The following is a 54,822-nucleotide window of genomic DNA, read 5'->3' as shown; positions in this document are numbered from 1 at the left end:
CGCCCGGTTACATTCCGAACCCGGAAGCTAAGCCTTACAGCGCCGATGGTACTGCAGGGGGGACCCTGTGGGAGAGTAGGACGCCGCCGAACAATACTTACAAGGGTTGGTCCCTGAACTTCGGTTCAGGGACCAACCCTTTTTTGTTGCCCGTCACTTGACGTTCACGTTGCCCGCCGAGCATCCCCGGTATGGGAATCGCTGCACTGCTCAGGGCGGCCGGCGTAGGAGCCGGTGACGAGGTCGTCGTACCGGCCTTCGGCAACGTGGAGGTCGCGCGGGCCGTGACGCTTGCGGGCGCGCTGCCCGCGTTCGCCGACATAGACCCGGCGACGTACTGCCTCGACCCCGCCGCCGTCGACGCGGCGCTGACTCCGCGGGCAGCGGCGGTCGTTGCCGTCCACCGTTTCGGACATCCCGCCGACCTGGGGCAGTTGCGCGCGCTCGGGCAGCGGCGTGGACTTCTGGTGCTGGAGCACACGGAGTCGGACGCGTCCCGCGACGAGACGCCGCGGCGACGGGAGCGGGCCGCGTATCTCGACGCCCGACTGCGTGGCGTGCGGACGCCCGAAGGAGGCGCCGGCCACAGCTATCAGCAGTACGTCGTGCGGGTGCCCGGCAACGGGCGGCCCGACCGGGACGCCTTCGCACGCGCCGTACGGGCCAAGGGAGTTGCGTGCCGGATACCCGTGCCGACTCCCGTGCACCGGCTGCCCGAGTTCCGGCGTGACGTGTCGCTGCCGGAGACCGAGCGTGCCGCCGACGAGACGCTCGCTCTGCCCGTGGACGGCTCCCTGACGAAGCGGGACATGCAGCGGACCGCGTCCGTGTGCAACGCGCTGGGCGGACTGCTCGCGCCGGCCCTCTGAGCGTGGTTGGGAGCACGGCTCCGTACAGGGTATGATCTATTCCGTTGCCGCGAGGGAAACCGAAGCGACGACAGGCCCCTATAGCTCAGTCGGTAGAGCGTCTCCATGGTAAGGAGAAGGTCAACGGTTCGATTCCGTTTGGGGGCTCAAACTGAAAGGCCCCGCCCAATCGGGCGGGGCCTTTCTCATGCCCTTGCGCGGTGGGAATCAGTCCTGCTGGAGGCCCGGCACGCGCATCGCGAGAATCGCCATGTCGTCCGACGGCGCGTCCGAGGCGAAGCGTTCCACCGCGCGCATGATGCGGGCCGCGACCGCGCCGGCCGTCAGTCCCGTACACGTCTCCAGAACCTCGGCGAGACCGTCGTCGCCCAGCATCCTGGGGCCCTCACGGCGCTCGGTGACGCCGTCCGTGACGCACAGCAGGACGTCGCCCGGGTCGAGGGTGACCGTCTCCTCGTACAGCTCCAGGTCCTCCAGGACGCCGAGCAGCGGCTGGGGCTCGGCGGCCGGTTCGACCGTGCCGTCCTGCCGGAGGCGCAGCGGCAGCGGGTGCCCCGCGCAGACCACCTTGAGCTCCGCGCTGCCGTCCTCCTGCGGACGCATCTCGCCGTACAGGAGGGTGAGGAAGCGGCTGCGCTCGCCCTCGTCGAGGATCGCGGAGTTCAGGCGCTCGAGCACCGACGGGCCGCTGAGGCCCTCCCTGGCGAGCAGACGCAGCGCGTGCCGGGCGAGGCCGGTGACGGCCGCCGCGTTCGGGCCCGTACCGCAGACGTCGCCGATGGCGAAGCCGTAGGCGCCGTCGCTGATCGGGAAGAGGTCGTAGAAGTCGCCGCCGACCTCGTTGCCCTCGCCGGCCGCTCGGTAGATGACCTCGACCTCGACGCCGTCGATCTGCGGCAGCTCCGGCGGCAGCAGGCTGCGCTGGAGGGACTGGCTGATCGCCGTGCGCTCCGAGTACAGGCGGGCGTTGTCCAGGGCCAGGGCGGCCCTGCGGGACAGGTCCTCGGCCAGCTCCAGGATCTCCTGGCGGAAGTGCTCGTCCGTGGGCTTGCCGAGCGTCAGCATGCCGATGACGCGGTTACGGGCCACCAGGGGCAGCACCACCGTCTCGCCGCCGACCGCGGAGGCCGTGGCGAGAGTCGGGCCGATGCCGGTGGTGACGTGCCGGGTGGGGCCGCCGCTCAGGCCGAGGCTGCGCATGGACGTGCGCAGGGCCGCCTGGTGGGCGACCTCCGCGGGCGCCGACCAGACGCGGGCGCCCGGCGTGGGTACCGGGTCCGGCGGGGGCATCTTGGACAGCAGGGACTTGATGCCGTCGATGAGCTCCTCGTCCTCGTGCAGCACGTAGGACAGGTCCGGCTCGGAGGACTGGTCTGCGATCGTGTAGACCGCGCACCAGGTGGCGAGTGTCGGCACCGTCATCTGCGCCATGAGGGCCAGGGTCTGGTCCCGGTCGAGGGTGCCGGCCAGCAGGTCGGACGCCTCGACGAGGAAGCTCAGTGAGCCGCGGCGCAGCCGCTCCAGCTCGCCCAGGCGGGCGGACTCGACGGCGAGGGCGATGCGGTCCGCGGCGAACTGGAGGCGTAGCGCCTCCTCGTTGGAGTAGCGGCCGGGTCCCTCCGCGGCGACGCCGAGGGAGCCGGTGAGGCGGCCCTCGACCTTGAGGGGCACGGTGACGACCGAGCGCATCCCGGTGCCGTTGAGGAGCGGGACAGCGCCCGGGACGGCCGTGAGGTCCTCGTGGACGGCCGGCATGCGGGCGGAGCCGTAGCGGCCGGGGCCGCCCTCCACGGGGACGCGTGCGAAGCGCTGGCGGGCCGAGGGCAGGCCGGTGGAGGCGCGGACCTCGAGCTCCGTCTCGTCGTCGGTGGCGAGCAGCAGGAAGGCGGAGTCGCCGTCGAGCATGTCGCGGGCGCGCTCCACGGTGCGCTGCAGCAGGCCGTCGAGGTCGTCGGGGGCGGGGGACCCGATGAAGACCTCGAACGGGTCGGCGCTCGGGCCCTCGGAGCCGCCCGAGGAGTCGGTGGAGGGAGCCCGGAGCGGCGTCTGCAGAACCGCCCGTTCGTGGTCGCGTACCAGGAGACACACGGTTGACGGTTCGCCGTCGGTGTCCCGGACGCGAAGGTGGGAGGCGTACACCGGGATGACGCGGCCGTGGGCGCCCCGGATGCCGTAGGAGCCCTCCCAGCGGGACAGCTGGAGGGCGTCGGCGATGCCGGTGCCGGTGCCGGGGGTGTGCGGCCAGGCGGCGAGGTCGGTGAGAGGCTTGCCGGTGACCTGCTCCGCGGTGTAGCCGAACAGTTCCTCCGCGTCCTCGTTCCATGCGGTGATGGAGCCGGAGCGGTCGATCTGGACGACGGCGACGCGGACCCGGGCGTCGGCGAGCGGCAGCAGATGGGCGGGGAGGGCGGGGCCCGCGGCGCGGGTGCCGACCGGGCGCTCGGGGAGATCGAGCTGGAACCAGACGGTCTTGTGGGTGGGCGTGTAGTCGACGCCCCAGTGGCCGGCCAGAGCGGCGCAGAGCTGGAGGCCGCGCCCGCCCTCGCGGTCGGGGCTGCCCATGTCGATCGGGGATCCCTGGAGGGGAATCTCACGCTCGGGATACCGGTCGGCCACCTCGATCCGCACGCCGTCCTCGCTGCGCAGGCAGAGCAGTTCGGCGGAGGTGCCCGCGTGCACGACGGCGTTGGTCACCAGCTCGCTGGTCAGCACCACGGCGTCGTCGACGATGTCGCCGAAGCCCCAGCCCTGGAGGGTGTCACGGACGAAGGAACGGGCGCTCGCGACGGATCGTCCGACGGGCTCGAAGCTGGCGGCCGCGCGCGCGGTGATCACAGAACTCCTCGACCGGTTCTCGACGGGCATGGCTCCCTGGCCGGCCGGTTCGTGCCGCTGGTGCGGCAGGGCGTCAGTCGGCCGTGGGTCGTCCGGGGGCTGTTCCCCCGGGATCAGTCCGGTGGTCATGTTGTGCGGCCGCCCCTCCGATGCCCGCTCGTTCTCGTGCCACCGCCCAGGCCGGACGCGCCGGCGTGGCTGGACAGCCGCATGCAAGGTTACTTACCTTCGCGGTCCGAGCGGATGCCGGTCTGCAGTGTTTCCGTCCGAGGTGTTCGCCGTCCGGCGTGGTGTGCGGACGATGTGCGAAGCTGCCGAACTGTTATGGCCTGGTTCCGCGGGGGTGAAACACTGGGCAGGCTTGTAGGGAAGGTCCGGGCAGGCAGTGTGGTGACGGCGCCGGGTGGGCAGCAGCCCCCTGGCGGCGCCTCGGAACGTCGGGCAGGGCATCTCAGTCAAACAGGTAAAGCACGGCAGCGACGGGAGCACCCTGGAGGGTGCCACCGGGCACAGCGGTAACGGTCGACCCCTGCGGGAGGGACACAGTGGAGTCTGGCGCAGCGACGCGGAGCACGAAGACGACGCGCGCGAAAGGCGGACAGTCCCTGAGTAAGGCGGGGAAGGCCCGGGGCGGCACCGTGACGGTGGAGGCGGCGGCGATGAACCGTCTGCTGGGCGCCCTGGTGTCGATGCGGGACGGGAACTTCCGCAAACGCCTCACGGTGACCGGCGACGGAGTGATGGCGGAGATCGCCGCCGTCTTCAACGAGGTCGCCGACCGGAACCTGCACCTCACGGGCGAGCTGGCGCGTGTGCGCCGCATGGTGGGGCGTGAGGGAAAGCTCACAGAGCGGCTGGAGACGGGACCTTCGGAGGGCTCCTGGGCGGCCGCGATCGACCATTCCAACGCCCTGGTGGACGATCTCGTACGGCCTGTCTCCGAGGTGAGCCGGGTGCTGTCGGCCGTGGCGGAGGGTGACCTGTCGCCGCGAATGGAGCTGCGGACGCAGGCGCCGGACGGGACCGGGCATCCGCTGCGCGGCGAGTTCCTGAAGGTCGCGCGGACCGTGAACAACCTGGTCGACCAGTTGTCGACGTTCACGGACGAGGTCACGCGAGTGGCCAGCGAGGTGGGCACCGAGGGCAAGCTGGGCGGTCAGGCGCAGGTGCGGGGCATGTCCGGGTCCTGGAAGGACCTGACGGACTCCGTGAACACGATGGCGGAGCGGCTGACGGCGCAGGTGCGCGACATCGCGCTGGTGACGACGGCCGTGGCGCGCGGTGACCTGTCCCGCAAGGTCACGGTGCACGTCGAGGGGGAGATGCTGGAGCTGAAGAACACCGTCAACACGATGGTGGACCAGCTCTCCGCGTTCTCCTCCGAGGTGACACGCGTCGCGCGCGAGGTGGGCACCGAGGGCGCCCTGGGCGGTCAGGCGCAGGTGCCGGGTGTGGACGGTGTGTGGAAGGAGCTCACCGACTCCGTCAACACCATGGCCGGGAACCTCACCGCGCAGGTGCGCGGGATCGCCGAGGTGACGACGGCGGTCGCCAACGGCGACCTGTCGCGGAAGGTGACGGTTCCGGCGCGCGGCGAGGTGGCGCAGCTGGCCGAGACGATCAACCAGATGACCGAGACGCTGCGGATCTTCGCGGACGAGGTCACCCGGGTCGCGAACGAGGTCGGGGCCGAGGGGCGGCTGGGCGGTCAGGCGAACGTGCCGGGGGCCGCGGGCACCTGGAAGGACCTGACGGACTCCGTCAACACGGTGTTCCGGAACCTGACCACCCAGGTGAGGGACATCGCGGCGGTGACGACGGCGGTCGCCAACGGTGACCTGTCGCAGAAGGTCACCGTGGACGTGGCCGGCGAGATGCTGGAGCTGAAGAACACCGTCAACACGATGGTCGACCAGCTCTCCGCGTTCGGCGCCGAGGTGACCCGGGTGGCGCGGGAGATCGGCGTCGAGGGCGAGCTGGGCGGCCAGGCACAGGTGCCGGGCGCGGCCGGCACGTGGAAGGACCTGACGGACTCCGTCAACACCGCGTTCCGCAACCTCACCGGACAGGTGCGCAACATCGCCCAGGTGACCACGGCGGTCGCCAACGGTGACCTGTCGCAGAAGGTCACCGTGGACGTCTCCGGCGAGATGCTCCAGCTGAAGAACACCGTGAACACGATGGTGGACCAGCTGTCGAGCTTCGCCGACCAGGTGACGCGGATGGCGCGGGACGTGGGCACCGAGGGGCGGCTGGGCGGCCAGGCGCGCGTGGACGGCGTGTCGGGCACCTGGAAGGAGCTGACCGACTCCGTCAACTCGATGGCGTCGAACCTCACCGGTCAGGTGCGCAACATCGCCCAGGTGACCACGGCCGTGGCGCGCGGCGACCTGTCGCAGAAGATCGACGTGGACGCGCGCGGGGAGATCCTCGAGCTGAAGAACACCATCAACACGATGGTCGACCAGCTGTCGTCGTTCGCCGACCAGGTGACCCGGGTGGCCCGCGAGGTGGGCACGGAGGGCCGTCTCGGCGGTCAGGCGCAGGTGCCTGGTGTGGCCGGCGTGTGGCGTGACCTGACGGATTCCGTGAACGGCATGGCGTCCAACCTGACCGGCCAGGTGCGCAACATCGCGCAGGTGGCGACGGCGGTGGCGCGCGGTGACCTGTCGCAGAAGATCACTGTGGACGCGCGCGGGGAGATCCTCGAGCTGAAGAACACGCTGAACACGATGGTGGACCAGCTGTCGTCGTTCGCGGAGGAGGTCACCCGGGTGGCCCGTGAGGTGGGCACCGAGGGCATCCTGGGCGGCCAGGCGGAGGTGCAGGGCGTCTCCGGCACCTGGAAGGACCTCACCCAGTCCGTGAACGGCATGGCGAACAACCTGACCCTTCAGGTGCGCAACATCGCCGAGGTCACCACTGCGGTCGCCAAGGGCGACCTGTCGAAGAAGATCACAGTCGACGCCAAGGGCGAGATCCTGGAGCTGGTGACCACCGTCAACACGATGGTGGACCAGCTGTCGTCGTTCGCGGAGCAGGTGACCCGGGTGGCCCGTGAGGTGGGCACCGAGGGCATTCTCGGCGGCCAGGCGCACGTGCCGGGTGTCACGGGCATCTGGAAGGACCTGAGCGACAACGTCAACCTGATGGCGAAGAACCTCACCACCCAGGTGCGGAACATCTCCCAGGTGTCCGCCGCGGTCGCCAACGGCGACCTGACGCGTCAGGTCAGCATCGAGGCGCGCGGCGAGGTGGCGCAGCTCGCGGACACCATCAACACGATGGTGAAGACGCTGAGCGCGTTCGCCGAGCAGGTCACCAAGGTGGCCCGTGAGGTGGGCACGGACGGCATCCTGGGCGGCCAGGCGCACGTGCCGGGTGTGGCGGGCACGTGGAAGGACCTCACCGAGTCGGTGAACCAGATGGCGTCCAACCTGACCGGTCAGGTGCGGAACATCGCCATGGTCACCACGGCCATCGCCAAGGGTGACCTGACGAAGAAGATCGACATCGACGCGCGCGGGGAGATCCTCGAGCTGAAGACGACCATCAACACGATGGTGGACCAGCTGTCGTCGTTCGCCGAGGAGGTCACGCGCGTGGCCCGCGAGGTGGGCACCGAGGGCCAGCTGGGCGGCCAGGCGCGGGTGCGGGACGTGGACGGCACCTGGCGGGACCTGACCGAGTCGGTGAACGAGATGGCCGGGAACCTGACCCGGCAGGTGCGCGCCATCGCGCGCGTGGCGACCGCGGTGACCCGTGGCGACCTGAACCTGAAGATCGACGTGGACGCGTCCGGGGAGATCCAGGAGCTCCAGGACTACATCAACAAGATGATCGCCAACCTGCGCGACACCACGATCGCCAACAAGGAGCAGGACTGGCTGAAGGGCAATCTGGCCCGTATCTCGGCGCTTATGCAGGGCCGGCGCGACCTGGAGGACGTGGCCTCGCTGATCATGAGCGAGCTGACGCCTGTGGTGTCCGCGCAGCACGGCGCGTTCTTCCTCGCGATGCCGCTGGTGGACGGCGAGGATCTGAACGCGGCCGACGAGGAGCAGTTCGAGCTGCGGATGCTCGGCTCGTACGGCTACTCCATGGGGTCGATGCCGACGTCGTTCCAGCCGGGTGAGGGGCTGATCGGGACGGCCGCGATGGAGAAGCGCACGATCCTGGTGGACAAGGCGCCCAGCGGCTACCTGAAGATCTCCTCGGGGCTCGGGGAGGCGCCGCCGGCGCAGGTGATCGTGCTGCCGGTGGTGTTCGAGGGGAAGGTGCTCGGCGTCATCGAGCTGGCGTCGTTCACGCCGTTCACGGCGATCCAGAAGGACTTCCTCAACCAGATCGCCGAGATGATCGCGACCAGCGTCAACACCATCTCGGTCAACACCAAGACGGAGCACCTGCTGGCGCAGTCCCAGGAGCTGACCGAGCAACTGCGGGAGCGGTCGGAGGAGTTGGAGCAGCGGCAGAAGGCGCTCCAGGCGTCCAACGCCGAACTGGAGGAGAAGGCCGAGCTGCTGGCCCGTCAGAACCGCGACATCGAGGTGAAGAACACCGAGATCGAGGAGGCGCGGCAGGTCCTGGAGGAGCGTGCCGAGCAGCTCGCGGTGTCGATGCGCTACAAGAGCGAGTTCCTGGCGAACATGTCGCACGAGCTGCGCACGCCGCTCAACTCGCTGCTGATTCTGGCCAAGTTGCTCGCGGACAACGCGGAGGGGAACCTCTCCCCGAAGCAGGTGGAGTTCGCCGAGACGATCCACGGCGCCGGGTCGGACCTGCTGCAGCTCATCAACGACATCCTCGACCTGTCGAAGGTCGAGGCGGGCAAGATGGACGTCTCCCCGACCCGTATCGCGCTGGTGCAGCTCGTGGACTACGTGGAGGCCACGTTCCGGCCGCTGACCGCGGAGAAGGGCCTGGACCTGTCGGTGCGGATCTCGCCGGAGCTGCCGGCCACCCTGCACACCGACGAGCAGCGGCTGCTCCAGGTGCTGCGGAACCTGCTGTCCAACGCGGTGAAGTTCACCGACTCCGGATCGGTCGAACTGGTCATCCGGCCCGCCCGGGACGACGTCCCGCAGGCCATCCGGGAGCAGTTGCTGGAGGCCGGTTCGCTGACCGACCCGGACGCGGACCTGATCGCGTTCTCGGTGAGCGACACGGGCATCGGCATCGCGGCCAGCAAGATGCGGGTGATCTTCGAGGCGTTCAAGCAGGCCGACGGCACGACCAGCCGCAAGTACGGCGGCACGGGCCTGGGGCTGTCCATCTCGCGGGAGATCGCGCAGCTGCTCGGCGGTGAGATCCACGCGCAGAGCGAGCCGGGCCGCGGCTCCACTTTCACGCTGTACCTGCCGCTGCACCCGAGCGAGCTGCCGCCCAACGGCTACCAGCAGCCGCCCATGCCGGCGCTGGAGGCGGGTGACCTGGTGGCGTCGGCCGAGCTGACCGCGGCGCCGGAGGCCGGGACGCCGGCGGAGGTGACGTCGTACCGGGAGGCGCAGAACGGTCCGGCGGCGCTGTTCCGCCGCCGGCGCCGGGTGTCGCTGCGGCAGGACCAGCGGCCCTCCGCGGAGCTGGAGGAATGGCCGGCCGTCGAGCAGGAGCCGCAGACGATGCGCACACCGCGCAAGGGCATCCGTTTCGGCGGGCAGAAGGTGCTGATCGTCGACGACGACATCCGCAACGTCTTCGCGCTGACCAGCGTGCTGGAGCAGCACGGGCTGTCCGTGCTGTACGCGGAGAACGGCCGCGAGGGCATCGAGGTGCTGGAGCAGCACGACGACGTGGCGGTCGTGCTGATGGACATCATGATGCCCGAGATGGACGGGTACGCGACGACCACGGCGATCCGGCGGATGCCGCAGTTCGCCGGGCTGCCGATCATCGCGCTGACCGCGAAGGCGATGAAGGGCGACCGGGAGAAGGCCATCGAGTCGGGCGCCTCCGACTACGTGACCAAGCCGGTCGACCCTGATCATCTGCTGACCGTGATGGAGCAGTGGATGAGGGGGGAGTGAGGCCGGCGACGGCGGGGCGTGCGAAGGTGACGGGTAGCTTCCGAGGGCGCGCGGAGTTGTCCACGCGTCGTGCGCGAAGTCGTGTAGAAGTGCGGTATACGGGGAACCTTCTGGTCTCCTGCAGCGTTTCCGCTACGTGCACAGTGACATCGCGGTGACAGGGTGTGGCGACGAGCGGGGTGCGGCTACGATGACCGGCACAAGGACGGGCGGCGCAAGGGAGTCGTCCCCTGGGGCGGCACCCGCGGGTGCCGTGTCAGGTCCTGCGGACAGGGAGGGCCCCAAGCCGGGGCGAGGAGGGCGGGCCATGGTGCAGAAGGCCAAGATCCTCCTGGTCGATGACCGGCCGGAGAATCTGCTGGCGCTCGAGGCGATCCTCTCGGCGCTCGATCAGACGCTGGTGCGGGCATCGTCCGGGGAGGAAGCGCTCAAAGCACTGCTCACGGACGATTTCGCGGTCATTCTGCTGGATGTCCAGATGCCGGGCATGGACGGTTTCGAGACCGCCGCGCACATCAAGCGGCGGGAGCGGACCCGGGACATCCCGATCATCTTCCTCACCGCGATCAACCACGGTCCGCACCACACCTTCCGCGGCTACGCGGCGGGCGCGGTGGACTACATCTCCAAGCCGTTCGACCCGTGGGTGCTGCGCGCGAAGGTCTCGGTCTTCGTCGAGCTGTACATGAAGAACTGCCAGCTGCGGGAGCAGGCGTCGCTGCTGCGGCTCCAGCTCGAGGGCAGCGAGAAGGACTCGGGGGAGTCCAAGGAGTCCGCGGGGCTGCTCGCCGAGCTGTCGGCGCGGCTCGCCGCCGTCGAGGAGCAGGCCGAGGCGCTCACCAAGCAGCTGAACGACGAGTCGACGGACGCCGCCGCGGTCGCCACGGCGGCCCATCTGGAGCGCAAGCTCACGGGATTGCGGCGTGCGCTGGACGCCCTGGATCCCGGGACGGGGAGCGCGTCGTCGGTGCCGTCGCAGAACTGACCGCGCCCGCGCGGGCCTTGTCCGGGCCCGAAGGCAGCCCTCTCCTTGAGGGGGCGTCAACTCCGTGTCCCAAGGGCGCCACGCGTCAGTTCCGCGCCTCGAAGTGGGCGACACGAACGGGTGAAGCATCCGCCACGCGTGTCACGTGCCGTCTCCCCCGGTAACCTCACACCATGGCCTCACGTCCCTCCGCAGCCAAGAAGCCGCCCGCGAAGAAGGCGGCCGCTTCCGCGAAGGCTCCGGCGAAGAAGGCCGCCGCCAGGAAACCTCCGGCGAAGAAGGCACCCGCCAAGAAGGCCCCGGCGAAGAAGCCGGCCCCCGCGCCGGCCCCGAACCCGACCGGCGCCGTCTACCGGCTCGTCCGCGCCCTGTGGCTGGGGCTGGCGCACGCCGTCGGCGCGGTGTTCCGCGGCATAGGGCAAGGCGCCAAGAACCTCGACCCGGCCCACCGCAAGGACGGTCTCGCGCTGCTGCTGCTCGGCATCGCGCTGATCGTCGCCGCCGGCACCTGGGCCGATCTCGAGGGGCCCGTCGGCGACCTGGTGGAGATCCTGGTGACGGGCGCGTTCGGCCGGCTCGACCTGCTGGTGCCGATCCTCGTCGGCGTCGTCGCCGTGCGGTTCATCCGGCACCCGGAGAAGCCCGAGGCCAACGGGCGGATCGTCATCGGCCTGTCCGCGCTCGTCATCGGCGTCCTGGGCCAGATCCACATCGCCTGCGGCTCGCCCCCGCGCGCCGACGGAATGCAGGCCATAAGGGACGCCGGCGGCCTCATCGGCTGGGGAGCCGCCGCGCCGCTGTCGTCCACCATGACCGACGTGCTGGCCGTGCCCCTGCTGGTGCTGCTCACCGTCTTCGGGCTGCTGGTGGTCACGGCCACCCCGGTGAACGCGATCCCGCAGCGGCTGCGTCAGCTCGGTGTGCGGCTCGGCCTGGTGCACGAGCCGGAGGAGTACGAGGACGACGACGAGCGCTACGAGGAGCAGTGGCGCGAGGCCCTGCCCCAGAGCCGCCGCAGGCGCCGCCCCGCGCCCGAGGAGTACGAGCCTGAGCGCGCGGAGGAGGAGGCGCTGTCCCGCCGGCAGCGCCGCCCTCGCCGGTCCGCCGTGCCGCAGCCCGACGCCGACCGGGCCATGGACGCCGTGGACGTGGCCGCAGCCGCGGCCGCCGCGCTCGACGGAGCCGTGCTGCACGGCATGCCGCCCTCCCCGGTCGTCGCGGACCTCACCCAGGGTGTCAGCACCGGGGACCGCGAGCCGACCACCCCGACGCCGGTCCCGTCCGCCCGCCCGCAGCAGGACTCGCCCAGGAAGGGCGGGTCCCGGCGGAACGCGCCTGCGAAGGACGAGGGTGCCGAGCAGCGGGAGCGGCCGCCCGCGGGCGTGCTCGACATGACCAAGGCGCCGCCGCGGGAACCCCGGGACCTGCCGGCGCGCGCCGAGCAGTTGCAGCTCTCCGGCGACATCACCTACTCCCTGCCGTCGCTGGACCTGCTGCACCGCGGCGGGCCCGGCAAGGCACGCAGCGCGGCCAACGACGCCATAGTGGAGGCGCTGCGGAAGGTCTTCACCGAGTTCAAGGTGGACGCCGACGTCACCGGCTTCACCCGCGGCCCGACGGTCACCCGGTACGTCGTCGAACTCGGCCCGGCCGTGAAGGTCGAGCGGGTCACCGCGCTCACCAAGAACATCGCGTACGCCGTCGCCAGCCCGGACGTGCGGATCATCAGCCCCATCCCCGGCAAGTCCGCGGTGGGCATCGAGATCCCCAACACCGACCGGGAGATGGTGAACCTCGGCGACGTGCTGCGGCTCGCGGAGTCCGCCGAGGACGACGACCCGATGCTGGTCGCCTTCGGCAAGGACGTCGAGGGCGGCTACGTCATGGACTCGCTGGCGAAGATGCCGCACATGCTGGTCGCCGGCGCCACCGGCTCCGGCAAGTCGTCCTGCATCAACTGTTTGATCACGTCGGTCATGATGCGGGCGACCCCGGAGGACGTCCGGATGATCCTGGTCGACCCCAAGCGTGTCGAGCTGACCGCGTACGAGGGCATCCCGCACCTGATCACGCCGATCATCACCAACCCCAAGCGGGCCGCCGAGGCGCTCCAGTGGGTCGTGCGCGAGATGGACCTGCGCTACGACGACCTGGCCGCCTACGGCTACCGGCACATCGACGACTTCAACCGCGCGGTGCGCGAGGGCAAGGTCAAGCCGCCCGAGGGCAGCGAGCGCGAGCTCCAGCCCTACCCGTACCTGCTGGTGATCGTGGACGAGCTGGCCGACCTGATGATGGTCGCCCCGCGCGACGTCGAGGACGCCATCGTGCGCATCACGCAGCTCGCGCGCGCGGCCGGCATCCACCTGGTGCTGGCCACCCAGCGGCCCTCGGTCGACGTCGTCACCGGTCTGATCAAGGCGAACGTGCCGTCGCGGCTGGCGTTCGCCACGTCCTCGCTCGCCGACTCGCGGGTCATCCTCGACCAGCCGGGCGCCGAGAAGCTGATCGGCAAGGGCGACGGGCTGTTCCTGCCCATGGGTGCGAACAAACCCACGCGTATGCAGGGCGCGTTCGTGACCGAGGAGGAGGTAGCGGCGGTCGTCCAGCACTGCAAGGACCAGATGGCGCCCGTCTTCCGGGACGACGTGGTCGTCGGCACCAAGCAGAAGAAGGAGATCGACGAGGACATCGGCGACGACCTCGACCTGCTGTGCCAGGCGGCCGAGCTGGTGGTCTCCACCCAGTTCGGGTCCACGTCGATGCTCCAGCGCAAGCTGCGCGTCGGCTTCGCGAAGGCGGGCCGGCTGATGGACCTCATGGAGTCCCGTAACATCGTCGGACCGAGCGAAGGTTCGAAGGCTCGTGACGTTCTTGTGAAGCCTGACGAGCTGGACGGCGTGCTCGCGCTGATCCGCGGGGAGTCTGAAGGGTAGACGGCGGGGGCACGTTCGTCGCGCCGGGACGTCCGGCCGGGTGATCGTGACCCTTCCGTAAGCGATCAACGAGCAACCGTTTCCCGTCGGCACACGTCACATTGAACGAAGTGTCAGGCAGTAGGACGACCATCGGAATGTCGGGCCATTCCGATGGCGTACAAAGTACGAACGCCCGGTTGCCCCACCCCTTCGTACCCCACCTAGACTGAACCTCCAGCACAGGCGGCTACACGCTCGAAAGGCGCCCCCGTGTCCAACGGCAACTCTCCTGAAGACGAGCGTCCGTTCGAAGACGTTTCCGAGGAAGACCGCCCTTCCGTCTCGGTCGGCCGTGCGCTGCAGCAGGCGCGCATCGCCGCCGGGCTCACCGTCGACGACGTCAGTACCGCCACCCGCGTCCGTATCGGCATCGTCCACGCCATCGAGCGGGACGACTTCGCCCCCTGCGGCGGCGACGTGTACGCACGCGGGCACATCCGTACGCTGGCCAAGTTCGTGAAGCTCGACCCGGCCCCGCTGCTCGCCCGGTACGAGACCCAGAACGGCAGCGGCCGCCCGGCGCCCACCCCGGCGGCGCCCCTCTTCGAGGCGGAGCGCATCCGTCCGGAGCGGCGCGGACCCAACTGGACCGCCGCCATGGTCGCCGCGATCGTGGTCGTGATCGGCTTCGTCGGCTTCACGATGGTCAACGGCGACGAGGACGGGGCGAACGTCGCAGGCGACACCGAGCCGACCGCGTCGCCCGAGCCCACCCCCACGACCAAGACCGCCAAGCCCGTCGTGCCCACGCCGGATCCGTCGGACAGCGCCATCGCCGCGGCCCCGCAGGACAAGGTGACCGTCAAGGTCGTCGCCGCCGACGGACCCAGCTGGATCTCCGCCAAGGACCACAACGGCAAGGTCCTCTTCGCCGAGCTGCTCAAGAAGGGCGAGGACAAGACCTTCCAGGACAACTCCAAGATCGACCTCGTCCTCGGTGACGCGGGCGCCCTCGACCTGTTCGTGAACGGCAAGAAGATCGAGGACGACTGGCAGCCGGGCGCCGTGGAGCGTCTCACCTACACCAAGGGCGACCCCCAGGCCGGGTGACCGGCATCCGGGAACGCGATCACCACGGGGTTGGCCGGGTCCGGCCAACCCCGTCGACATGGGGCGTCGCCGGGACGAAGTAGTCTTGAGCCCATGCCTGAACGCCGTACCGTCGCACTGGTCACCCTTGGCTGCGCCCGTAACGAGGTGGACTCGGAGGAGCTCGCAGGCCGTTTGGAGGCGGACGGCTGGCAGCTCGTCGAGGACGCCGAGGAAGCGGACGTCGCCGTCGTCAACACCTGTGGCTTCGTCGAGGCCGCCAAGAAGGACTCCGTCGACGCCCTGCTGGAGGCCAACGACCTCAAGGGACACGGGAGAACCCAGGCCGTCGTCGCCGTCGGCTGCATGGCCGAGCGGTACGGCAAGGAGCTCGCCGAAGCCCTTCCCGAGGCCGACGGCGTGCTCGGCTTCGACGACTACGCGGACATCTCCGACCGTCTGCAGACCATCCTGAACGGCGGCATCCACGCCGCCCACACTCCGCGCGACCGGCGCAAGCTGCTGCCCATCAGCCCGGCCGAGCGGCAGGACTCCGCCGCCGCCGTCGCGCTGCCCGGGCACGGCCCGGTCGACCTGCCCGACGGCCTCGCCCCCGCCTCGGGCCCCCGCGCGCCCCTGCGCCGCCGCCTGGACGGCTCCCCGGTCGCCTCCGTGAAGCTGGCCTCCGGCTGCGACCGGCGCTGCTCCTTCTGCGCCATCCCCTCCTTCCGCGGCTCCTTCATCTCCCGCCGCCCCAGCGACGTCCTCAACGAGACGCGGTGGCTGGCCGAGCAGGGCGTGAAGGAGATCATGCTGGTCTCCGAGAACAACACCTCCTACGGCAAGGACCTCGGCGACATCCGCCTGCTGGAGTCCCTGCTCCCCGAACTCGCCGAGGTCGACGGCCTGGAGCGGGTGCGCGTCAGCTACCTCCAGCCGGCCGAGATGCGGCCCGGCCTGATCGACGTGCTGACCTCCACCCCCAAGGTCGCCCCCTACTTCGACCTGTCCTTCCAGCACTCCGCGCCCGACGTGCTGCGCGCCATGCGCCGCTTCGGCGACACCGACCGTTTCCTCGAACTGCTCGACACCATCCGCAGCAAGGCGCCCCAGGCCGGCGTGCGCTCCAACTTCATCGTCGGCTTCCCCGGCGAGTCCGCGGCCGACCTCGGCGAGCTGGAGCGGTTCCTCAACCACGCCCGGCTCGACGCCATCGGTGTGTTCGGCTACTCGGACGAGGAGGGCACCGAGGCCGCCGGCTACGACGGCAAGCTGCACGAGGACGTGGTCGCCGAGCGGCTGGCCCGCGTCTCCCGGCTGGCCGAGGAACTCGTCTCGCAGCGCGCCGAGGAGCGGGTCGGCGAGACCGTGCACGTCCTGGTGGAGTCCGTCGACGAGGAGGAGGGCGTGTACGGCCGGGCCGCGCACCAGGCCCCCGAGACGGACGGCCAGGTGTTGCTCACGAGCGGCGAGGGACTGAGTGTCGGCCGTATGGTCGAGGCGAAGGTGGTCGGCACGGAGGGTGTCGACCTGGTGGCCGAGCCGCTCTTCGAGGGCTCGCCCGCGCGCATCGAGGAGGCGGGCAGATGACGGGTGGCCTGGCATCGGCGGCAGGCGGCCCCTCCGGCGCGGGGAGGGCGAAGGGCCCCGTGTCCGGAGGGCTGACACCGGCGTCCGGCCGCGCGCTCGCGCGGGAGGCCAGGGACACGGCTCTGGGCGACGCCGGGGACGGGCGGGCGCGGCGTGAAGCGCCGAGCCCCGAGGACGTCCGCCCGGCGGCCCCTTCCTCACCGCAGCCCTCCCGGAAGGGGGCCGGCGCCGCCGAGGCACAGGGCTCCACGCGCGCCCCGCGCGGCGGGAAGATCGCGGCGGCGGCCGTCGACCAGGCCAGCGTCTGGAACATCGCCAACCTGCTGACCATGCTCCGGCTGCTGCTGGTACCGGCGTTCGTCATACTGATGCTGGCCGACGGCGGTCACGACCCGGCCTGGCGGTCGCTGGCCTGGGCGGCCTTCGCCATCGCCATGATCACCGACCTGTTCGACGGCCATCTGGCGCGTACCTACAACCTGGTCACCGACTTCGGGAAGATCGCCGACCCGATCGCCGACAAGGCCATCATGGGCGCGGCCCTGATCTGTCTGTCCGCGCTGGGCGACCTGCCGTGGTGGGTCACGGGCGTGATCCTGGGCCGGGAACTGGGGATCACCCTGCTGCGGTTCCTCGTCATCCGTTACGGGGTGATCCCGGCCAGCCGGGGCGGCAAGCTCAAGACCCTCACGCAGGGCGTGGCCGTCGGCATGTACGTGCTGGCGTTGACCGGGTGGCTGGCGACGCTGCGTTGGTGGGTCATGGCCGCGGCGGTGGTGCTGACCGTGGCGACCGGACTCGACTATGTGAAACAGGCCATTGTGCTCCGCAGGCAGGGAATCGCCGAGCGCAAGGCTGCGTTGGAGGAGACGGAAGAGTGAGTTCTACGGCCACCGAGGTGGTGCGACTACTCACCGTGAACGGCGGGACGCTCGCGGTCGCCGAGTCGCTGACCGGTGGCCTGGTGGCGGCGGAGATCACCTCCGTCCCCGGGGCGTCCAAGGTCTTCAGAGGCTCGGTGACGGCCTACGCCACGGAGCTCAAGCACCGGCTGCTGGGTGTGGAGGCCACTCTGCTGGCCCAGCGGGGAGCGGTGGATCCGCAGGTGGCGGCGCAGATGGCGGCCGGGGTGCGCACGGCTCTCGGCGCCGACTGGGGCATCGCCACCACCGGGGTGGCCGGCCCCGACCCCCAGGACGGGCAGGCCGTCGGCACGGTGTACGTGGCCGTGGACGGCCCCTTCGCGGACGGTGACCGTTCCGCCTCTGGCGGAAAAGTGCGCCATCTGCGGTTGAACGGCGACCGCGCGGAAATTCGTATGGAGAGTGTACGGAGCGTACTCGCACTGCTCCTCGCGGAGCTTGCGGGCGAACAGACCGGGAATGAGCGGGCACAGGATACGGAACGGAACGGGGGGTTTTGATGTTTGCAGCCCAGAGTGAACACGACATCGCTCCCCGCACGGCCGCGGCGCGAGGCGGTACGGTGGGGCGAGAAGGATGCGGCTACGCGGTCCGAGGAGGGAGCCACCGATGATTCTGCTCCGTCGCCTGCTGGGTGACGTGCTGCGTCGGCAGCGCCAGCGCCAGGGCCGTACTCTGCGCGAAGTCTCCTCGTCCGCCCGAGTTTCGCTCGGCTATCTCTCCGAGGTGGAGCGGGGGCAGAAGGAGGCTTCCTCCGAGCTGCTCTCCGCGATCTGCGACGCGTTGGACGTACGGATGTCCGAGCTCATGCGGGAGGTGAGCGACGAACTCGCTCTCGCCGAGCTGGCCCAGTCTGCTGCAGCGACCCCCAGCGAGCCCGTACCCACGCCGGTTCGTCCGATGCTGGGTTCCGTGTCGGTGACCGGTGTGCCACCGGAACGGGTGACCATCAAGGCGCCCGCCGAGGCGGTGGACGTCGTCGCCGCCTGAGCACGGTGTACCGGCGCCCGCGCGGTCCGATGAAGGTGTGAGACGCCCCGGTGAGGGCTCCTCCGGAAGCTTCCGGAGGAGTGCCGCCGGGGTTTTCGCATGCCCGGAGAGGCGCGGGGGAGCGGGGCGGGCTGCGTTTGCCGCCGTGGCGGCGGACCGTCATCGTGGAGACGGAGGCGGGGGAACAGCCACGGAGGTGCGGATGTACGTCGTGAAGAGCCCGTTGTCCGACGAGAACCTGAAGACCGTTTCTGAGGCATTGCAGGGCGCCCTGGTCGATCTCATCGACCTCTCCCTGGTGGCCAAGCAGATCCACTGGAACGTGGTCGGACCGCGCTTCCGCTCCGTCCATCTCCAGCTCGACGAGGTCGTGACCACCGCACGCGGTCACTCCGACACGGTGGCCGAGCGCGCCGCGGCGCTGGGCGTCTCGCCCGACGGGCGGGCCGCGACCGTGGCCGTCGGCAGCGGCATCGGCGTCACGCCCGAGGGCTGGGTCGACGACGCGGCCGCGGTGAGCACGCTGGTGGACGCGCTGGGCGCGGTCATCGCCCGTATGCGGGAGCGGATCGCCGCGACCGAGGAGCCCGACCCGGTGACCCAGGACATCTTCATCACCATCACCGCGGACCTCGAGAAGCACCATTGGATGTTCCAGGCCGCGAACGGGTGACCCGGCCGCGGGGCCCAGGCCTTGCGTGGAGGAACGGGCCCGTGGTGTACCGCTGGGCCGCCTGCACGGCGTTCACCGCCCTGTGGTGGTGGGCGGCGGCGCGGCTGCTGCTCTCGCCGGACGCCGGCGCCCTGGAGGGTGCGGTGGCGGCCGGCGGATGGGGACTGAGCGTGCTTCCTGTGCACTGTCTTCCCAAGGCGCGGGCGGGCGGGGCGCTCGCCGCCGGACGCTGGCGGCGGGCCTGGCGCGCCGCTCGTGAGCCCGGGGCGGATTGACGCCCTCGGGCTGTGCCGGCTACCGGCGGGGCGGCTGTGCCTGCTACCGGGCGGGGCCCCGGGGCGGTTGCGCCGGCTACCGGCGGGCGGAGCCCCGGCGGGCTCGCGCCGCGGGACCGGGGGCCGGTCCCGGCTGGCAGACGGGGCACCAGTACGTGGGGCGTTCACGTGAGGCGTCGCCCTGCTCGGCCACCCGGACCGGTGTGCCGCAGCGCAGGCAGGGGCGGCGGGCGCGGCCGTACACGTAGAGGTCCTGGCCGCGTCGGCCCGTGGTGTTGCGGATCGGGCGGTCGCGGTTGAACTCCAGCAGCTTCCTGGCCAGCTCGGGGAGGCTTGCCATCCGGTCGGCGGGCAGCTCGCCGACGGGAAGCCAGGGCGTGACGTTGAGCAGGAAGCACAGCTCGCTCTTGAACACGTTGCCGATGCCCGCGAGGTTCCGCTGGTCCAGCAGGGCCTCGCCGAGTTCCCGGTCGGGGTCCTTGTTCAGGTTCGCGAGAGCGAGGTCGGCGTCCCAGTCGGGGCCCAGCAGGTCGGGGCCGAGGTGGCCGACCGCGCGGTCCTCCTCGTCCTCGGTGCGGATCAGCTCCAGCACGGGGAGCCGGTAGCCGACGGCCGTGCGTCCGGCGTTGGCGAGGACGGCGCGGATCTGGTGCTCCGGGCCGCCGTTCCAGCGCTGCCCGGGCGCGAAGATCCGCCACGAGCCGTCCATCCGCAGATGCGAGTGAAGGGTCAGACCGCCCTCGATCCGGGTCAGCAGGTGCTTGCCGCGCGCCGTGACGTCCAGCACCGAGCGTCCGGTGAGGTCGGACGTCGCGAAGCGGGGCACGCGCAGATCGCTGCGGACCAGGACTCTGCCCGCGAGGGCGTCGTGCAGCCGTCGCGCGGCCTGCCAGACCGTGTCTCCTTCGGGCATGCGTCAAGAGTGACACGACCGGCCCGTACACGGTCAGGCGCGCAGCCGCAGTCCCCTCGGCGTGGCCACGAAACCCGCGGTCTCCAGGAGGGCACCGAGCGGGGACGTCAGGGCCGGGGTGCCGTTGACGCGCTCCACGGTGACCGTGCCGAGGGAGCCCGCGCGGGCCGCGCTCGCGAGCGCCTCGGCGGCCACCGGCAGCCTCGGGTCGTCGGCCGGGTCGGCGCCGGGATCGGCGGGCCAGGCCAGCACGGTCTTGCCGCCCCGCTCCATGTAGAGCGCCAGCTCACCGTCCACCAGCACCACCAGAGAACCCGCCTTGCGGCCCGGTTTGTGGCTCGCGCCCTCCGGCGGCTCCGGCCAGCCCAGGGCCGCCCCGTAGGCGTTGGCCGGGTCGGCGGCGGCCAGCACGACGGCCCCGGAGCCGCGGTCCGGCCCCCTACGGCGCCCGGCGAACGGGTCGTACGAAGGTCCTCCGCCGTTCTGCCAGGGCTGCGAGCCCTCCGCGGCGAGGTCGCGCGGCGAGACGTACTCACCGGGCCGCGAGGGCAGGTACGACGTGTCGTCCTGGCCGTGCCCGAGCCCGTACGGGTCGGACCGTCCGCCGACCGGAGCGGGTGCCTCCGGGACGGTGTGCCCCTCGCCGCGCTCCCGGGCGTTGGCCGCCGCGCGCAGGCGGTCCACGGCGCCGTCCATCGCGAACTGGGCGGCGCCGAGGCCCTCCACCACGTAGCCACGCCGGGCCTGCCCGGTCTCCTCGAAGGCGGACAGCACCCGGTACACCGCCGAGAAGCCGCCCTCGACGCCCTCCGCCGCGACGGCGCCCCGGGTCACCACACCGTGCCGGTCCAGCAGGGTGCGGGCCAGGGCGTGGGCGCGGACCGTGGTGTCGCCCTCCCGGTCGGGCAGCAGCGACCAGCGGCCGGCGACCGTGGGCGGGCCCGTGCGGGAGGCGCTGCGGGCCGCCGCCGTGAGGGAGCCGTAGCGTCCGCGCGGCACCGCGCGCTTGGCACGGTGGGCCGTGGACCCGGCGGTGCGGCCGGAGCCGAGCAGGGCGCGCAGCGGGTTCAGCGTGTCGTTCGTGAGCCGCCCGGACCAGGCGAGGTCCCACAGGGCGTCGGCCAGCTGCACGTCGCTCGCCTCGGGGTGCGTCGTGGCCCGGACCTGATCGGAGATCTGACGGAAGAACAGACCGTAACCGCCGGACAGGGCGGCCAGCACCGACTCGTGCAGCGCGGTCGTCTCCAGCGGATGCGGGGGAGGCAGCAGCAGGGGAGCCGCGTCCGCCAGGTACAGCGAGACCCAGCCGTCCTTGCCCGGCAGGGAACCCGCGCCCGCCCAGATCACCTCGCCGGACGCGGTCAGCTCGTCGAGCATGGCCGGGGCGTAGTTCGCCATCCGGGACGGCAGGACCAGCTTCTCCAGGGCGGAGGCGGGCACGGACGCGCCCTGCAGCTGCTCGACGGCCCGCAGCAGTCCGTCGACGCCCCGCAGGGAGTGGCCCTTGCCCATGTGCTGCCACTGGGGGAGGAACTGGGCCAGCGCGGCGGGCGGCACCGGCTCCAGCTCGTGCCGCAGCGCGGCCAGGGAACGGCGGCGCAGCCGGCGCAGCACCGCCGCGTCGCACCACTCCTGACCGATCCCGGCCGGATGGAACTCGCCCTGCACGACCCGGCCGGCCGCCACCAGACGTTGCAAGGCACCCTCGGTGACCGCTACGCCCAGCCCGAAGCGGGCCGCCGCCGTCGCCGACGTGAACGGGCCGTGCGTGCGCGCGTACCGCGCGAGGAGGTCACCCAGGGGATCCTTCACGGGCTCCGTGAACGCCTCGGGCACGCCGACGGGCAGCGCCGTGCCCAACGCGTCCCGCAGCCGGCCCGCGTCCTCGACTGCTGCCCAGTGGTCCTCGCCCGCGATGCGCACCCGGATCGCGCGCCGCGCGGAGGCCAGCTCCCGCGCCCACTGCGGCTCGGCGCCCCGCTCGGCAAGCTCGGCCTCGGTCAGCGGACCGAGCAGTCGCAACAGGTCGGCGACGCTCTCCGCGTCCTTCGCGCGCCGGTCCTCGGTGAGCCACTGAAGCTCGCGCTCCAGCTCCGTGAGCACCTCGGCGTCCAGCAACTCCCGCAGCTCCGCCTGGCCGAGCAGCTCCGCGAGCAGCCGCGAGTCCAGCGACAGGGCGGCCGCACGGCGCTCGGCGAGCGGGGAGTCGCCCTCGTACAGGAACTGGGCGACGTACCCGAACAGCAGGGAGCGGGCGAACGGGGACGGCTCCGGGGTGGTGACCTCCACCAGCCGCACCTTCCGGGACTCCAGGTCGCCCATCAGCTCGACCAGGCCGGGGACGTCGAAAACGTCCTGGAGGCACTCGCGGACCGCCTCCAGGACGATCGGGAACGACCCGAACTCGCCGGCGACCTGGAGCAGCTGGGAGGCGCGCTGACGCTGCTGCCACAACGGTGTGCGCCGGCCGGGGTTGCGGCGCGGCAGCAGCAGCGCGCGGGCGGCGCACTCACGGAACCGGGAGGCGAACAGGGCCGAGCCGCCGACCTGGTCGGTGACGACCTGGTCGACCTCGCCCTTGTCGAAGACGACGTCGGCGGCGCCCACGGGGGCCTGGTCCGCGTCGTACTCGGCGCCGGCCTTCGCCGGCTCCTGGTCGAGCAGGTCCAGGCCCATCAGGTCGGCGTCCGGCAGGCGCAGCACGATGCCGTCGTCGGCGTGCATCACCTGGGCGTCCATGCCGTACCGCTCGGACAGGCGGGCGCCGAGCGCGAGCGCCCACGGGGCGTGCACCTGGGCGCCGAACGGGGAGTGCACGACCACCCGCCAGTCGCCCAGCTCGTCGCGGAACCGCTCCACGACGATCGTGCGGTCGTCCGGGATGTGCCCGCAGGCCTCGCGCTGCTCCCTCAGGTACGACAGCACGTTGTCCGCGGCCCAGGCGTCCAGGCCCGCGGCCAGCAGCCGCAGCCGGGCGTCCTCGTCGGCCAGCGAGCCCACCTCGCGCAGGAAAGCGCCCAGCGCGCGGCCCAGCTCCAGCGGGCGGCCCAGCTGGTCGCCCTTCCAGAACGGCAGCCGTCCCGGCACGCCCGGCGCGGGGGAGACCAGGACGCGGTCGCGGGTGATGTCCTCGATGCGCCACGAGCTGGTGCCGAGCGTGAAGACGTCACCCACGCGCGACTCGTAGACCATCTCCTCGTCCAGCTCGCCGACCCGGCCCCCGCCCTTCTTCGGATCGGCGCCCGCCAGGAACACGCCGAACAGGCCACGGTCCGGGATCGTGCCGCCCGACGTCACGGCCAGGCGCTGGGCTCCCGGACGGCCGGTGATCTCGCCCGTGACCCGGTCCCACACCACGCGCGGACGCAGCTCCGCGAAGGCGTCCGACGGGTACCGGCCGGCGAGCATGTCCAGCACGGACGTGAACGCGGACTCGGGCAGCGAGGCGAAGGGGGCCGCCCGGCGCACCGCTGCCAGCAGGTCGTCGAACTGCCAGGTGTCCATCGCCGTCATCGCCACGACCTGCTGCGCCAGGACGTCCAGCGGATTCGACGGGACGCGCAGGGCCTCGATCTCGCCCGTGCGCATCCGCTCGGTGACGACGGCGGCCTGCACCAGGTCGCCCCGGTACTTCGGGAACACCACGCCCGTGGACACCGCACCCACCTGGTGGCCCGCGCGGCCCACGCGCTGGAGGCCGGAGGCGACCGACGGCGGCGACTCGACCTGCACGACCAGGTCGACGGCACCCATGTCGATGCCCAGCTCCAGGCTGGAGGTGGCGACCACCGCGGGCAGCCGGCCCGCCTTCAGGTCCTCCTCCACCTGGGCGCGCTGCTCCTTGGACACCGAGCCGTGATGCGCCCGCGCGATGACCGCGGGCGCGCCCTGGGCGGACCCGGAGCCGCCCATCAGCTCGGCGGGGGAGTGGTGCTCGTCCAGGGGCTCGCCGGTGGCGCGCTCGTAGGCGATCTCGTTGAGCCGGTTGCACAGCCGCTCGGCGAGGCGGCGGGAGTTGGCGAACACGATGGTCGAGCGGTGGCTCTGCACCAGGTCGGCGATCCGCTCCTCGACGTGCGGCCAGATGGAGGGCTTCTCCGCCCCCTCCGAACTCTCCGAGACGGGTGAGCCGCCCAGCTCGCCGAGGTCCTCGACCGGCACCACCACGGACAGGTCGAACTCCTTGCCCGACTCCGGCTGCACGATCTCCGTCCTGCGGCGCGGGGACAGGAAGCGGGCCACCTCGTCCACGGGGCGCACCGTCGCCGACAGGCCGATGCGGCGGGCCGGCTTCGGCAGCAGCTCGTCCAGCCGCTCCAGGGACAGCGCCAGGTGCGCGCCGCGCTTGGTGCCCGCGACCGCGTGCACCTCGTCGAGGATCACCGTCTCCACGCCGGCGAGTGCGTCGCGCGTGGCGGACGTCAGCATCAGGAACAGCGACTCGGGCGTGGTGATCAGGATGTCCGGCGGCCGGGTGGCGAGGGCGCGGCGCTCGGCGGGCGGGGTGTCGCCGGAGCGGATGCCGACCTTCACCTCGGGCTCGGGCATGCCGAGGCGCACGGCCTCCTGGCGGATGCCGGTCAGCGGGCTGCGCAGATTTCGCTCGACGTCGACGGCGAGGGCCTTCAGCGGCGAGACGTACAGCACCCGGCAGCGCTTTCTCGGGTCGGCCGGCGGGGGCGTCGAGGCCAGCTGGTCCAAGGCGGCGAGGAACGCGGCCAGCGTCTTGCCGGAACCGGTCGGCGCCACCACCAGCACGTCCGAGCCCGCCCCGATGGCCTGCCAGGCCCCGGCCTGGGCGGCCGTGGGCGCGGAGAAGGCCCCCGTGAACCAGCCACGGGTCGCGGGGGAGAAGCCGTCCAGGGCGCGGCGCGGATCGCTGACCATGCGTCCATCGTGCACCCGGTCACTGACAACCGGGGCGGTCCGAGGCGCCGGCCGGGCCGCGTGACAATGACGGTATGGCGCAAACGCGCGGGGAACGGGCACGGCACTGGCGGTACGAGGAACTGCCCGGTGTCGACCTGCTGCGTGCCCGCTACATCCGCAAGTCGTTCGTCCGGCACACCCACGAACACTTCGTGATCGCCGCCATCGCCGAGGGCGTCGAGGTCTTCCACCACGGGAGCGGCGACCAGTACGCGGGCGCGGGCGCCCTCGCGCTGGTGAACCCGGACACGCCCCACACCGGCCGGGCGGGCGTCCCCGAGGGCTGGCAGTACGGTGCCGTCTACCCGTCGCCGGACGTCGTGGCCGCGATCGCTGCCGAGACCACCAGCCTGCGCGGCACCCCGGGCTTCGTCACCCCGGTCCTCGACGACCCGTACACCGTCCGGCTCGTCCACCAGGTGCTGCGGGCCACCGACGAGGGCAACGCGCTCGCCGCCGACACCCTGCTGCGGGTCGCGGTGACCCGGCTGCTGCGTCTGAACGGCGGCACGCTGCCCCGGCGCGAGGTCCGCACGGCGGGCGCCCGGACCGCGGCACGCGCGCGTGCCGTGCTCGAGGAGCGCATGGCCGCGCCGCCCACCCTGGAGCAGCTCGCCGCCGACCTCGGCACCGGCCCGTTCGCCCTGCTGCGCGCCTTCCGCGACACCTACGGCATGCCTCCGCACACCTGGCTCACCGACGCGCGTGTACGGCGCGCCCGGCGGCTGCTGGACGCGGGGACGGCACCGTCCGAGGCGGCCGTCACCGTGGGGTTCACCGACCAGCCGCACCTCAACCGGCACTTCAGCCGCATCGTCGGCGTCCCGCCGGGCGCCTATCAGCGGGAGCGCAAGAACGTACAAGACGCGCGCGGGGACCGTTCCGTAGCGTCCAGGGTGTGGCAGTGGAACGGACAGCAGAGCATGAGTGCCCGGACATACGGGCCGGTGCCGGAGGCGGCGCGCCCTTCGAGGGCGGAGGGAAGCCGGACCGCGCCGTGGTACGGGACGCCCTCGGCGTCGGGGTCGCCGTCGGACTCTCCGGGTTCGCCTTCGGTGTGACCTCGGCCGGCAGCGGGCTGAGCCTGCTCCAGACCTGCGTGCTCAGTCTGCTGGTGTTCACCGGCGCCTCCCAGTTCGCCCTGGTCGGGGCGCTGGCGGCGGGCGGCGGCGCCGTCACGGCCGCCGCGGGGGCGTTCTTCCTCGGTGTGCGCAACGCCTTCTACGGGCTGCGGCTGTCGCAGCTGCTGGCGCTGCCCCGCGCGGTGCGGCCGTTCGCCGCGCAGTGGGTGATCGACGAGACCACCGCCGTCTCGCTAGCCCAGCCCACCCGGCGCGCCGCCCGCCTCGGCTTCCTGGTCACCGGACTCAGCCTCTACGTCCTGTGGAACCTCACCACGCTGCTCGGCGCGCTGGGCGCGGACGCCATAGGGGACACCAAGGCGTGGGGTCTGGACGCGGCCGGTCCCGCGGTGTTCCTGGCGCTGCTCGCCCCCATGCTGCGCACCGGCACCGAGCGGGCCGTCGCCGCGCTCGCCGTGCTGCTGGGACTCGGCCTGCTGCCCGTGCTGCCGGCCGGCGTCCCGGTCCTGGTGGCCGCCCTGGCGGCACCGGTCGTCCTGTGGGCGCACGGGCGCAGGAACGCGTCGCGCCGTGACGCGGAGGAGGGACGATGAACATCTGGCTCGCGATCGGTCTGACCGTCGTCGGCTGCTACGCCGTGAAGCTCGCCGGGCTGCTGGTGCCCGCGGGCGTCCTCGAACGGCCCCTCGTCCGACGCCTCGCCGCGCTGCTCCCCGTCGCCCTGCTCGCCGCCCTCACGGCCCAGCAGGCCTTCGCGGACGGCCGCGCCCTGGTGCTGGACGCGCGCGCGGCCGGTCTGGCTGCTGCCGCCGTGGCGCTCCTGCTGCGCGCACCGTTCCTGCTCGTGGTGGCCGCGGCCGTGCTCGTGACGGCGGGGGTGCGGGCGCTGGGCGGGTGAGGCGAGGCGCCCTGCCGGGCACTCCGAGGAGGCTGCGTCAGGTCGGAGGTGCGTGGTGCTTCGCCCGGGTGCGCTCACACCAGGCGTCCGTACGCGGTCAGAGTGCGCAACGCCTCGATCGTGGCGATGGCGCGACTCTCCAGGAGCGCGCCCGGGGTGAGCTCCGGGGCGCCCGGGAGCCGACGAGCGGGCCAGCCTCCGTCGTCCTGCTGCCCGGCCGCGAGGGCGTCCAGGGACCGCCCCATCTCGGCGTCGGTGAACCACGCCCGCGCCAGGGAGTCCGGGGTGCGCGCGTAGTCGTGGGGGAACGGGCCGCGGGCGTGACCGGAGCCGTCCGGGTCGACCACCGCCGGCCGTTCCCGGCGCACCAGGCGGCCCAGCCGCTCGGCGGCGGCCTCGGCGCGGGCGCGGTCCGGGGCGTGGTCCAGGAAGAGCACCGCCGCCTCCACGTCACCTGGGCGCGCAGCCTCCAGTGACTCCACGGCCTGCCGGCAGAAGTCGGTCGCGCGGAACAGCCACGGGTGCCACACCTCGTTGCGGTGCAGCAGCCCCACCACCGGCGCGGTGGCCGACAGCGAGCCGGGCAGCCGGGCCGCCCCACCACCGTCCGCACGCGTGCCCACGGCCGGAAGCGCGCCCTCCGCCGTCGAGACGGACGTCAGATACCGGCACACGTCCTCCGCGCGGCGCGCGTCGCAGCGCCCCACGGCGTCCAGTATGTGCAGCGCGCGTGCCGTGTGCGCGGGCAGGCCGGCCGGTCCGCGCAGGGCGGGCTCCAGGGCGTGACCGTAGCCTCCGTCGTCGTTCCGGTACGCCTCCAGGGCGGTCTCCACCGGCCCCGCGGCACCGTCACGGAAGTGATGGGCGAACAGGCGCTGTTCCAGTACGCGCGCGGTGAGCCACACGAAGTGCTCCGCGCGCGCGAGCGTGCCGCGCGGAGGGGACGCGGGGGTGAGCGGTACGGCAGCGATGTCGGCCATGACGACGACCGTAGGGGCACGGCGGAGCCCTGCAGGGCCCGTGGCAGGGCGCCACCCCCACAGGCGGGATACTGGGGGTATGCGGTTGACGGTTTTCTGGGAGCGCATGTCGGAGTACTTCGGCGCGGGGTACGCCGACACCTTCGCGCGCGACCATGTCATGTCCGAACTCGGCGGGCGGACCGTCCACGAGGCGCTGGCGGCCGGCTGGGACGCCAAGGACGTCTGGCAGGTGGTCTGCTCCGTCATGGGCGTACCCCGGGAACTGCGCTGATCGTCACATAAGCCCCACGGGAGCGGACAGTTGTCGTGCCCGTGGGTGAGACTTGGGCCGTGGCAGCCACCGACGAGACCGGGCCCGCGGGCCAGAACACGACCGTGCCCGGCACGCCCCCGCCCGCCGGCCCGCCGGTGGACCCCGCCCTCCGCACCGGCGCCCGGATGCCGCGATGGCTGCCGCGAGCCATGGTGCTCGCGCTCGCGCTGATCGCCGTCTTCCAGCTCGGCAGCTGGGCCTTCCACCAGCTCACCGGGTTGCTGATCAACGTCCTGATCGCGTTCTTCCTGGCGCTCGCCGTGGAACCCGCGGTGAGCTGGATGGCCGCGCGCGGGGTGCGCCGGGGTTTCGGCACCTTCCTCGTCTTCGTGGGCGTCCTGGTGGTGGGCGCGGGTTTCGTCACGCTGCTCGGCTCGATGCTCGCGGAACAGATCATCAAGATCGTCGAGGACTTCCCGCAGTACCTCGACTCGGTGATCGCCTGGATCAACGCCCACTTCCACACCGAACTGCGGCGCGTCGACATCCAGGAGAACCTGCTGCGGTCCGACTGGCTGCGCAACTACGTGCAGAACAGCGCCACCGGCGTGCTGGACGTGTCCGCCCAGGTGCTCGGAGGGCTCTTCCGGCTGCTCACCATCGCCCTGTTCTCGTTCTACTTCGCCGCCGACGGGCCCCGGCTGCGCCGCGCCATCTGCTCGGTCCTGCCGCCCGCCCGGCAGGCCGAGGTGCTGCGCGCCTGGGAGATCGCCGTGAACAAGACCGGCGGCTACCTCTACTCGCGCGGCCTGATGGCCCTCATCTCGGGCCTCGCGCACTACGTCCTGCTCGAGTTCCTCGACGTGCCCTACGCGCCCGTGCTGGCGGTGTGGGTCGGTCTGGTCTCGCAGTTCATCCCCACCATCGGGACGTATCTGGCGGGCGCGCTGCCCATGCTGATCGCCTTCACGGTCGCGCCCTGGTACGCGGTGTGGGTGCTGGTGTTCGTGGTGGTCTACCAGCAGTTCGAGAACTACGTGCTGCAACCCAAGCTGACCGCCCGGACCGTCGACATCCATCCGGCGGTCGCCTTCGGCTCGGTCATCGCGGGCACGGCTCTGCTCGGCGCGGTCGGCGCCCTGATCGCGATCCCCGCCGTGGCCACGCTCCAGGCGTTCCTCGGCGCGTACGTGAAGCGGTACGACGTCACCGACGACCCGCGGGTGCTCGGGCATCGCGGCCCGGGCGGGACGGGTGCCTTCGGCCGGCGGGCCCGAGGGCTGTGGGCCCAGCGGCGCCCGGCGGACGACGAGGCCGAGCCGGCGGCGGGGGCAGGGACGGCCGGGCCCGGCGAGGGTGGGACGGCCGGGACGTCGTGAGGGGCCGGGGCTTCTGACGTAGCGGGTGCGGATCCCCCGGCGGTGCGGCTTGACACAAAAATCGAACATCTATTCTTATGGGGGAGCCGGCGAGGCTCAACGCCGGGCGTTCTGCCCCAGTAAGGGCGGGTACGGGCCCGGGTTATCCACAGGCCGGACGTGCGTCGGGGTGCGTTGTCAGTGGCAGGCGTTAGCGTCTTTGACGTGAAGCGATCGACTCAAGCAAATCGGGTGGAACCCATGGCAGGAACCGACCGCGAGAAGGCGCTCGACGCCGCGCTCGCACAGATTGAACGGCAATTCGGCAAGGGCGCGGTCATGCGCATGGGCGAGCGGTCGAAGGAGCCCATCGAGGTCATCCCGACCGGGTCGACCGCGCTCGACGTGGCCCTCGGCGTCGGCGGCCTGCCGCGCGGCCGTGTGGTGGAGATCTACGGACCGGAGTCCTCCGGCAAGACGACCCTGACCCTGCACGCGGTGGCGAACGCGCAGAAGGCCGGCGGCCAGGTCGCGTTCGTGGACGCGGAGCACGCCCTCGACCCCGAGTACGCGCAGAAGCTCGGCGTCGACATCGACAACCTCATCCTGTCCCAGCCGGACAACGGCGAGCAGGCCCTGGAGATCGTGGACATGCTGGTCCGCTCCGGCGCCCTCGACCTCATCGTCATCGACTCCGTGGCGGCGCTCGTGCCCCGCGCGGAGATCGAGGGCGAGATGGGCGACAGCCACGTGGGTCTGCAGGCCCGTCTGATGAGCCAGGCCCTGCGGAAGATCACCAGCGCGCTCAACCAGTCCAAGACCACCGCGATCTTCATCAACCAGCTCCGCGAGAAGATCGGCGTGATGTTCGGCTCGCCGGAGACCACGACCGGTGGCCGCGCGCTGAAGTTCTACGCCTCCGTGCGTATCGACATCCGCCGTATCGAGACTCTCAAGGACGGCACCGAGGCGGTCGGCAACCGCACCCGCTGCAAGGTCGTCAAGAACAAGGTCGCGCCGCCCTTCAAGCAGGCCGAGTTCGACATCCTCTACGGCCAGGGCATCAGCCGTGAGGGCGGCCTGATCGACATGGGCGTGGAGCACGGCTTCGTCCGCAAGGCCGGCGCCTGGTACACGTACGAGGGCGACCAGCTCGGCCAGGGCAAGGAGAACGCCCGCAACTTCCTGAAGGACAACCCCGACCTCGCCAACGAGATCGAGAAGAAGATCCTCACGAAGCTGGGCGTCGGCGTACGGCCGGAGGAGGCCGCTGCCGAGGCCGGCGCGGACGCCACCGCTCCGGCCGAGCCCGCGGCGGTGCCGGCCCCGGCGGCCAAGGGCTCCAAGTCCAAGGCCGCGGCGGCCAAGAGCTGACCCGTGACCCGACGAACCGACTGGGCCGAGTACGAGTACGACGCTCCCGGTGTCCCACGGGGGAGGGACGCCGTGGGCGGCGAAGCCCCGGCCGTCGGCGGTGACACGGCGTACGACGACGCGGACCCCGGCCTCCCGGAAGCGGGCGGTGGCGGAGGCCGGCGACGCGGCGGTCGTACGGCACGGACGGGTGGCTCGCGTGACGGCGGGCCGCACGGTGGACGTGGGCGCCGACGCCGTTCCTTCGGCGAGGCGGCCACGGCGGACGGAGGCGCCTCCGACTCGGTGAGGGCGGAGCGGGAGGGACCTCCGGGGGACCCGGTGGAGCGGGCGCGGGCGATCTGCCTGCGGCTGCTCACCGGGACCCCGCGCACGCGGAAGCAGCTCGCCGACGCCCTCCGCAAGAAGGAGATCCCCGACGAGGCCGCCGAGGAGGTGCTGTCCCGGTTCGAAGAGGTCGGACTGATCAACGACAGTGCCTTCGCGGACGCCTGGGTCGAGTCCCGGCACCACGGCCGAGGGCTGGCCCGGCGCGCACTCGCCCGGGAGCTGCGCACCAAGGGTGTCGACTCCGCCCTGATCGACGAGGCCGTCTCCCGGCTCGACTCCGAGCAGGAGGAGGAGACCGCCCGCGAACTGGTCGCCCGTAAGCTGCGCGCGACGCGCGGGCTCGACCGGGACAAGCGGATACGCCGCCTCGCCGGCATGCTCGCCCGTAAGGGCTACCCGGAGGGCCTCGCCCTGCGTGTGGTCCGCCAGGCGCTGGAGGAGGAGGGCGAGGACACCGAGTTCCTCGGTGACGAGGGGTACTGAGCGAGCGCCGGGACGCGCCCTGGAGGCGTTCCCCGACTACGCGGCTGCCGTCGTCACCGGCAGCCCCGCCGCCCGCCAGGCCTGGAAGCCGCCGACCAGATCGGTGGCCCGGTGCAGCCCCAGCCGGTGGAGCGACTCCGCGGCCAGGCTGGAGGCGTACCCCTCGTTGCAGACCACGATCACGCGCAGGTCGTGGTGGGTGGCCTCGGGGAGGCGGTGGCTGCCCCGCGGGTCCAGCCGCCACTCCAGTTCGTTGCGCTCGACCACCAGCGCGCCGGGGATCAGCCCGTCCCGCGCCCGCAGAGCGGCGTAGCGGATGTCCACGAGCAGCGCGTCCCCGGACCGCCAGGCGTCGTGCGCCTCCTGAGCCTCGACACGGGCGTATCCGGCGCGGACGCGCTCCAGCAGCTCGTCGATGCCGGGCGGCCGGCCGCCGTCCTGGGCGGTGTGCCCCTCGGCTCCCGTCCCGCTCACTGCCAGTCCTCCGGGCGCTCCACCTGCTCCAGACGCAGGGTATGGCCGGTACGGCTGTAGCGGCGGATGCGCGGCAGCGGCGGGTAGTAGGCGTGCACGGAGATCGCGTGCCGGTCCGTCGACTCGTTCAGCACCTCGTGCACATGGTGGCGCCCGAAGGCGCGGCCCTGTCCGGTCGTCAGGCGCCGCTCGCGGTCGACGCCCTCGGTGAGTTCGAGGGTCGTCCAGCCGTCGGTGGGGAGCCGCACGGCGAGCGAGTTCTCCTTCAGCTCGCCCGACGCGGTCATGAACGCGCCGACGGAGTCCGCGTGGTCGTGCCAGCCCGTGCCGGTGCCGGGCGGCCAGCCGATCAGCCAGGCCTCGCTGCCACCCGGCCCGTCGAGCCGGACCCAGGTCCGCCCCTCGGGGTCCAGGGGAAGCGAGGCGATCAGTTCGGCGTCGGCGACGGCACTCCGTACGAAGTCGAGGAGTTCGGCCTGCGTCGGCGGGGACGCGGAGACGGCCGCATGGGCAGGGGCAGCGGGGGCGACAGACATGTGCACCGTCCTGAAGGTGAAGTCGCGGAACGCGCGCATCGACGACGTCGTCCGGGACGGACGGTCAGGGCGCGCGGAAGGAAGGGGGAACGTCGCGAATCAACAGGACGGGCGACACACGCAGCCCGCGTAGCGGAGGAGGTCCATGTGGACCCTCCGCCAGAGGTGCACGCGGGTGTCGGTCATGAGCGGGAGTACAGCATGCGGCTGCGACCAGGTTCAACTGGTCGCCACGATGTGGACGCCCGCGTGGAGCGGACGCTCCGGCGTCCGCTCCAGGGGACGGGGGACGCGCCGGGCGTGATGGGGTGCGCGTGCGCCGGGTGACGGTGGTCGCACCGCAGTGTGGGCAGGGCGTGCGGCGGCGCGTTCGGGAGGGCCCGCCGCGCCGCCTGGGAACCTGTGCTCAGCGCCCGCGCCTCACCGTGACCCCGCCCCCGCGTCCTCCCGGGCCCCCGCCTCGGCGTCGGCGGCTGCCTCCGATGTCCTTCCGGTCGCCGGCCCGCCCAGGGCCGTTTCCGCTGCCGCGTACATGTCCGCCGGGCGGACGCCGCTCAGGGCCGTGACGAGGTGGCCGTCGGGACGGACGAGCAGGACCGTGTGGGCCGCCGCGCCCGGGTAACTCTCGGCGACCAGGAGCTCCGCGCGGTGCGGAAGCGCGGAGACGGCGGCCGCCAGGCGCGGCATGATCCCGGCGGACACCCAGTGGCGGCGTTCCCACACCCCCGTGCCCGGCGCGATCAGCACCACCAGCAGGGCGCCGCGTCCGAGCCGGTCCCGGAGCCGGACGAAGGTGCCGTCCTCGGCGGTGACGATCACGTCCGTGACGGTCGCCCCCGGTGCCGTGGCGACCGGTGCCTCGCCCTCCAGGCGACCGGGCGCGAGGGGCGAGCCGGCGTACGTGCCGGGCGCGCCCAGCGCTCCGCGCCCGAGGTGACCGTCCATCAGAAGCGTGTCGAGGCTGCGCGAGGAGCCTGGGACGTAGGTGCGCAGTCCTCCGCCGCCGCGCAGCAGCGGCAGGGCCTGGTCGGCGGCGCGCAGCCGGGAGGCGACGAGGGCGCGGCGCTCGGTCTGGTAGCTGTCGAGCAGTGCCTCGTGCGGGCCGTGGTGCCAGGCGAGGGCCAGTTTCCAGGCGAGGTTGTCGGCGTCGCGCAGCCCTTCGTCCAGCCCGTGTGTGCCCAGTGCGCCGAGCAGATGGGCCGCGTCCCCGGCGAGGAAGACGCGCTCGGCCCGCCAGCGCCGGGCCAGTCGGTGGTGGACGGTGTGCACGCCGGTGTCGAGGAGTTCGTACGGGGGCACCGTGCCGCCGAACCAGCCGGCCAGGGTCTCCCGGATGCGGGTGAGCAGCATCTCGGGGGTGACCAGGTCCTTGCCGGGAGGCAGCAGCCAGTCCAGTCGCCACACCTCGTCCGGCAAGGGGCGGGCGACGATCTCCCCGGCGGAGGGGCCGGAGGTGCGCCACGGCGGGGAGCGGTGCAGCAGCGCCTCGTCCTGCCAGGGGAGTTCGGTGCGCAGGGCGGCGACGGCGTGACGTTCCACCGCGGTGCGGCCGGGGAAGCGGATGTCCTGGAGCTTGCGCACGGTGGAGCGGGGGCCGTCGCAGCCGACCAGGTAACTGCCGCGCCACCATGTGCCGGAGGCGCCCCGGGTGTGGGCGGTGACGCCGGACCGTTCCTGCTCCATGGTGTCCAGCCTGCTGTCCACGGCGATCTTGACGAGCCGTTCGTTCTCCAGGGCCGCGCGCAGAGCGCCGGTCAGAACGTGCTGCGCGATGTGCAGGGGAGCGGCCTCGGCGTCCTCGAAGGCGACCTCGTTCGTCACCTGCTTGCGGCGCATCGACCGCCATCCGGCCCAACGGAACCCCGCGTGGTCGAGGGACAGACCGGTCAGCCGCTCCATCAGCGCGGCGGTGTCCTCGCGCAGCACGACGGTGCGGGCGGGCCGCGGTTCGTCCTTGCCCGGCCCCTCGTCCAGGACCACGCACGGTACGTCCTGACGCGCCAGCGCCAGTGCCAGCGTGAGCCCGACGGGCCCCGCTCCGACGACGATCACCGGGTCCACGGCGCGACGCCCCCTGCTCGGTGTGACGTCGGGGAGGACGTGAGGGAACAGGAAGATGGAGCAGGGTGCACGATCACAGAACGTATGCAACCCATTGCCGGTGCTTGCGTCAAGTGACCGAAGGGCGGTGGCGATCATGAGCTGCCGCGGGAGTGGTACCAGCATGTGACAGTTCATCACATGAGCCCACGGCACATCGCTCATCCGTCACGGTGACGACGGCCGGTCACGTACATGCCTGTGGCCCGCCGGGAACGGCGGGCCACAGGCATGTACGAAAGGAGTCGCGCGTCAGACGCCGTCGGTCTTGTGCGGACCGCCGACCTCGGCCGCGTTGATGTCGTCGACGTCGTCGGCGCCGAGCACCGCACCCGTGCTGCGCTTGCTGCGGCGCAGGCGCGCCTCGAGCCAGGAGGCGAACGAGGTGAGGGCGAAGTTGAGCGCGATGAAGAGCACGGCGACCACGGTGAAGCTGGCGATCACGTTGGCGCCGTAGTAGCCGCTCATGGTGTTGGCCGAGGCGAGCAGCTCGGGGAAGGTGAGGACGGCGCCGCCGAGGGCGGTGTCCTTCACGATGACGACGAGCTGGCTGACGATGGCCGGGAGCATCGCGGTGACCGCCTGCGGCAGCAGGACGAGCCGCATCAGCTGGTTCTTGCGCAGGCCGATCGCCATCGCGGCCTCGGACTGGCCCTTCGGCAGGGACAGGATGCCGGCGCGCACGATCTCCGCGAGGACGGAGGCGTTGTAGAGCACCAGACCGGTGACGACGGCGTACAGCGGACGGTCGTCGGAGCTGACACCGGTGTACTCGGCGAACAGCGCCAGGCCGAAGATCATCAGGACCAGCACGGGGATGGCGCGGAAGAACTCCACCACGACGCCGGCCGGGACGCGGACCCAGGCGTGGTCCGAGAGGCGGGCGATGCCGAGGACCGCGCCGAGCGGCATCGCGATGATCACCGCGAGGAAGGCGGCCTTCAGCGTGTTCTGGAGCCCGGGCCAGATGTAGGTGGACCAGGCCTCGGTGCCGGTGAAGAACGGCTCCCACAGGGCCCACTCCAGCTGGCCCTTGTCGTTGAGCGTGCCGAACACCCACCACAGCAGGGCGGCGAGGGCGAGCAGGAACACCACCGTGAAGATGACGTTCCGCCGCTTGGCGCGGGGCCCCTGGGCGTCGTAGAGAACGGAGCTCATCGCTTCACCGCCACCTTCTTGCCCACCCAGCCGAGGAACAGGCCGGTCGGCAGCGTCAGAACCACGAAACCGAACGCGATGATCCCGGAGATCAGCAGCAGCTGGGCCTCGTTCTCGATCATCTCCTTCATCAGCAGCGCCGCTTCGGCCACGCCGATGGCGGCGGCGACCGTGGTGTTCTTGATGAGGGCGATGAGGACGTTCGCGAGCGGGCCCACGGACGAACGGAACGCCTGGGGCAGGACGACCAGGCCCAGCACCTGGTTGAAGCTCAGCCCCAGTGCCCGGGCGGCTTCGGCCTGGCCGACCGGCACCGTGTTGATGCCGGAGCGCAGCGCCTCGCAGACGAAGGCCGACGTGTACGCGACGAGGCCGAGCACGGCGAGCCGGAAGTTGATCGTTTCGAAGTCGTCCGCGCCCAGCGAGATGCCCAGGGTCTGGTTGAGGCCGAGCGACGTGAACAGGATGATGACGGTGAGCGGGATGTTCCGCACGATGTTCACGTACGCGGTCCCGAAGCCGCGCATCAACGGCACCGGACCGACGCGCATGGCGGCCAGCAGGGTGCCCCAGATCAGGGAGCCGACGGCGGAGAGCACAGCGAGCTGCACCGTCGTCCAGAAGGCCCCCAGCAGGTCGTAATCTTCAAGAAAATCGAACACGATCTCCCGCGCTTCCGCGTGTATGGATGCCGACCCGGGTGCGCCGCCGCGGTGACGCGGCGGCGCACTCCGTCAGGCGTTGCCTCAGCTCTTGATCTCGCCGATCTTCGGCGCGGGCTCGTTCTGGTAGTTGGCCGGACCGAAGTTGTCCTTCACGGCCTTGTCCCAGGACTTGTCGGCGACCATGTCCTCAAGGGCCTTGTTGATCTTGTCCTTGAGGTCGCTGCCCTTCTTGACGCCGATGCCGTAGTTCTCGTTGGTCATCTTGAAGCCGCCGAGCTTGAACTTGCCCTTGAACTGCGGCTGCGAGGCATAACCGGCGAGGATGGAGTCGTCGGTGGTCAGCGCGTCGACGGCGCCGTTCTGCAGACCGGGCAGGCAGGCCGAGTACGTCGGGTAGGGCTGGAGCTGGGCCTTGGGCGCCAGCTTCTCCTTGACGTTCTGCGCCGAGGTCGAACCGGTGACCGAGCAGAGCTTGGCGCTGTTCAGGTCGTCCGGCGACTTGATCTTGTCGTCGTCGGCGCGGAGCAGCACGTCCTGGTGGGCGAGCAGGTAGGGGCCGGCGAAGTCGACCTTCTCCTGGCGCTCCGGGGTGATCGAGTAGGTCGCGGCGATGAAGTCGACGTCGCCGCGCTGCAGCATCGTCTCGCGGTCACCGCTCTTCGCCTCCTTCCACTCGATCTGGTTCTCCTCGTAACCGAGCTTCTTGGCGACGTAGGTGGCGACGTCCACGTCGAAGCCCGCGTAGCCCTGCGGGGTCTTCTGGCCGAGGCCCGGCTGGTCGAACTTGATGCCGATCGTGATCTTGTCGTTGCCGCCGCCCGAGGACTCGTTGTCCCCGTCGCCGCCGCCGCACGCGGTGGCGGTCAGGGCGAGGGCGAAGACGGTGGCCGAGGCGGCGGTGACCTTGCGGAGCTTCATGTGCACATCCTTTGACTGGTGAAGTGATGCGGACCGGTCAATGTCCGGTGTCGCAGGTCGGCAGGGGCGCGGCGCCGCGCCTCAGTGGTGAAGGATCTTCGACAGGAAGTCCTTGGCACGGTCGCTGCGCGGGTTGCTGAAGAACTGGTCCGGCGTCGCCTGCTCGACGATGCGGCCGTCCGCCATGAACACCACGCGGTTCGCGGCCGAACGCGCGAAGCCCATCTCGTGGGTCACGACGATCATCGTCATGCCGTCACGGGCGAGCTGCTGCATGACTTCGAGAACCTCGTTGATCATCTCCGGGTCGAGAGCCGACGTCGGCTCGTCGAAGAGCATGACCTTGGGCTCCATCGCCAGGGCCCGCGCGATGGCGACGCGCTGCTGCTGACCACCGGAGAGCTGTGCGGGGTACTTCTCGGCCTGTGCGGCCACGCCGACCCGGTCGAGGAGGGCACGTGCCCGCTCCTCGGCCTCCTTTTTGTCCTTCTTGCGGACCTTGACCTGTCCGAGCGTCACGTTCTCGAGCACGGTCTTGTGCGCGAAGAGGTTGAAGGACTGGAAGACCATCCCCACGTCGGCACGGAGCTTCGCGAGCGCCTTGCCCTCGTCGGGCAGGGGCTTGCCGTCGATCGTGATCGAGCCGGAGTCGATCGTCTCCAGACGGTTGATGGTGCGGCACAGGGTGGACTTCCCGGACCCGGAGGGTCCGATGACCACGACGACTTCGCCACGGGCGATCGTGAGGTCGATGTCCTGGAGAACGTGCAACGCGCCGAAGTGCTTGTTGACGCTCGTCAGGACGACCAGATCGCCGGTCGCGGCCGCATCTTCCTTGGCCACCGATACTTCGGTCATCGCTCTCAGGCTCCGTCCTCCTCGGTTTCGGAGGACAGTAGTAACCCTTCAGACCTGCGTCATTACATCTGAGGGGAATCTGAGCATCACGATCCGATAGCAATCGGACACCTGTCATAGCACTTGTGAGCTGGAACGCGTCCGCGCGAGGCACCGGTACCGAAGCGCAACCGGAACCCCCTTGACGTGGTCGTCCCTCATCGGCGTGACTGCAAGGTGCACCTGGGTGTGCCCATGATGGACACACCCGACAAACGGCCGATGAACCGAAGGGGGCCCTGGTGAGACTGCTGCTCGTCGAGGACGACAACCACGTCGCCGCGGCCCTGTCGGCCGTGCTGGCCCGCCACGGTTTCGACGTCACCCACGCGCGCAGCGGCGAGGAGGCCCTCCAGGCGCTCGTCCCCGAGAGCGACGGCTTCGGCGTCGTCCTGCTCGACCTCGGCCTGCCCGACCAGGACGGATACGAGGTCTGCGGCAAGATACGCAAGCGCACCAGCACCCCCGTGATCATGGTGACCGCGCGCTCCGACGTGCGTTCCCGCATCCACGGCCTCAACCTCGGCGCCGACGACTACGTGGTGAAGCCGTACGACACCGGTGAACTGCTCGCCCGGATCCATGCCGTGAGCCGGCGCAGCGCCCCGGAGGAGGCCACCGGCTCCACGGAGACACAGGTGCTCCTCGGCCCGGTGCGCATCGAGCTGCCCACCCGGCAGGTCAGCGTCAACGGCAAGCCCGTCCAGCTCACCCGCAAGGAGTTCGACCTGCTCGCGCTGCTGGCACAGCGGCCGGGGGTGGTCTTCCGCCGGGAGCAGATCATCAGCGAGGTGTGGCGCACCAGCTGGGAGGGGACCGGCCGCACCCTGGAGGTACACGTGGCCTCCCTGCGCTCCAAGCTGCGCATGCCCGCCCTGATCGAGACCGTGCGCGGCGTCGGCTACCGGCTCGTCGCGCCCGCGGCGTAGCGGGGCCGGGTGCACACACGTCTGCTGCCGCTGCTCATCGTCCTGATGGCGGCCGTCCTGCTCGCCCTCGGCGTGCCGCTCGCGGTGAGCCTCGCCGGCGCCCAGCAGCAGAAGGTCGTCGTCGACCGGATCGACGACACCGCCCGCTTCGCGGCCCTCGCCCAGTTCGTCACCGAGCCCGCCGACGCCTCCGGCAACGACATCAACGAGCGCCGCGAGACGCTCAGCGCCGAGCTGCGCAGCTACTACGAGGTCTACGGCATCCGCGCCGGCGTCTTCTACCGCAACGACGCGCCCATGGCGCACGCCCCCGACGACTTCTTCCTGCCCCGCGCCGGCGAGGTCCGGGACGCCTTCGAGGAGGCGCTGCTCAGCCGCCGCAGCCACGACCCCGAGCAGGTGTGGCCCTGGCAGCGGAGCACTCTCGTGGTCGCCTCGCCGGTGATCCGGGACGGCGACGTCGTCGCGGTCGTGGTCACCGACTCGCCCACCGGGCAGATGCGGTCCCGCATCCTCCAGGGCTGGCTGGTCATCGCCGCGGGGGAGGCGGCGGCGATGCTGCTGGCCGTCGGCGCGGCCCTCCGGCTCACCGGCTGGGTGCTGCGCCCGGTGCGCGTCCTCGACGCCACCACCCACGACATAGCCACCGGCCGGCTGAAGTCCCGGGTCGCGGTGGCGGGCGGGCCCCCCGAGCTGCGCCGCCTCGCGCGCTCCTTCAACGAGATGGCGGACAACGTCGAGAACGTGCTGGAGCAGCAGCGCGCCTTCGTCGCCGACGCCTCCCACCAGCTGCGCAACCCTCTGTCCGCGCTGCTGCTGCGCATCGAGCTGCTCGCCCTGGAGCTCCCCGAGGACAACGAGGAGATCGCCTCAGTGCGCGCCGAGGGCAAACGGCTGGCGCAGGTCCTCGACGACCTGCTCGACCTCGCCCTCGCCGAGCACAGCGCGCCCGTCCTGCAGGTCGTCGACATCGGCGCGCTGGCCGCCGAGCGGGTCGCCGCCTGGTCACCGTCCGCCGACGCCAAGGACGTCACGCTCACCGGCGTCTGCCCGGCGACCACCGCCTGGGCGGACCCGGTGGCGCTGTCCAGCGCGCTGGACGCGGTCATCGACAACGCGGTGAAGTTCACGCCGCCCGGCGAGACGGTCGAGGTGACCGTCGCCCCCAACGGCGACACGGCGACCGTCGTCGTCACCGACAGCGGCCCCGGACTGACCGACGAGGAGCTGACCCGCGTCGGCGACCGCTTCTGGCGCAGCGGACGGCACCAGAACGTCAACGGATCGGGCCTCGGTCTGTCCATCTCCCGGGCGCTGCTCGCCGCGGGCGGCGGCTCCCTCTCCTACGAACGGCACGCGCCGCACGGGTTGCGGGTGACCGTGAGCGTGCCGCGCAACGCCCCCGCGGGTGAGGCGGACGGTCAGGGCTTGACGGAGCGGTAGTACCGGCGGGCGCCCTCGTGCAGCCGCACCGGGTCGGTGTAGATGGCGGTGCGCACGTCGACGAGCTGCGCGGAGTGCACATGGGCGCCGATGCCGTCGCGGCTCTTCAGCACGATCCGGGTCAGCCACTCGGTGAGCCGGGGGTCCGCGTCCGCGCGTGTGATCAGCAGGTTGGACACCGCCATGGTCGGCACGGCCGAGCCGAGCTGACTGCCCGGGTAGGCCGACTCCGGGATGCTGGTCGCGCGGTAGTGGCGGGTGGCGTTGCCCTGATCGTGCACCTTCGCGATCAGGGAGGCGTCGATCGGCACGAACCGCAGCGCGGAATCCTCCGTGTACTTCTTCAGGCCGTCCGTCGGCAGCCCGCCCGACCAGAAGAAGGCGTCCAGGCCGTGCCCCAGGCGCCCGGGCCCGGTGTCGATGCCGTCCGCGGACGGGACGACGTCCCGCTCCGGGTCGATCCCGGCCGCCCGCAGCAGACGGTTGGCGATGAGCCGCACCCCGGACTTGGGCGGCCCTATGGCGACCCGCTTGCCCCGCAGGTCGGCGACGGTACGGATGCCCGAGCCGGGCGCGACGGCGAGCTGCACGTAGTCGTCGTACAGGCGCGCCACCCCGCGCAACCCCTCGGCGCCGGTGCGGCCCTCCTGCCGGTACGTCTCCACGGCGTCGGCCGCGGCGAAAGCGAAGTCGGCCCGCCCGGTGGCGACCCGCCGGACGTTCTCCCAGGAGCCGTCGCTGGTCTCCAGCCGCACCTCCAGGTCGGGCATGTCCTTGCCGAGCGCGGTCCGCAGCAGTTCGCCGTACTTCTGGTAGACGCCGGCGCGGGTGCCGGTGCTCATCGTGATCGTCCCGCCGGGCGCTTCCTCGCGCCACGGCGCCGCCCACCACAGGAGCAGCCCGAGCACCACGAGACCGGCGGCCGCGCCCCGCAGGGCCCGCCGCCTGCCGATGCGGGACAGCACGTGGGACATGGCCGCGATCCTGCCAGCCCGGTGCCCGGCTGACCAGGGCGGAACTCACAGGACAGGGCGACGGTGCCGGGTGCCGGACCTGAGGGCGGTGCTGCCGCGGCAGGGCAGGAGGGCCGGCCGTAGAGCGCGCGATCGTGAAGTGGCGAAACCGGCCGCCGAGTTGACACGACCGCTGTAGCCTCCACCGATGACGTCCTCCACCGGGTCCGCACCGACGCCGTCCGCCTCCGACGCCGAGTGCCTCGCGCTCACCCGGCAGTTGCGGCGCCGGGGCACCGTCGTGCTGTCCGTGTTCGCGCTGGCCTGGGCCTTCGCGGGCGCCTCCGGCACCGGACGGGCGACGGACGTGGTGCCGGTGGCCGTCGAGGCGGCGGCGCTCGTGATCACTGCGGTCGCGCTGTACCTCGGACTCCGCAAGGACGCCCGGCCCTCGCCCCGGACGGTGGACCTGCCCTCGAACTGGGCCCGCGGGGTGGGCCTCGTGAACGGCGTCGAGCTGCTGGCCGTCGTCGCCGTGATCGCCGCGGCCAACGGCTCCGGACGCCCGGCGTACATCCCGGTCGGCGTCGCGCTCGTCGTGGGCCTGCACTTCTTCCCGCTCGCCCGGCTCTACGACCAGTGGCAGTACCGCTGGACCGGCGCCCTGATGACGGCCGTGGCGGTCGTGGGCGCCGTGCTCGTCCTGGCCGGTCTGTCCGCCGGGACCGTACGGGTCGTGGTGGGTCTGGCCTGCGCGGCGGTCCTCTGGGGTTCCGCCTGCCACCTGGCCGTACGCGGCTGAGCCACCCGGCCGTACCGGGCGGAGGGGGAACACCGGGCGGAACCGCTCCGGGAAACGCCTACCCTTGTTGCCATGACCAGCAGCAGTGACCGGAGCCCCGCCGTGGACGTTCTCTCGACCAGGACCTACGAGATTCGCACCTACGGGTGTCAGATGAACGTCCACGACTCCGAGCGCCTCGCCGGGCTGCTGGAGGACGCCGGGTACGTCCGCGCCCCCGAGAGCTCCGACGGCGAGGCCGACGTCGTCGTGTTCAACACCTGCGCCGTGCGCGAGAACGCCGACAACAAGCTGTACGGCAACCTGGGCCACCTCGCCCCGAAGAAGGCGAGCCGCCCCGGCATGCAGATCGCGGTCGGCGGCTGCCTCGCGCAGAAGGACCGCGACACCATCGTCAAGCGCGCCCCCTGGGTGGACGTCGTCTTCGGCACGCACAACATCGGCAAGCTGCCGGTGCTCCTGGAGCGCGCCCGCGTCCAGGAGGAGGCGCAGGTCGAGATCGCCGAGTCGCTGGAGGCGTTCCCCTCCACGCTGCCCACCCGCCGCGAGAGCGCCTACGCGGCCTGGGTGTCGATCTCCGTCGGCTGCAACAACACCTGCACCTTCTGCATCGTCCCCGCCCTGCGCGGCAAGGAGAAGGACCGCCGCCCCGGCGACATCCTCGCCGAGATCGAGGCGCTGGTCGCCGAGGGCGTCTCCGAGATCACCCTGCTCGGCCAGAACGTCAACGCCTACGGCTCCGACATCGGCGACCGCGAGGCGTTCAGCAAGCTGCTGCGCGCCTGCGGGAAGATCGAGGGCCTGGAGCGGGTCCGCTTCACCTCCCCGCACCCCCGTGACTTCACCGACGACGTCATCGCCGCCATGGCCGAGACGCCCAACGTGATGCCCCAGCTCCACATGCCGCTCCAGTCCGGCTCCGACCCGGTCCTCAAGGCCATGCGCCGCTCCTACCGCCAGGAGCGCTTCCTCGGGATCATCGAGAAGGTCCGCGCCGCCATCCCGCACGCGGCGATCAGCACCGACATCATCGTGGGGTTCCCCGGCGAGACCGAGGAGGACTTCCAGCAGACGCTGCACGTCGTCCGCGAGGCCCGCTTCGCCCAGGCGTTCACCTTCCAGTACTCCAAGCGCCCCGGCACCCCGGCCGCCGAGATGGACGGGCAGATCCCCAAGAAGGTCGTCCAGGAGCGCTACGAGCGTCTCGTCGCCCTCCAGGAGGAGATCTCCTGGGAGGAGAACAAGAAGCAGGTCGGACGCACCCTGGAGCTGATGGTCGCCGAGGGCGAGGGCCGCAAGGACGACACCACCCACCGCCTCTCCGGCCGCGCCCCCGACAGCCGCCTGGTGCACTTCACCAAGCCCGACCAGGAGGTCCGCCCCGGTGACGTCGTCACCGTCGAGGTGACCTACGCGGCCCCGCACCACCTCCTCGCCGAGGGCCCCGTCCTGGACGTACGCCGCACCCGCGCGGGCGACGCCTGGGAGAAGCGCACCGCGGAGAAGGCCGCGAAGCCCGCGGGCGTGCTGCTCGGCCTGCCCAAGGTCGGCGTGCCCGAGCCGCTCCCGGCGGTCACCGGCGGCTGCGCCGTCGACTGACCCGCCGCCCGGGACCCGCGGCGACGGGCGGGTCCGTACGGCCGCAGTAGGCTGCTGATCATGCTTGTCGCCGCCGCAGCCTGCCCCTGCCCGCCGCTGCTCGTGCCCGAGGTCGCCGCCGGCGCCGCCCCGGAGCTGGACGCCGCGCGCGCCGCCTGCACGGACGCGCTCGGCGTGCTCGCCGCCGCCCTCCCCGACCTGCTGGTCGTCGTGGGCCCGGACGACGGCGCCGGGACGCGCGAGTACCCCGCGGGAAGCCAGGGTTCCTTCCGACGCTTCGGCGTCGACCTGGACGTACGGCTGGGGGAGGGCGACGTCGTGACCGGCGGGGGACTGCCGTACGGACTCGCCGTGGGCGCCTGGCTGCTGGGGCGGACCGGGTGGGCCGCCGCCCCCGTCGAAGGACGGGGCGTGGGGGAGTCCCTCGCGCCGGACGCGTGCCTGGCGGAGGGGCGCCGGCTGGCCGGCCGGGCCGACCGGGTGGCGCTGCTGGTCATGGGCGACGCCAGCGCCTGCCGCACTCTGAAGGCACCCGGCTATCTCGACGAACGCGCGGCGCCCTACGACGCGGAGATCGCCCGCGCGCTCGGCTCGGCCGACACCGCCGCGCTCCGAGCGCTGGACCCCGGGCTGTCGCGTCAGCTGAAGGCGTCAGGCCGCGCGCCCTGGCAGGTGCTCGCCGGAGCGGCCGAGGGTGGCGCCGCTCTGTCCGGCGCGCTGCTCCACGAGGACGCCCCGTACGGCGTGGGGTACGTGGTCGCCACCTGGACGTAGGCTCGCAGAGGTGAACGAACGGCGGACGGCCGGGGCGCGATGCCCCGGCCGTCCGCCGTTCGTGCCGCTCAGGAGGCGGGCGGCGGCCCGGCCGGCGGCGTGGTGCCGCCCGCGTCCGGACCGGAGTCGTTCTTCCGCGCGAAGCGGTCCACGGCCTCCTTGGCCTTTCCCGTACCCGACTGGATCTTGTCGCTGTACTTGCCCTTGGTTCCCCGGTCGACGGTGTGCGCCGCCTTCTCCAGGCCGTGCTGGATCTTGTCCTCGTGCTGCTGCGCGAGGCCGGAGACCTTGTCCTTGGCAGGGCCGAGCTTGGCCTTCAGATTGTCCAGGAGACCCATGATGTACCTTTCCTCGCGGCACGCTACGTGCGGGCGCCCTCGCCGGCCTCGGTGTCGGCGGCCTTGCCGGACTGCTGCTTCGGGATGTCGACGCTCTCCGTGACGCCGGCCTCGTCGGACTCCTTCACCGGGGCCTCGGAGGCGGCCTTCGCCTCGTCGGCCGCGGTCTCGGGTCCAGGCGTGGCCCCCGTGTCGGCCGTACCGGCCCCGGCCTTCTCCCCGTCGGTCCGGGCCTCGGCCGCCGCTGTCTCTCCCGTGGTCTTCGACCTCCGAAAAAGTCGTGCAAAAACGCCCATATCCACTCCATACGTTACTCGTGCGGGCGAAATTCCGCGTAGCCCGGTGTGTCCATCCGTGTGAGCCGGGCGAGCGCCGCCGCGATCCGGCGGCAGGAACCTCGAACGGGCAACGACCCGGCGGACGCCACGTCACGTAACCCGATCGAGAGCGGCCCGCGATGTTTGGGAGACTGGATCGGTGAGCAGCGCACCCCACGCCCCCCGCGTCATCGCCGTCGTCGGTCCCACCGCGGCTGGAAAGTCCGATCTGGGCGTTTTCCTCGCCCAGCGGCTGGGGGGTGAGGTCGTCAACGCCGACTCCATGCAGCTCTACCGGGGGATGGACATCGGCACCGCCAAGCTGACGCCCGAGGAGCGCGGCGGCGTCCCGCACCACCTGCTCGACGTCTGGGACGTCACCGAGACCGCCTCCGTCGCCGAGTACCAGCGGATGGCCCGGGCACGGATCGACACGCTGCTCGCCGAAGGGCGCTGGCCGATCCTGGTCGGCGGCTCCGGCCTGTACGTCCGTGGCGCGGTCGACAACCTGGAGTTCCCCGGCACCGACCCGGAGGTCCGGGCGCGACTGGAGGAGGAGCTGGCGCTGCGCGGCCCCGGCGCGCTGCACGCCCGGCTCGCCGCGGCCGACCCCGACGCGGGCCGCGCGATCCTGCCGAGCAACGGCCGCCGCATCGTCCGCGCGCTGGAGGTCATCGAGATCACCGGGCGGCCCTTCACCGCCAACCTCCCCGGGCACGACTCGGTCTACGACACGCTCCAGATCGGCGTCGACGTGGCCCGCCCCGAACTCGACGAGCGGATCGCCCGCCGGGTCGACCGGATGTGGGAGGCCGGGCTGGTCGAAGAAGTACGCGCACTCGAGGCGCAGGGGTTGCGCGAGGGGCGTACGGCGTCGCGCGCCCTCGGCTACCAGCAGGTGCTCGCCGCACTCGCCGGCGAGTGCACCCTGGACGAGGCGCGGGCCGAGACGGTCCGTGCCACCAAGCGCTTCGCGCGCCGTCAGGATTCATGGTTCAGGCGCGATCCGCGGGTGCACTGGTTGAGTGGGGCCGCGACGGACCTCGGGGAACTTCCGCAGCTCGCGACGGCGTTGGTCGAACGACCGGTTACAGCCTGATCACGTCCTGGCATCGGGACGCCCAGGCCGTCATCCGGGCCTGTGACGCCGTGCCATCATCAAGCTTCGATCGACCAGTGGAGTCCTAAGTTGGGAGGGCGCGTGGCGATGGAGGCCGGCCCTCGCGACACCGCACACAGCACCGAGCATCTCACCACCGAGCGGGATGCCCCGGAGCCGGAGACCGGGCGCCTCAGCCCCGACGGGCCCGAGGAGACGCAGGGCGGTGTGACCGACGACGGTCCCGAACCGGAGGAGATGTTCACCGGCGGGGACGAGGTCGAGGTCGAGCTGCGCCCGCAGCGCCGGCTGCGCGTCTGGCAGCTGGCCCCGATCGTCGGTCTCGGCGCGCTCGGCTCCCTGATGTTCGCCTTCCCGCTCGCCTTCGACTTCGGCGACAGCGGCGCGGTGATCGCCATGCTGGGCCTGCTGATCTGCTCCTGCGCGGCCGGCTGGGGCATGATGGCCGCCCGCAAGGTCGGCTACACCTGGCCGGGTCTGACCACCCGCGGCTCGGACCGCAAGTCCGACTGGCGCGTGGTGGCCGCGTACGCGGTGATGGTCGCGGCGGTGGTGGCCCTGGCGGTCTGGCGAGTGGCCCGCCTCCGCTGAGCCGCCCCCGGTGCGGGGACTTCTCAACGCCCTTGACGCCCCGAGCCCCGGCTCCTGCGGCCGCCTGTACTGAAGCCCCGCGACTGTCCACGCGGACCTCGCCACGCGCCTCGCCTTCGCCGCCCGCGCAACGCTTGGACCCGGATCGTCCCCCGCGCCGACGTCCCGGCTAGGCGCACCCCGTGCCGAGGCGCCGGGTCCGCGGGGGGCGCCGGCTCCGTGGTCCTCGCGGCCGGGCGGGAGCTGAGAACCTGTGGCCTCCGGGCAGCTCGCGCAGACCGTGGCGAGGCAGCGGTCCGTCCACGTCGGCGCCGCCCTTCGGCCTGCTCGCGTCGGCCCCTGCCGTACGGCAGCAGGTGAGCCCCCGCGCCGGTCCTCGCGGTCCACGGTCCGCTGTCCTCGCGGTCCGCGGGGCCACGATCACCTTCGGGCCGCACCCGGCACCGGGCCTCTGGTGCCGGGCCCATCGGAGCTGCCCTCGGCACCCCGGGGGCCGCCCGAGCCGCCCCCCGCTGCCGCCGTCCACAGCCCCCGGCGCCACCCTGCTCCCACCCCGTAGGATCGAGGAATGAGCACGCGGATCGCCTTCCTCAAGGGGCACGGCACGGAGAACGACTTCGTGATCGTGCCGGACCCGGAGAACGCCGTCGAGCTGTCGCCGGCGGCCGTCGCCGCGCTGTGCGACCGGCGCGCGGGGATCGGGGGCGACGGGCTGCTCCACGTCGTGCGGTCCGCCGCGCACCCCGAGGCGCGGGCCATGGCCGACGAGGCCGAGTGGTTCATGGACTACCGCAACGGCGACGGATCGGTCGCCGAGATGTGCGGCAACGGCGTGCGCGTCTTCGCCCGCTACCTCCAGCACGCCGGGCACGTCGGCGAGGGCGACCTCGCGGTCGCCACACGCGGCGGCGTGAAGACCGTGCACATCGCCAAGGACGGCGACATCACCGTCGGCATGGGCCGCGCGGTCCTCCCCGAGGGCGGCGTCACCGTGGCCGTCGGCGAGCGCGATTGGCCCGCGCGCAACGTCAACATGGGCAACCCGCACGCCGTGGCCTTCGTCGCCGATCTGGCCGACGCGGGCAGTTTGTTCACCGCGCCCTCCTTCGCCCCGGAAGCCGCCTACCCGGACGGCGTGAACGTGGAGTTCGTCGTCGACCGGGGCCCTCGGCACGTCGCGATGCGCGTGCACGAGCGCGGGGTCGGCGAGACCCGCTCCTGCGGCACCGGGGCGTGCGCCGTCGCCGTGGCCGCCGCCCGCCGCGACGGCGTCGACCCGCGTGACACCGGCCTGCCGGTGACGTACACCGTCGACCTCCCCGGAGGCACACTCGTGATCACCGAACAGCCGGACGGCCGCATCGAGATGACCGGTCCCGCGGTCATCGTCGCCGAGGGCGCGATCGAGGCCGAGTGGCTGGAGAACGCCCTCGGCTGAACGATGCGCAGCACGATCTTCCGCCCCCCGCCCCGCCCCGCCGTCGATCCGCAGGCCGGAGCGGGTACGAGGCTGCGAGATCGGGGCACACCGCCCACCCGATGGCGTGAAAACGACCGTGAACGGCCCGTCGCTCTTTGGAGTGATCCGTTTCACGGTCGGCCGGAGGCGGCCGGTCCGACCCCGTGCGGCTGGATAGCATCAAGCACCGGCCCGGACGGGGGATCAACGCCGTCTCCCAGGCCCGAGTCCGCCCTGGGGCGCCGTCCGCCGGATCCACGCAGCCGGAGGTGCTCATGAACGCGGAGGCCGCGAAACCTGCGACCCCGGGCCCGCTCGCACCGGGTCACGTCACACCGGCCGGGACGCGCCGCAAGTCCCGCCCCCGGCTCGACCTGCGCCGGCTGGGCCGCGCCGCCCTGCTGGGGTCGTCCTCCGCCCGCGACCGGCTGCCCGACGCGATCGGCCACGTCGCCGAGGCCCACCGGGCCCACCACCCCGACGCCGACCTCGAACCGCTGCGCCGCGCCTACCTCCTCGCGGAGTCCTCGCACCGGGGCCAGATGCGCAAGAGCGGCGAGCCGTACATCACCCACCCGCTCGCCGTCACCCTCATCCTGGCCGAACTCGGCGCCGAGACCACGACGTTGACCGCCTCGCTGCTGCACGACACCGTCGAGGACACCGACGTCACCCTCGACCAGGTGGGCGAGGAGTTCGGCGAGGAGGTGCGCTATCTCGTCGACGGCGTCACCAAGTTGGAGAAGGTCGACTACGGCGCCGCCGCCGAGCCCGAGACCTTCCGCAAAATGCTCGTCGCAACCGGCAACGACGTCCGCGTGATGTCGATCAAACTCGCCGACCGGCTGCACAACATGCGCACCCTGGGCGTGATGCGCCCCGCCAAGCAGGAACGCATCGCCAAGGTGACACGTGACGTGCTCATCCCGCTCGCCGAACGGCTCGGCGTCCAGGCGCTCAAGACGGAGCTGGAGGACCTGGTCTTCGCGATCCTCCACCCCGAGGAGTACGAGGAGACCCGCGAGCTGGTCCTCCGCAACGCCGCCCGCGAGGACGACCCGCTCGCCGACGTCGCCGACGACGTCCGCAAGGTGCTCCGGGAGGCCGACATCCCGGCCGAAGTCCTCATCCGGCCACGGCACTTCGTCTCCGTGCACCGCGTCTCCCGCAAGCGCGGTCCGCTGCGTGGCGCCGACTTCGGCCGGCTGCTGGTACTGGTGCACGAGGACGCCGACTGCTACGCCGTGCTGGGCGAGCTGCACACCTGTATGACGCCGGTGGTCTCGGAGTTCAAGGACTTCATCGCCGTACCCAAGTTCAACCTGTACCAGTCGCTGCACACCGCGGTGGCGGGTGACGACGGCCAGGTCGTCGAGGTCCTCATCCGCACCCACCAGATGCACCAGGTCGCCGAGGCGGGCGTCGTCGCCCTCGGCAACCCCTACGCCGCCCCGCCGGAGGACCAGTCCGCGGGCGACGGCGAACGCATCGACCCGACCCGCCCCGGCTGGTTGTCCCGGCTGCTCGACTGGCAGCAGGCGGCGCCCGACCCCGACACCTTCTGGTCCACGCTCCGCGAGGACCTCGCGCAGGACCGGGAGATCACCGTCTTCCGCCCCGACGGCGGCACCCTGGGCCTGCCCGAGGGGGCGACCTGCGTGGACGCCGCCTACGCGCAGTACGGCGAGGATGCGCACGCCTGCATCGGCGCCCGGGTCAACGGGCGGCTGGCCAGGCTCAGCACCGTGCTCAAGGACGGGGACACCGTCCAGCTCCTCATGGACCAGGACGCGGCCTCCGCGCCGTCCCGCGAGTGGCTGGACCACGCCACCACCCCGGCGGCCCGGATCGCCATCCAGCGGTGGCTCGCCGCCCACCCCACCGCGGGGGACGGCGACGCGCGCTCCCTGGCGGACGACGTCGAGCCCTCCAGGCCGCCCGGGTCGGAGACCCTCCAGCCCTCCGGTCCCGGCGACACGGCCCCCGGGCGTCCCGCCGCCGCCCAGGTGCTGGTCGACCGGGACGGCACGACCGTACGGCTGGCCGGCTGCTGCACGCCCGTGCCGCCCGACGAGGTCACCGGGTTCGCGGTGCGCGGAGGAGCGGTCACCGCGCACCGGGTGGAGTGTCCGGCGGTGGAGCGGATGAGGAGCGACGGCCGCACCGAGGTCGGCGTGCGCTGGGGCGAGGGCGCCGAGTGCCGGGTCACGCTGATGGCGGAGTCGTTCGTCCGGCCGCACCTCCTCGCGGACCTCACCGAGGCGATGGCCACCGAGGGAGCGGAGATCGTCTCCGCGACGGTCGAACCGCCGGACCGGCAGCAGGTGCGCCACACCTACACCGTGCAGCTCCCGGACGCCGCCCAGCTTCCCGCCCTGATGCGCGCCATGCGTAACGTGGCAGGCGTGTACGACGTGAGCCGGGCCCAGCCGCAGGCACCTGACGCCTGAGAGCCCAGCCGCAGGCGCCTGACGCCTGAGAGCGGCCCTCGCCCCGCCACGCCCCGGTGACGGCACCCGGCGCACAGACCCTTGCGGTGTGATTACCCGATCGGGTGGGTCGGGAGCGCGCCGCCGCAGCGGCGCCCGCCCCCGCTGATAGCCGTGGGGCATGCCGCTCACCTCCCGCCACCCCGCCCAGCAGACCCCCCGACGCGCGGTACCCCGCGCCCGCCGCCGCACCGCACAGGCCCTGCTCGCCTCCGCCGTCGGCGTCTGCCTGGTCGCCGCGAGCGCCCCCGCCGAGCCGCTCGGCATCGGCGACCCGCTCTTCCCGCACCTCGGCAACCCCGGCTACGACGTGCGGGCGTACGACCTGGACCTCACCTATCCCGGCCGCAACGACCGGCCGCTCGAGGCCGTCACCACCATCGACGCCCGCATCACCGCCGAGCTGGACCGGATCAACCTGGACTTCGCCCACGGCACGGTCCGCTCCGTCGAGGTCGACGGCGAACCGGCCGTCTTCACCGGCGTGGGCGAGGACCTGGTGATCACCCCTGACGACGGCCTCGACCCCGGCGACTCGGTGCGCATCACCGTCCGGCACACCAGCGACCCCCGACCCGGCGACCGCGAGGGCGGCTGGGTGCGCACCGCCGACGGCCTCGCCCTCGCCAACCAGGCGGACGCGGCCCATCTGGTCTTCCCGTGCAACGACCACCCGTCCGACAAGGCGATGTTCACCTTCAGCCTCACCGTCCCGGAGGGGTACACCGCCGTCGCCAACGGGCTGCCCACCGCCGTCGACCGCGCCGCCGGCACCACCACCTGGAGCTACCGGACCCGCAACCCCATGGCCACCGAACTCGCCCAGGTGTCCATCGGCCGCTCCACCGTCCTGCACCGCACCGGACCCCACGACCTGCCCCTGCGGGACGTCGTCCCCACCGAGCACCGCACCGCCCTCGAACCCTGGCTGGCCAAGACCCCGGCGCAGATCTCCTGGATGGAGGACCGGGTCGGCCGCTACCCCTTCGCCACCTACGGCCTGCTGCTCGCCGAGGCCTCCACCGGCTTCGCCCTGGAGACCCAGACGCTCTCCCTCTTCGAGCGCGACCTGTTCACCGACCCCGCCCTGCCCGCCTGGTACGTCGAGTCGATCATGGTGCACGAGCTGGCCCACCAGTGGTTCGGCGACAGCGTCAGCCCTCGCACCTGGGCCGACCTGTGGCTCAACGAGGGGCACGCCACCTGGTACGAGGCGCTGTACGCCGAGAAGCGCGGCGGCAGGTCCCTGGAGGCCCGCATGCGGGCCGCGTACGAGTCCTCCGACGCCTGGCGCGCCGCCGGAGGGCCGCCGGCCGCGCCGAAGCCGCCCGAGCCGGGCCGCAAGATCGGCATCTTCCGCCCCGGCGTCTACGGCGGCGCCGCACTGGTGCTCTACGCCCTGCGCCAGGAGATCGGGCACGAGGCGTTCGACCGGCTGGAGCGCGCCTGGGTCGTCCGGCACCGCGACGGCAACGCCTCCACCGCCGACTTCGTCCGGCTCACCTCCGAGACCGCGGGACGCGACCTCACCGGCTTCCTGCACGCCTGGCTGTACGACGACACCACCCCGCCGATGCCCGGCCACCCCGACTGGCGGTCCTCGAAGCGTGCCGTGACGGCGGAGCCCGGCCCCCACACCCGCGAGCACCCGCACGGGCACCTGCCCGGCCCGCACGGGCATCGCCCGGACGCGGGCGGGGAATAACACGATGACGAGACGAGCCGTACCGTGCGACCATCGTCGGGTCCGCGCGACAGGGGAAACGGGAATCTCCCGGGTCACCCGGACGTTGTGGACAGAGACGGAAGGCCTCCCGGCCGTATCCGTCGCCGCAGACGGCATCCCAACCACGTAAGGACCCAATGACCTCCTCTTCTTCCCCTTCCCAGGACACCAACCGCTTCGCGCACAGCCAGGCCGAGGGCCTTCGGGCCGATGCCCTGATGGAAGAGGACGTCGCCTGGAGCCTCGAGATCGACGGGGAGCGGGACGGCGACCAGTTCGACCGCTCCGAGCGCGCGGCCCTGCGCCGCGTCGCCGGCCTCTCCACCGAGCTCGAGGACGTCACCGAGGTCGAGTACCGGCAGCTCCGCCTGGAGCGCGTCGTGCTCGTCGGGGTGTGGACCTCGGGCACCGCGCAGGACGCCGAGAACTCCCTCGCGGAGCTTGCCGCCCTCGCCGAGACGGCGGGCGCCCTCGTCCTCGACGGCGTGATCCAGCGCCGGGACAAGCCGGACGCGGCCACCTATATCGGCTCCGGCAAGGCCGAGGAGCTGCGCGACGTCGTGCTCGAGTCGGGCGCGGACACCGTCATCTGCGACGGTGAGCTCAGCCCGGGCCAGCTCATCCACCTCGAGGACGTCGTCAAGGTCAAGGTCATCGACCGTACGGCCCTGATCCTCGACATCTTCGCCCAGCACGCCAAGTCCCGAGAGGGCAAGGCGCAGGTCGCGCTCGCGCAGATGCAGTACATGCTGCCGCGGCTGCGCGGCTGGGGTCAGTCGCTGTCCCGGCAGATGGGCGGCGGCAAGGGCGGCGGCCTCGCCACCCGTGGTCCCGGTGAGACCAAGATCGAGACGGACCGGCGCCGGATCCGCGAGAAGATGGCGAAGATGCGCCGGGAGATCGCGGAGATGAAGACCGGCCGCGAGATCAAGCGCCAGGAGCGCAAGCGCCACAAGGTGCCGTCCGTCGCCATCGCGGGCTACACCAACGCGGGCAAGTCCTCGCTGCTCAATCGCCTCACCGGCGCGGGCGTACTGGTGGAGAACGCCCTGTTCGCCACCCTCGACCCGACCGTGCGCCGGGCCGAGACCCCGAGCGGCCGGCTGTACACGCTGGCCGACACCGTCGGCTTCGTGCGGCACCTGCCGCACCACCTGGTCGAGGCGTTCCGCTCCACCATGGAGGAGGTCGGCGAATCCGACCTGATCCTCCATGTGGTGGACGGCTCGCACCCGAACCCGGAGGAGCAGCTCGCCGCCGTGCGCGAGGTGATCCGGGACGTCGGCGCCACCGGCGTGCCCGAGATCGTCGTGATCAACAAGGCGGACGCGGCGGACCCGCTGACCCTGCAGCGGCTGCTGCGGGTGGAGCCCCGCTCCATCGCCGTCTCGGCCCGCACCGGCCGGGGCATCCCGGAGCTGCTCGCCCTGATCGACAGCGAGCTGCCCCGCCCGTCGGTGGAGATCGAGGTTCTCGTGCCGTACACCCACGGCAAGCTGGTCGCCCGCGCGCACGACGAGGGTGAGGTTCTCTCCGAGGAGCACACCCCGGAGGGCACCCTGCTCAAGGTGCGGGTGCACGAGGAGCTGGCGGCGGAGTTCGCGCCGTACGTTCCCACCCCGGCCGGCTGACCGGACCGCGGACATGTGAGAGGGCCCGCCCCCTGCTTGGGTTCAAGGGGTCGTCGCAACACCGCCTGGTTTCAGGTGGTGAGTAGATCACGTAGACGCTCGGCTGGGGTATCCCAGTCGAGCGTCT

Annotated in this window: 44 protein-coding genes, 1 tRNA gene and 1 rRNA gene; 31 read left to right on the top strand and 15 right to left on the bottom strand. The window is 72.0% G+C overall.

The window, feature by feature from the left end; translation table 11 throughout:
* The 3 genes from rrf to ACF1AG_RS33610 form a co-directional block, all read left to right on the top strand.
* Positions 1–92, top strand: a 5S ribosomal RNA gene (gene rrf / locus ACF1AG_RS33620); the annotation flags it as partial.
* Positions 93–191: 99 nt separating this feature from the next.
* Positions 192–869 carry a DegT/DnrJ/EryC1/StrS family aminotransferase gene (locus tag ACF1AG_RS33615; protein ID WP_359745896.1) on the top strand — a complete coding sequence of 226 codons (678 nt, stop codon included), beginning with the start codon at positions 192–194 and terminating at the stop codon, positions 867–869.
* Positions 870–943: 74 nt separating this feature from the next.
* Positions 944–1,016: transfer RNA gene (locus ACF1AG_RS33610), tRNA-Thr, on the top strand.
* A 60-nt stretch (positions 1,017–1,076) separates the two neighbouring features.
* On the opposite strand, the gene ACF1AG_RS33605 is transcribed toward ACF1AG_RS33610, so the two are convergent.
* Entirely contained in the window at positions 1,077–3,833 is a 2,757-nt protein-coding gene (locus ACF1AG_RS33605) for a SpoIIE family protein phosphatase (protein WP_359602769.1), read from the bottom strand.
* A gap of 416 nt (positions 3,834–4,249) precedes the next feature.
* Between ACF1AG_RS33605 and ACF1AG_RS33600 the strand changes: the two genes are divergently transcribed.
* The 10 genes from ACF1AG_RS33600 to ACF1AG_RS33555 all read left to right on the top strand — a co-directional run bounded on the left by ACF1AG_RS33600 (position 4,250) and on the right by ACF1AG_RS33555 (position 19,173).
* Positions 4,250–9,730: a HAMP domain-containing protein gene (locus ACF1AG_RS33600; protein ID WP_359602771.1), complete on the top strand. Its 5,481-nt coding sequence runs from the start codon at positions 4,250–4,252 to the stop codon at positions 9,728–9,730.
* A gap of 307 nt (positions 9,731–10,037) precedes the next feature.
* Complete coding sequence (locus tag ACF1AG_RS33595) at positions 10,038–10,715, top strand: response regulator (protein WP_359602773.1); 678 nt, start codon at positions 10,038–10,040, stop codon at positions 10,713–10,715.
* A 173-nt stretch (positions 10,716–10,888) separates the two neighbouring features.
* A complete protein-coding gene (locus ACF1AG_RS33590) occupies positions 10,889–13,651 on the top strand; it encodes a DNA translocase FtsK (protein ID WP_387798970.1) in 2,763 nt (920 codons plus the stop codon).
* 252 nt (positions 13,652–13,903) lie between these two features.
* On the top strand, positions 13,904–14,743 hold the full coding sequence (locus ACF1AG_RS33585; protein WP_359602776.1) for a RodZ domain-containing protein: 840 nt from the start codon (positions 13,904–13,906) through the stop codon (positions 14,741–14,743).
* A gap of 93 nt (positions 14,744–14,836) precedes the next feature.
* Positions 14,837–16,312 carry a 30S ribosomal protein S12 methylthiotransferase RimO gene (gene rimO / locus ACF1AG_RS33580; RefSeq protein WP_359602778.1) on the top strand — a complete coding sequence of 492 codons (1,476 nt, stop codon included), beginning with the start codon at positions 14,837–14,839 and terminating at the stop codon, positions 16,310–16,312.
* The gene (gene pgsA / locus ACF1AG_RS33575; RefSeq protein ID WP_359602780.1) at positions 16,309–17,193 is read left to right on the top strand and encodes a CDP-diacylglycerol--glycerol-3-phosphate 3-phosphatidyltransferase; all 885 of its coding nucleotides are present in this window, start codon (positions 16,309–16,311) and stop codon (positions 17,191–17,193) included. Before rimO ends, pgsA begins: the two co-directional genes overlap by 4 nt.
* Complete coding sequence (locus ACF1AG_RS33570; protein ID WP_359602782.1) at positions 17,190–17,735, top strand: CinA family protein; 546 nt, start codon at positions 17,190–17,192, stop codon at positions 17,733–17,735. Before pgsA ends, ACF1AG_RS33570 begins: the two co-directional genes overlap by 4 nt.
* Positions 17,736–17,844: 109 nt before the next feature.
* Positions 17,845–18,225, top strand: a complete 381-nt coding sequence (locus ACF1AG_RS33565) for a helix-turn-helix domain-containing protein (protein WP_003993396.1) — start codon at positions 17,845–17,847, stop codon at positions 18,223–18,225.
* Positions 18,226–18,427: 202 nt separating this feature from the next.
* Positions 18,428–18,898: a DNA starvation/stationary phase protection protein gene (locus ACF1AG_RS33560; protein ID WP_359602784.1), complete on the top strand. Its 471-nt coding sequence runs from the start codon at positions 18,428–18,430 to the stop codon at positions 18,896–18,898.
* Between the two features lie 44 nt (positions 18,899–18,942).
* The gene (locus tag ACF1AG_RS33555) at positions 18,943–19,173 is read left to right on the top strand and encodes a hypothetical protein (protein WP_359746231.1); all 231 of its coding nucleotides are present in this window, start codon (positions 18,943–18,945) and stop codon (positions 19,171–19,173) included.
* Between the two features lie 76 nt (positions 19,174–19,249).
* On the opposite strand, the gene ACF1AG_RS33550 is transcribed toward ACF1AG_RS33555, so the two are convergent.
* Together ACF1AG_RS33550 and ACF1AG_RS33545 are read right to left on the bottom strand one after the other, a co-directional pair.
* A complete protein-coding gene (locus ACF1AG_RS33550; protein WP_359602786.1) occupies positions 19,250–20,086 on the bottom strand; it encodes a DNA-formamidopyrimidine glycosylase family protein in 837 nt (278 codons plus the stop codon).
* Positions 20,087–20,119: 33 nt separating this feature from the next.
* Positions 20,120–24,973, bottom strand: a complete 4,854-nt coding sequence (locus ACF1AG_RS33545; RefSeq protein WP_391810950.1) for an ATP-dependent helicase — start codon at positions 24,971–24,973, stop codon at positions 20,120–20,122.
* A gap of 74 nt (positions 24,974–25,047) precedes the next feature.
* Between ACF1AG_RS33545 and ACF1AG_RS33540 the strand changes: the two genes are divergently transcribed.
* Genes ACF1AG_RS33540 through ACF1AG_RS33530 form a run of 3 tightly spaced genes read left to right on the top strand, consistent with a single transcriptional unit; the run spans position 25,048 to position 26,995 of the window.
* Positions 25,048–26,076 carry an AraC family transcriptional regulator gene (locus tag ACF1AG_RS33540; RefSeq protein WP_391810949.1) on the top strand — a complete coding sequence of 343 codons (1,029 nt, stop codon included), beginning with the start codon at positions 25,048–25,050 and terminating at the stop codon, positions 26,074–26,076.
* Positions 26,013–26,690 (top strand): AzlC family ABC transporter permease, encoded by a 678-nt coding sequence (locus ACF1AG_RS33535; protein ID WP_359602792.1) that lies wholly within the window; start codon positions 26,013–26,015, stop codon positions 26,688–26,690. The genes ACF1AG_RS33540 and ACF1AG_RS33535 overlap by 64 nt, the downstream gene beginning before the upstream one ends.
* On the top strand, positions 26,687–26,995 hold the full coding sequence (locus ACF1AG_RS33530) for an AzlD domain-containing protein (RefSeq protein ID WP_006130040.1): 309 nt from the start codon (positions 26,687–26,689) through the stop codon (positions 26,993–26,995). The genes ACF1AG_RS33535 and ACF1AG_RS33530 overlap by 4 nt, the downstream gene beginning before the upstream one ends.
* Before the next feature lie 74 nt (positions 26,996–27,069).
* On the opposite strand, the gene ACF1AG_RS33525 is transcribed toward ACF1AG_RS33530, so the two are convergent.
* Positions 27,070–27,975: a hypothetical protein gene (locus tag ACF1AG_RS33525; protein ID WP_391810948.1), complete on the bottom strand. Its 906-nt coding sequence runs from the start codon at positions 27,973–27,975 to the stop codon at positions 27,070–27,072.
* 79 nt (positions 27,976–28,054) lie between these two features.
* Between ACF1AG_RS33525 and ACF1AG_RS33520 the strand changes: the two genes are divergently transcribed.
* From ACF1AG_RS33520 to recX, 4 genes are all read left to right on the top strand, one after another.
* Entirely contained in the window at positions 28,055–28,249 is a 195-nt protein-coding gene (locus ACF1AG_RS33520; protein WP_359602794.1) for a DUF3046 domain-containing protein, read from the top strand.
* 59 nt (positions 28,250–28,308) lie between these two features.
* Entirely contained in the window at positions 28,309–29,610 is a 1,302-nt protein-coding gene (locus tag ACF1AG_RS33515) for an AI-2E family transporter (protein ID WP_391810947.1), read from the top strand.
* Between the two features lie 240 nt (positions 29,611–29,850).
* Positions 29,851–30,963 carry a recombinase RecA gene (recA, locus tag ACF1AG_RS33510; RefSeq protein WP_359602797.1) on the top strand — a complete coding sequence of 371 codons (1,113 nt, stop codon included), beginning with the start codon at positions 29,851–29,853 and terminating at the stop codon, positions 30,961–30,963.
* A gap of 3 nt (positions 30,964–30,966) precedes the next feature.
* The gene (recX, locus tag ACF1AG_RS33505) at positions 30,967–31,776 is read left to right on the top strand and encodes a recombination regulator RecX (RefSeq protein WP_391810946.1); all 810 of its coding nucleotides are present in this window, start codon (positions 30,967–30,969) and stop codon (positions 31,774–31,776) included.
* A gap of 36 nt (positions 31,777–31,812) precedes the next feature.
* Here recX and ACF1AG_RS33500 read toward each other — a convergent pair whose 3' ends face one another.
* The 8 genes from ACF1AG_RS33500 to ACF1AG_RS33465 all read right to left on the bottom strand — a co-directional run bounded on the left by ACF1AG_RS33500 (position 31,813) and on the right by ACF1AG_RS33465 (position 38,485).
* Positions 31,813–32,250 carry a rhodanese-like domain-containing protein gene (locus ACF1AG_RS33500; RefSeq protein WP_391810945.1) on the bottom strand — a complete coding sequence of 146 codons (438 nt, stop codon included), beginning with the start codon at positions 32,248–32,250 and terminating at the stop codon, positions 31,813–31,815.
* Positions 32,247–32,786, bottom strand: a complete 540-nt coding sequence (locus ACF1AG_RS33495) for a cysteine dioxygenase (protein ID WP_391810944.1) — start codon at positions 32,784–32,786, stop codon at positions 32,247–32,249. Before ACF1AG_RS33495 ends, ACF1AG_RS33500 begins: the two co-directional genes overlap by 4 nt.
* A 99-nt stretch (positions 32,787–32,885) precedes the next feature.
* A complete protein-coding gene (locus ACF1AG_RS33490) occupies positions 32,886–32,972 on the bottom strand; it encodes a putative leader peptide (protein ID WP_323807142.1) in 87 nt (28 codons plus the stop codon).
* A gap of 234 nt (positions 32,973–33,206) precedes the next feature.
* Complete coding sequence (locus ACF1AG_RS33485; RefSeq protein WP_391810943.1) at positions 33,207–34,847, bottom strand: FAD-dependent monooxygenase; 1,641 nt, start codon at positions 34,845–34,847, stop codon at positions 33,207–33,209.
* A gap of 291 nt (positions 34,848–35,138) precedes the next feature.
* Positions 35,139–36,044 carry an amino acid ABC transporter permease gene (locus ACF1AG_RS33480; protein WP_359602806.1) on the bottom strand — a complete coding sequence of 302 codons (906 nt, stop codon included), beginning with the start codon at positions 36,042–36,044 and terminating at the stop codon, positions 35,139–35,141.
* Entirely contained in the window at positions 36,041–36,706 is a 666-nt protein-coding gene (locus ACF1AG_RS33475; protein WP_033277021.1) for an amino acid ABC transporter permease, read from the bottom strand. The genes ACF1AG_RS33480 and ACF1AG_RS33475 overlap by 4 nt, the downstream gene beginning before the upstream one ends.
* Positions 36,707–36,790: 84 nt before the next feature.
* On the bottom strand, positions 36,791–37,627 hold the full coding sequence (locus tag ACF1AG_RS33470; RefSeq protein WP_359607398.1) for a glutamate ABC transporter substrate-binding protein: 837 nt from the start codon (positions 37,625–37,627) through the stop codon (positions 36,791–36,793).
* Between the two features lie 81 nt (positions 37,628–37,708).
* Entirely contained in the window at positions 37,709–38,485 is a 777-nt protein-coding gene (locus tag ACF1AG_RS33465; protein ID WP_359607400.1) for an amino acid ABC transporter ATP-binding protein, read from the bottom strand.
* A gap of 281 nt (positions 38,486–38,766) precedes the next feature.
* Between ACF1AG_RS33465 and ACF1AG_RS33460 the strand changes: the two genes are divergently transcribed.
* Both ACF1AG_RS33460 and ACF1AG_RS33455 read left to right on the top strand, forming a co-directional pair.
* Positions 38,767–39,453, top strand: a complete 687-nt coding sequence (locus tag ACF1AG_RS33460; protein ID WP_359607401.1) for a response regulator transcription factor — start codon at positions 38,767–38,769, stop codon at positions 39,451–39,453.
* A gap of 9 nt (positions 39,454–39,462) precedes the next feature.
* Positions 39,463–40,896, top strand: a complete 1,434-nt coding sequence (locus ACF1AG_RS33455) for an ATP-binding protein (protein WP_391810942.1) — start codon at positions 39,463–39,465, stop codon at positions 40,894–40,896.
* Here the strand turns inward: ACF1AG_RS33455 and ACF1AG_RS33450 are convergent.
* Positions 40,875–41,870, bottom strand: a complete 996-nt coding sequence (locus ACF1AG_RS33450; RefSeq protein ID WP_359607405.1) for a TAXI family TRAP transporter solute-binding subunit — start codon at positions 41,868–41,870, stop codon at positions 40,875–40,877. The two genes, ACF1AG_RS33455 and ACF1AG_RS33450, sit on opposite strands and share 22 nt — an antisense overlap.
* Before the next feature lie 187 nt (positions 41,871–42,057).
* On the opposite strand from ACF1AG_RS33450, the gene ACF1AG_RS33445 reads away from it, so the two are divergent.
* From ACF1AG_RS33445 to ACF1AG_RS33435, 3 genes are all read left to right on the top strand, one after another.
* Positions 42,058–42,651 carry a hypothetical protein gene (locus tag ACF1AG_RS33445; protein WP_359607407.1) on the top strand — a complete coding sequence of 198 codons (594 nt, stop codon included), beginning with the start codon at positions 42,058–42,060 and terminating at the stop codon, positions 42,649–42,651.
* Positions 42,652–42,723: 72 nt separating this feature from the next.
* Positions 42,724–44,250 carry a tRNA (N6-isopentenyl adenosine(37)-C2)-methylthiotransferase MiaB gene (gene miaB, locus ACF1AG_RS33440; protein ID WP_391810941.1) on the top strand — a complete coding sequence of 509 codons (1,527 nt, stop codon included), beginning with the start codon at positions 42,724–42,726 and terminating at the stop codon, positions 44,248–44,250.
* A gap of 60 nt (positions 44,251–44,310) precedes the next feature.
* Positions 44,311–45,024, top strand: coding sequence for a class III extradiol dioxygenase subunit B-like domain-containing protein (locus tag ACF1AG_RS33435; RefSeq protein ID WP_359607411.1), 714 nt, complete (start codon positions 44,311–44,313; stop codon positions 45,022–45,024).
* A gap of 68 nt (positions 45,025–45,092) precedes the next feature.
* Here ACF1AG_RS33435 and ACF1AG_RS33430 read toward each other — a convergent pair whose 3' ends face one another.
* Positions 45,093–45,362 (bottom strand): antitoxin, encoded by a 270-nt coding sequence (locus ACF1AG_RS33430; RefSeq protein WP_359607223.1) that lies wholly within the window; start codon positions 45,360–45,362, stop codon positions 45,093–45,095.
* A gap of 23 nt (positions 45,363–45,385) precedes the next feature.
* The gene (locus ACF1AG_RS33425; protein WP_391810940.1) at positions 45,386–45,658 is read right to left on the bottom strand and encodes a hypothetical protein; all 273 of its coding nucleotides are present in this window, start codon (positions 45,656–45,658) and stop codon (positions 45,386–45,388) included.
* A gap of 181 nt (positions 45,659–45,839) precedes the next feature.
* Between ACF1AG_RS33425 and miaA the strand changes: the two genes are divergently transcribed.
* From miaA to hflX, 6 genes are all read left to right on the top strand, one after another.
* Positions 45,840–46,778, top strand: coding sequence for a tRNA (adenosine(37)-N6)-dimethylallyltransferase MiaA (gene miaA, locus ACF1AG_RS33420; protein ID WP_391810939.1), 939 nt, complete (start codon positions 45,840–45,842; stop codon positions 46,776–46,778).
* Between the two features lie 108 nt (positions 46,779–46,886).
* On the top strand, positions 46,887–47,390 hold the full coding sequence (locus tag ACF1AG_RS33415) for a hypothetical protein (protein WP_359607236.1): 504 nt from the start codon (positions 46,887–46,889) through the stop codon (positions 47,388–47,390).
* A 568-nt stretch (positions 47,391–47,958) separates the two neighbouring features.
* On the top strand, positions 47,959–48,828 hold the full coding sequence (gene dapF, locus ACF1AG_RS33410) for a diaminopimelate epimerase (RefSeq protein ID WP_359607229.1): 870 nt from the start codon (positions 47,959–47,961) through the stop codon (positions 48,826–48,828).
* A 296-nt stretch (positions 48,829–49,124) separates the two neighbouring features.
* Positions 49,125–51,299 (top strand): RelA/SpoT family protein, encoded by a 2,175-nt coding sequence (locus ACF1AG_RS33405; RefSeq protein ID WP_391810938.1) that lies wholly within the window; start codon positions 49,125–49,127, stop codon positions 51,297–51,299.
* A gap of 160 nt (positions 51,300–51,459) precedes the next feature.
* Positions 51,460–53,043: a M1 family metallopeptidase gene (locus tag ACF1AG_RS33400; RefSeq protein ID WP_359607232.1), complete on the top strand. Its 1,584-nt coding sequence runs from the start codon at positions 51,460–51,462 to the stop codon at positions 53,041–53,043.
* Positions 53,044–53,201: 158 nt separating this feature from the next.
* Positions 53,202–54,695 carry a GTPase HflX gene (gene hflX / locus ACF1AG_RS33395; protein WP_359607234.1) on the top strand — a complete coding sequence of 498 codons (1,494 nt, stop codon included), beginning with the start codon at positions 53,202–53,204 and terminating at the stop codon, positions 54,693–54,695.
* Positions 54,696–54,822: the final 127 nt, after the last annotated feature.

The organism is Streptomyces sp. NPDC014764, assembly GCF_043082785.1.
GTDB classification, from domain to species: domain Bacteria; phylum Actinomycetota; class Actinomycetes; order Streptomycetales; family Streptomycetaceae; genus Streptomyces; species Streptomyces althioticus.
Note: the sequence above shows the minus strand (reverse complement) of the source record. Positions and strands in the feature narration are given on the sequence as shown.

Coding starts and splice junctions, on each gene's coding strand:
- ACF1AG_RS33550 (WP_359602786.1), bottom strand. CDS start 20,086: ATGCCCGAAGGAGACACGGTCTGGCAGGCCGCGCGACGGCTGCACGAC.
- rimO (WP_359602778.1), top strand. CDS start 14,837: ATGCCTGAACGCCGTACCGTCGCACTGGTCACCCTTGGCTGCGCCCGT.
- ACF1AG_RS33605 (WP_359602769.1), bottom strand. CDS start 3,833: ATGACCACCGGACTGATCCCGGGGGAACAGCCCCCGGACGACCCACGG.
- ACF1AG_RS33525 (WP_391810948.1), bottom strand. CDS start 27,975: ATGGCCGACATCGCTGCCGTACCGCTCACCCCCGCGTCCCCTCCGCGC.
- ACF1AG_RS33480 (WP_359602806.1), bottom strand. CDS start 36,044: ATGAGCTCCGTTCTCTACGACGCCCAGGGGCCCCGCGCCAAGCGGCGG.
- pgsA (WP_359602780.1), top strand. CDS start 16,309: ATGACGGGTGGCCTGGCATCGGCGGCAGGCGGCCCCTCCGGCGCGGGG.
- dapF (WP_359607229.1), top strand. CDS start 47,959: ATGAGCACGCGGATCGCCTTCCTCAAGGGGCACGGCACGGAGAACGAC.
- ACF1AG_RS33495 (WP_391810944.1), bottom strand. CDS start 32,786: ATGTCTGTCGCCCCCGCTGCCCCTGCCCATGCGGCCGTCTCCGCGTCC.
- ACF1AG_RS33400 (WP_359607232.1), top strand. CDS start 51,460: ATGCCGCTCACCTCCCGCCACCCCGCCCAGCAGACCCCCCGACGCGCG.
- ACF1AG_RS33415 (WP_359607236.1), top strand. CDS start 46,887: ATGGAGGCCGGCCCTCGCGACACCGCACACAGCACCGAGCATCTCACC.
- ACF1AG_RS33470 (WP_359607398.1), bottom strand. CDS start 37,627: ATGAAGCTCCGCAAGGTCACCGCCGCCTCGGCCACCGTCTTCGCCCTC.
- ACF1AG_RS33560 (WP_359602784.1), top strand. CDS start 18,428: ATGTACGTCGTGAAGAGCCCGTTGTCCGACGAGAACCTGAAGACCGTT.
- ACF1AG_RS33450 (WP_359607405.1), bottom strand. CDS start 41,870: ATGTCCCACGTGCTGTCCCGCATCGGCAGGCGGCGGGCCCTGCGGGGC.
- miaB (WP_391810941.1), top strand. CDS start 42,724: ATGACCAGCAGCAGTGACCGGAGCCCCGCCGTGGACGTTCTCTCGACC.
- ACF1AG_RS33520 (WP_359602794.1), top strand. CDS start 28,055: ATGCGGTTGACGGTTTTCTGGGAGCGCATGTCGGAGTACTTCGGCGCG.
- ACF1AG_RS33465 (WP_359607400.1), bottom strand. CDS start 38,485: ATGACCGAAGTATCGGTGGCCAAGGAAGATGCGGCCGCGACCGGCGAT.
- hflX (WP_359607234.1), top strand. CDS start 53,202: ATGACCTCCTCTTCTTCCCCTTCCCAGGACACCAACCGCTTCGCGCAC.
- ACF1AG_RS33430 (WP_359607223.1), bottom strand. CDS start 45,362: ATGGGTCTCCTGGACAATCTGAAGGCCAAGCTCGGCCCTGCCAAGGAC.
- ACF1AG_RS33545 (WP_391810950.1), bottom strand. CDS start 24,973: ATGGTCAGCGATCCGCGCCGCGCCCTGGACGGCTTCTCCCCCGCGACC.
- ACF1AG_RS33530 (WP_006130040.1), top strand. CDS start 26,687: ATGAACATCTGGCTCGCGATCGGTCTGACCGTCGTCGGCTGCTACGCC.
- ACF1AG_RS33435 (WP_359607411.1), top strand. CDS start 44,311: ATGCTTGTCGCCGCCGCAGCCTGCCCCTGCCCGCCGCTGCTCGTGCCC.
- ACF1AG_RS33405 (WP_391810938.1), top strand. CDS start 49,125: ATGAACGCGGAGGCCGCGAAACCTGCGACCCCGGGCCCGCTCGCACCG.
- ACF1AG_RS33590 (WP_387798970.1), top strand. CDS start 10,889: ATGGCCTCACGTCCCTCCGCAGCCAAGAAGCCGCCCGCGAAGAAGGCG.
- ACF1AG_RS33540 (WP_391810949.1), top strand. CDS start 25,048: ATGGCGCAAACGCGCGGGGAACGGGCACGGCACTGGCGGTACGAGGAA.
- ACF1AG_RS33565 (WP_003993396.1), top strand. CDS start 17,845: ATGATTCTGCTCCGTCGCCTGCTGGGTGACGTGCTGCGTCGGCAGCGC.
- ACF1AG_RS33490 (WP_323807142.1), bottom strand. CDS start 32,972: ATGACCGACACCCGCGTGCACCTCTGGCGGAGGGTCCACATGGACCTC.
- ACF1AG_RS33425 (WP_391810940.1), bottom strand. CDS start 45,658: ATGGGCGTTTTTGCACGACTTTTTCGGAGGTCGAAGACCACGGGAGAG.
- ACF1AG_RS33595 (WP_359602773.1), top strand. CDS start 10,038: ATGGTGCAGAAGGCCAAGATCCTCCTGGTCGATGACCGGCCGGAGAAT.
- ACF1AG_RS33445 (WP_359607407.1), top strand. CDS start 42,058: ATGACGTCCTCCACCGGGTCCGCACCGACGCCGTCCGCCTCCGACGCC.
- ACF1AG_RS33615 (WP_359745896.1), top strand. CDS start 192: ATGGGAATCGCTGCACTGCTCAGGGCGGCCGGCGTAGGAGCCGGTGAC.
- recA (WP_359602797.1), top strand. CDS start 29,851: ATGGCAGGAACCGACCGCGAGAAGGCGCTCGACGCCGCGCTCGCACAG.